Origin of the sequence: Streptomyces arenae, from assembly GCF_022343545.1 — a bacterium.
Lineage (GTDB): Bacteria > Actinomycetota > Actinomycetes > Streptomycetales > Streptomycetaceae > Streptomyces > Streptomyces humi.
Window position 1 is genome coordinate 112,218 of record NZ_JAKQYH010000006.1, and the last position, 57,036, is coordinate 169,253.

The 57,036-nt window shown below is 70.5% G+C and carries 53 protein-coding genes and 1 pseudogene (2 of these 54 running past the window's edge); 15 read left to right on the top strand and 39 right to left on the bottom strand.

Translation table 11 applies throughout. The features are described 5' to 3' along the window. The 5 genes in view from MB828_RS03355 to MB828_RS03375 are tightly spaced (at most 16 nt apart) and all read left to right on the top strand, a layout consistent with a single transcriptional unit that may run on beyond the window. Positions 1–21 carry the final stretch of a 4Fe-4S dicluster domain-containing protein gene (locus tag MB828_RS03355; protein ID WP_010986276.1) on the top strand. The gene continues 207 nt to the left of window position 1, outside the view, so the window shows 21 of its 228 coding nt (coding positions 208–228); its start codon lies off the left edge, out of view; it ends in the stop codon at positions 19–21. Positions 22–37: 16 nt separating this feature from the next. After that, a complete protein-coding gene (locus MB828_RS03360) occupies positions 38–1,387 on the top strand; it encodes an ABC transporter substrate-binding protein (RefSeq protein WP_301646848.1) in 1,350 nt (449 codons plus the stop codon). Further along, a complete protein-coding gene (locus MB828_RS03365; protein ID WP_301646849.1) occupies positions 1,384–2,295 on the top strand; it encodes an ABC transporter permease in 912 nt (303 codons plus the stop codon). The genes MB828_RS03360 and MB828_RS03365 overlap by 4 nt, the downstream gene beginning before the upstream one ends. Next, entirely contained in the window at positions 2,279–3,067 is a 789-nt protein-coding gene (locus tag MB828_RS03370; RefSeq protein ID WP_301646850.1) for an ABC transporter ATP-binding protein, read from the top strand. Before MB828_RS03365 ends, MB828_RS03370 begins: the two co-directional genes overlap by 17 nt. Positions 3,068–3,078: 11 nt before the next feature. Then, the gene (locus MB828_RS03375) at positions 3,079–5,862 is read left to right on the top strand and encodes a fumarate reductase/succinate dehydrogenase flavoprotein subunit (protein ID WP_301646851.1); all 2,784 of its coding nucleotides are present in this window, start codon (positions 3,079–3,081) and stop codon (positions 5,860–5,862) included. A gap of 132 nt (positions 5,863–5,994) precedes the next feature. On the opposite strand, the gene recQ is transcribed toward MB828_RS03375, so the two are convergent. Continuing rightward, positions 5,995–8,016: a DNA helicase RecQ gene (recQ, locus tag MB828_RS03380; RefSeq protein WP_430381322.1), complete on the bottom strand. Its 2,022-nt coding sequence runs from the start codon at positions 8,014–8,016 to the stop codon at positions 5,995–5,997. Positions 8,017–8,394: 378 nt separating this feature from the next. Between recQ and MB828_RS03385 the strand changes: the two genes are divergently transcribed. Further along, the gene (locus MB828_RS03385; RefSeq protein ID WP_301646853.1) at positions 8,395–8,916 is read left to right on the top strand and encodes a hypothetical protein; all 522 of its coding nucleotides are present in this window, start codon (positions 8,395–8,397) and stop codon (positions 8,914–8,916) included. Positions 8,917–9,031: 115 nt separating this feature from the next. On the opposite strand, the gene nuoN is transcribed toward MB828_RS03385, so the two are convergent. From nuoN to MB828_RS03455, 14 genes are read right to left on the bottom strand one after another with little or no spacing between them, the layout of a single operon-like run. Further along, entirely contained in the window at positions 9,032–10,681 is a 1,650-nt protein-coding gene (nuoN, locus tag MB828_RS03390; protein WP_301646854.1) for an NADH-quinone oxidoreductase subunit NuoN, read from the bottom strand. Further along, the gene (locus MB828_RS03395; RefSeq protein WP_133027466.1) at positions 10,678–12,249 is read right to left on the bottom strand and encodes an NADH-quinone oxidoreductase subunit M; all 1,572 of its coding nucleotides are present in this window, start codon (positions 12,247–12,249) and stop codon (positions 10,678–10,680) included. The genes nuoN and MB828_RS03395 overlap by 4 nt, the downstream gene beginning before the upstream one ends. A 5-nt stretch (positions 12,250–12,254) precedes the next feature. Continuing rightward, positions 12,255–14,201, bottom strand: a complete 1,947-nt coding sequence (nuoL, locus tag MB828_RS03400; protein ID WP_133027467.1) for an NADH-quinone oxidoreductase subunit L — start codon at positions 14,199–14,201, stop codon at positions 12,255–12,257. A 14-nt stretch (positions 14,202–14,215) separates the two neighbouring features. Continuing rightward, positions 14,216–14,515, bottom strand: coding sequence for an NADH-quinone oxidoreductase subunit NuoK (nuoK, locus tag MB828_RS03405; RefSeq protein WP_046726439.1), 300 nt, complete (start codon positions 14,513–14,515; stop codon positions 14,216–14,218). Next, positions 14,512–15,357, bottom strand: coding sequence for an NADH-quinone oxidoreductase subunit J (locus MB828_RS03410; RefSeq protein ID WP_301646855.1), 846 nt, complete (start codon positions 15,355–15,357; stop codon positions 14,512–14,514). The genes nuoK and MB828_RS03410 overlap by 4 nt, the downstream gene beginning before the upstream one ends. After that, on the bottom strand, positions 15,354–15,995 hold the full coding sequence (gene nuoI, locus MB828_RS03415) for an NADH-quinone oxidoreductase subunit NuoI (RefSeq protein WP_301646856.1): 642 nt from the start codon (positions 15,993–15,995) through the stop codon (positions 15,354–15,356). Before nuoI ends, MB828_RS03410 begins: the two co-directional genes overlap by 4 nt. After that, positions 15,988–17,352, bottom strand: coding sequence for an NADH-quinone oxidoreductase subunit NuoH (gene nuoH / locus MB828_RS03420; protein WP_301646857.1), 1,365 nt, complete (start codon positions 17,350–17,352; stop codon positions 15,988–15,990). Before nuoH ends, nuoI begins: the two co-directional genes overlap by 8 nt. Then, positions 17,349–19,853: an NADH-quinone oxidoreductase subunit G gene (locus tag MB828_RS03425; RefSeq protein ID WP_301646858.1), complete on the bottom strand. Its 2,505-nt coding sequence runs from the start codon at positions 19,851–19,853 to the stop codon at positions 17,349–17,351. Before MB828_RS03425 ends, nuoH begins: the two co-directional genes overlap by 4 nt. After that, on the bottom strand, positions 19,850–21,196 hold the full coding sequence (gene nuoF / locus MB828_RS03430) for an NADH-quinone oxidoreductase subunit NuoF (protein ID WP_133027472.1): 1,347 nt from the start codon (positions 21,194–21,196) through the stop codon (positions 19,850–19,852). Before nuoF ends, MB828_RS03425 begins: the two co-directional genes overlap by 4 nt. After that, positions 21,196–22,065 carry an NADH-quinone oxidoreductase subunit NuoE gene (gene nuoE, locus MB828_RS03435; protein ID WP_133027473.1) on the bottom strand — a complete coding sequence of 290 codons (870 nt, stop codon included), beginning with the start codon at positions 22,063–22,065 and terminating at the stop codon, positions 21,196–21,198. Before nuoE ends, nuoF begins: the two co-directional genes overlap by 1 nt. Beyond that, a complete protein-coding gene (locus tag MB828_RS03440) occupies positions 22,062–23,384 on the bottom strand; it encodes an NADH-quinone oxidoreductase subunit D (protein ID WP_133027474.1) in 1,323 nt (440 codons plus the stop codon). The genes nuoE and MB828_RS03440 overlap by 4 nt, the downstream gene beginning before the upstream one ends. Continuing rightward, positions 23,381–24,124: an NADH-quinone oxidoreductase subunit C gene (locus MB828_RS03445; RefSeq protein WP_301646859.1), complete on the bottom strand. Its 744-nt coding sequence runs from the start codon at positions 24,122–24,124 to the stop codon at positions 23,381–23,383. Before MB828_RS03445 ends, MB828_RS03440 begins: the two co-directional genes overlap by 4 nt. Beyond that, complete coding sequence (locus MB828_RS03450) at positions 24,121–24,675, bottom strand: NuoB/complex I 20 kDa subunit family protein (protein ID WP_030572779.1); 555 nt, start codon at positions 24,673–24,675, stop codon at positions 24,121–24,123. The genes MB828_RS03445 and MB828_RS03450 overlap by 4 nt, the downstream gene beginning before the upstream one ends. Positions 24,676–24,688: 13 nt before the next feature. Further along, positions 24,689–25,048, bottom strand: a complete 360-nt coding sequence (locus MB828_RS03455; RefSeq protein ID WP_007383963.1) for an NADH-quinone oxidoreductase subunit A — start codon at positions 25,046–25,048, stop codon at positions 24,689–24,691. A gap of 765 nt (positions 25,049–25,813) precedes the next feature. On the opposite strand from MB828_RS03455, the gene MB828_RS03460 reads away from it, so the two are divergent. After that, a complete protein-coding gene (locus MB828_RS03460; protein WP_071659470.1) occupies positions 25,814–26,620 on the top strand; it encodes a C40 family peptidase in 807 nt (268 codons plus the stop codon). Positions 26,621–26,758: 138 nt separating this feature from the next. After that, positions 26,759–27,036, top strand: a pseudogene (locus MB828_RS03465) (peptide deformylase); the annotation flags it as partial. On the opposite strand, the gene MB828_RS03470 reads toward MB828_RS03465, so the two are convergent. Continuing rightward, positions 27,002–28,336, bottom strand: coding sequence for a geranylgeranyl reductase family protein (locus tag MB828_RS03470; RefSeq protein WP_133027475.1), 1,335 nt, complete (start codon positions 28,334–28,336; stop codon positions 27,002–27,004). The pseudogene MB828_RS03465 and the gene MB828_RS03470 overlap by 35 nt on opposite strands. A 47-nt stretch (positions 28,337–28,383) precedes the next feature. Between MB828_RS03470 and MB828_RS03475 the strand changes: the two genes are divergently transcribed. Both MB828_RS03475 and MB828_RS03480 read left to right on the top strand, forming a co-directional pair. Further along, entirely contained in the window at positions 28,384–28,908 is a 525-nt protein-coding gene (locus MB828_RS03475; protein WP_301646860.1) for a GNAT family N-acetyltransferase, read from the top strand. A 110-nt stretch (positions 28,909–29,018) separates the two neighbouring features. Continuing rightward, entirely contained in the window at positions 29,019–29,327 is a 309-nt protein-coding gene (locus MB828_RS03480) for a PASTA domain-containing protein (protein ID WP_071659471.1), read from the top strand. A gap of 51 nt (positions 29,328–29,378) precedes the next feature. On the opposite strand, the gene MB828_RS03485 is transcribed toward MB828_RS03480, so the two are convergent. Genes MB828_RS03485 through MB828_RS03500 form a run of 4 tightly spaced genes read right to left on the bottom strand, consistent with a single transcriptional unit; the run spans position 29,379 to position 34,309 of the window. Further along, positions 29,379–30,074 carry a demethylmenaquinone methyltransferase gene (locus MB828_RS03485; protein WP_133027616.1) on the bottom strand — a complete coding sequence of 232 codons (696 nt, stop codon included), beginning with the start codon at positions 30,072–30,074 and terminating at the stop codon, positions 29,379–29,381. Between the two features lie 24 nt (positions 30,075–30,098). Further along, positions 30,099–31,511, bottom strand: a complete 1,413-nt coding sequence (locus MB828_RS03490) for an acyltransferase family protein (protein WP_301646861.1) — start codon at positions 31,509–31,511, stop codon at positions 30,099–30,101. Beyond that, complete coding sequence (locus MB828_RS03495) at positions 31,511–33,988, bottom strand: bifunctional polysaccharide deacetylase/glycosyltransferase family 2 protein (RefSeq protein ID WP_301646862.1); 2,478 nt, start codon at positions 33,986–33,988, stop codon at positions 31,511–31,513. The genes MB828_RS03490 and MB828_RS03495 overlap by 1 nt, the downstream gene beginning before the upstream one ends. A gap of 21 nt (positions 33,989–34,009) precedes the next feature. Then, positions 34,010–34,309: a hypothetical protein gene (locus tag MB828_RS03500; protein ID WP_343236145.1), complete on the bottom strand. Its 300-nt coding sequence runs from the start codon at positions 34,307–34,309 to the stop codon at positions 34,010–34,012. Positions 34,310–34,698: 389 nt separating this feature from the next. On the opposite strand from MB828_RS03500, the gene MB828_RS03505 reads away from it, so the two are divergent. Next, positions 34,699–35,745 carry a chitinase gene (locus MB828_RS03505; protein ID WP_301646864.1) on the top strand — a complete coding sequence of 349 codons (1,047 nt, stop codon included), beginning with the start codon at positions 34,699–34,701 and terminating at the stop codon, positions 35,743–35,745. Between the two features lie 61 nt (positions 35,746–35,806). On the opposite strand, the gene MB828_RS03510 is transcribed toward MB828_RS03505, so the two are convergent. From MB828_RS03510 to MB828_RS03530, 5 genes are all read right to left on the bottom strand, one after another. Next, entirely contained in the window at positions 35,807–36,256 is a 450-nt protein-coding gene (locus MB828_RS03510) for an imidazolonepropionase-like domain-containing protein (protein ID WP_301646865.1), read from the bottom strand. A 7-nt stretch (positions 36,257–36,263) separates the two neighbouring features. After that, positions 36,264–37,463, bottom strand: coding sequence for a cyclic dehypoxanthinyl futalosine synthase (mqnC, locus tag MB828_RS03515; protein WP_301646866.1), 1,200 nt, complete (start codon positions 37,461–37,463; stop codon positions 36,264–36,266). Positions 37,464–37,536: 73 nt separating this feature from the next. Next, positions 37,537–38,424, bottom strand: a complete 888-nt coding sequence (locus tag MB828_RS03520; protein WP_301646867.1) for a prepilin peptidase — start codon at positions 38,422–38,424, stop codon at positions 37,537–37,539. Beyond that, entirely contained in the window at positions 38,421–41,411 is a 2,991-nt protein-coding gene (locus MB828_RS03525) for a BTAD domain-containing putative transcriptional regulator (protein ID WP_430381319.1), read from the bottom strand. The genes MB828_RS03520 and MB828_RS03525 overlap by 4 nt, the downstream gene beginning before the upstream one ends. 223 nt (positions 41,412–41,634) lie before the next feature. Beyond that, positions 41,635–41,985, bottom strand: coding sequence for an SsgA family sporulation/cell division regulator (locus MB828_RS03530; protein ID WP_133027484.1), 351 nt, complete (start codon positions 41,983–41,985; stop codon positions 41,635–41,637). Between the two features lie 203 nt (positions 41,986–42,188). Between MB828_RS03530 and MB828_RS03535 the strand changes: the two genes are divergently transcribed. After that, on the top strand, positions 42,189–43,712 hold the full coding sequence (locus MB828_RS03535) for a sigma-70 family RNA polymerase sigma factor (protein WP_301646869.1): 1,524 nt from the start codon (positions 42,189–42,191) through the stop codon (positions 43,710–43,712). Between the two features lie 25 nt (positions 43,713–43,737). Here the strand turns inward: MB828_RS03535 and MB828_RS03540 are convergent, their stop codons facing one another. The 14 genes from MB828_RS03540 to MB828_RS46630 all read right to left on the bottom strand — a co-directional run bounded on the left by MB828_RS03540 (position 43,738) and on the right by MB828_RS46630 (position 54,923). Further along, complete coding sequence (locus MB828_RS03540; protein ID WP_133027486.1) at positions 43,738–44,199, bottom strand: TadE/TadG family type IV pilus assembly protein; 462 nt, start codon at positions 44,197–44,199, stop codon at positions 43,738–43,740. Next, positions 44,196–44,591 carry a TadE/TadG family type IV pilus assembly protein gene (locus MB828_RS03545; RefSeq protein ID WP_133027618.1) on the bottom strand — a complete coding sequence of 132 codons (396 nt, stop codon included), beginning with the start codon at positions 44,589–44,591 and terminating at the stop codon, positions 44,196–44,198. The genes MB828_RS03540 and MB828_RS03545 overlap by 4 nt, the downstream gene beginning before the upstream one ends. A 110-nt stretch (positions 44,592–44,701) precedes the next feature. Then, entirely contained in the window at positions 44,702–45,157 is a 456-nt protein-coding gene (locus MB828_RS03550; protein WP_133027487.1) for a TadE family protein, read from the bottom strand. Between the two features lie 28 nt (positions 45,158–45,185). Further along, positions 45,186–45,437 carry a hypothetical protein gene (locus tag MB828_RS03555; RefSeq protein WP_133027488.1) on the bottom strand — a complete coding sequence of 84 codons (252 nt, stop codon included), beginning with the start codon at positions 45,435–45,437 and terminating at the stop codon, positions 45,186–45,188. A 43-nt stretch (positions 45,438–45,480) separates the two neighbouring features. Continuing rightward, positions 45,481–46,401 carry a type II secretion system F family protein gene (locus MB828_RS03560; protein WP_301646870.1) on the bottom strand — a complete coding sequence of 307 codons (921 nt, stop codon included), beginning with the start codon at positions 46,399–46,401 and terminating at the stop codon, positions 45,481–45,483. Beyond that, positions 46,398–47,363 carry a type II secretion system F family protein gene (locus tag MB828_RS03565; RefSeq protein WP_430381323.1) on the bottom strand — a complete coding sequence of 322 codons (966 nt, stop codon included), beginning with the start codon at positions 47,361–47,363 and terminating at the stop codon, positions 46,398–46,400. Before MB828_RS03565 ends, MB828_RS03560 begins: the two co-directional genes overlap by 4 nt. A 39-nt stretch (positions 47,364–47,402) precedes the next feature. After that, complete coding sequence (locus MB828_RS03570; RefSeq protein ID WP_046726464.1) at positions 47,403–48,710, bottom strand: CpaF family protein; 1,308 nt, start codon at positions 48,708–48,710, stop codon at positions 47,403–47,405. Continuing rightward, positions 48,707–49,546 carry a hypothetical protein gene (locus MB828_RS03575; protein WP_133027490.1) on the bottom strand — a complete coding sequence of 280 codons (840 nt, stop codon included), beginning with the start codon at positions 49,544–49,546 and terminating at the stop codon, positions 48,707–48,709. Before MB828_RS03575 ends, MB828_RS03570 begins: the two co-directional genes overlap by 4 nt. A gap of 17 nt (positions 49,547–49,563) precedes the next feature. Next, positions 49,564–50,304, bottom strand: a complete 741-nt coding sequence (locus MB828_RS03580; RefSeq protein WP_301646872.1) for a hypothetical protein — start codon at positions 50,302–50,304, stop codon at positions 49,564–49,566. Between the two features lie 488 nt (positions 50,305–50,792). After that, positions 50,793–51,389 (bottom strand): hypothetical protein, encoded by a 597-nt coding sequence (locus MB828_RS03585; protein ID WP_301646873.1) that lies wholly within the window; start codon positions 51,387–51,389, stop codon positions 50,793–50,795. Then, on the bottom strand, positions 51,389–52,039 hold the full coding sequence (locus MB828_RS03590) for a hypothetical protein (protein ID WP_301646874.1): 651 nt from the start codon (positions 52,037–52,039) through the stop codon (positions 51,389–51,391). Before MB828_RS03590 ends, MB828_RS03585 begins: the two co-directional genes overlap by 1 nt. Further along, positions 52,036–52,893: a hypothetical protein gene (locus MB828_RS03595; protein ID WP_301646875.1), complete on the bottom strand. Its 858-nt coding sequence runs from the start codon at positions 52,891–52,893 to the stop codon at positions 52,036–52,038. The genes MB828_RS03590 and MB828_RS03595 overlap by 4 nt, the downstream gene beginning before the upstream one ends. 141 nt (positions 52,894–53,034) lie before the next feature. Continuing rightward, positions 53,035–54,438 (bottom strand): hypothetical protein, encoded by a 1,404-nt coding sequence (locus tag MB828_RS03600; RefSeq protein ID WP_301646876.1) that lies wholly within the window; start codon positions 54,436–54,438, stop codon positions 53,035–53,037. Then, positions 54,435–54,923 carry a type VII secretion target gene (locus MB828_RS46630; protein WP_343236146.1) on the bottom strand — a complete coding sequence of 163 codons (489 nt, stop codon included), beginning with the start codon at positions 54,921–54,923 and terminating at the stop codon, positions 54,435–54,437. Before MB828_RS46630 ends, MB828_RS03600 begins: the two co-directional genes overlap by 4 nt. A gap of 271 nt (positions 54,924–55,194) precedes the next feature. Here MB828_RS46630 and MB828_RS03610 point away from each other — a divergent pair, with 271 nt between their 5' ends. The 3 genes in view from MB828_RS03610 to MB828_RS03620 are tightly spaced (at most 60 nt apart) and all read left to right on the top strand, a layout consistent with a single transcriptional unit that may run on beyond the window. Next, positions 55,195–55,812 carry a hypothetical protein gene (locus MB828_RS03610; RefSeq protein WP_301646878.1) on the top strand — a complete coding sequence of 206 codons (618 nt, stop codon included), beginning with the start codon at positions 55,195–55,197 and terminating at the stop codon, positions 55,810–55,812. 32 nt (positions 55,813–55,844) lie between these two features. After that, on the top strand, positions 55,845–56,852 hold the full coding sequence (locus MB828_RS03615; protein WP_301646879.1) for a hypothetical protein: 1,008 nt from the start codon (positions 55,845–55,847) through the stop codon (positions 56,850–56,852). 60 nt (positions 56,853–56,912) lie between these two features. Further along, a protein-coding gene (locus tag MB828_RS03620; RefSeq protein WP_301646880.1) for a hypothetical protein crosses the window boundary here: on the top strand, positions 56,913–57,036 show its 5' end (the start). The gene runs 179 nt beyond the window's last position; 124 of the gene's 303 nt are visible here — the first part of the coding sequence; its start codon is at positions 56,913–56,915; its stop codon lies beyond the right edge, outside the window.

A 57,036-nucleotide genomic window follows, 5' to 3' on the forward strand; every position in this document is an offset into this window, starting at 1 on the left:
ATGCCCTATCTGCTCCGGTGAGAGGCCCAGAACCCCGATGAAACACAAAGCGATCGCCGTCTCCGCGGCCCTCCTCCTGCTGCCCCTGTCGGCCTGCGGCGGCAGCGCCCAGGCCGGCGGCGGCAACACGGTCACCATCACCGTCGGCTACCAGTCCAAGACCATCAACACCGTCACGGCCGGCACCCTGCTGCGCTCCCTCGGTTACTTCGAGCAGCAGCTCAACGCCCTCCACGACGGTCACACCTACAAGGTCGACTGGCAGGACTACGCAACGGGCGCCCCGATCACCGCGCAGATGACCGCCGGAAAGATCGACATCGGTTCGATGGGTGACTTCCCGCTGCTGCTGAACGCGGCCCGCGGCAAACAGCTCGGCCAGCCCACGCACCTGGTCTCCGTCACCGGCTACAACCTCCGCGGCGGCCTCAACACGGTGGTCACCGCGCCCGGCTCCAAACTGACGTCCTTGACGGACCTGAAGGGCAAGAAGGTCTCCACGAGCATCGGCTCGGCTGCCGACGGCACGCTCGTACGCGCCCTCCAGCGGGCCGGGATCGACCCGGACAAGGGCATCTCGAAGCTCAACCAGCAGCCCGCGGTGGGCGCATCGGCGCTGTCGGCGGGCAGCGTGGACGCGTTGTCCCAGTTCGTGGCCTGGCCGGGCCTGCTCGCCTACCAGGGCAAGGCGAAGGCCCTGTACGACGGCGCCGAGCTGAACCTCCCCACGTTTCACGGTGTCACCGCCCGGGAGGCGTTCGCCAAGCAGCGGCCCACCGTCCTGGAGGCCTTCCTGAAGGCCCAGGCCAAGGCGACCGACTACCTCAACGCCCACCCGGTGACCGCCGCCGAGAAGGTCGCCGAGGCGACCGGTCTGCCCGCCGAGGTCGTCTACCTGTACAACGGCGCGCATGGCATCGCCAGCTTCGACCCCGCGGTGAAGCCGGCGCTCGTCTCCGCGTTGAAGGAGGACGTGTCGGTCCTGAAGGCGGCGAAGCTGACCGGTGACGTCGACGTGGACTCGTTCGTCGACGACCAGTACGTGAAGAAGGCTCTGGGCGGCACCGACTACACCAAGCGGCTCACCGTCGGCCCCGCGCCGTCCGCGAGCGAGGTGTGGCCCAAGGGAGCCGAGAAGACCACCGGCTTCGGCTCACCCAAGGAGCTGCTCGCGTACGTCGGCAAGCACAGCGGGGGCATCCGTGCCGCGTATGTTCCCGACGCCACCACCGGCACCCTCTGGTTCGCCGACAAGGCGGTGTGGGTGGCCGACGGTGAGCAGTTGCTGCCGTTCGTGACACAGGCAACCGCGCAGGCGTATGTCGGTGCGCACGCCGGTGCGCAGGTCATCGGTTACAGCGAGGCGTTGCGGCGGGCCGCGTCGTGAGCCGGTATGTCCTGCGGGTGGTGTCGCTGGCCGCCGCCCTGGGGCTGTGGCAGACGCTGACCAGCTTGAAGGTCGACCTGTGGCTGCGCTTCTCGCAGTTCCCGACGGTCACCGACGTCGCCCGTGCCTTCGCCGACCGGGTCTCCGGCGCCGATTACTGGACGGACCTCACGGACAGCCTGACCCGTATCCTCACCGGTTTCGCGCTGGCGGCCGTGCTGGGGGTGGCGACGGGGGTGCTCGTGGCCCGTTCCCGGCTCGCCGAGGACCTGCTCGGGCCCGTCCTGGAGGTGGTCCGGCCGATCCCGGCGATCGCCCTGGTGCCGGTGGCGATCCTCCTGTTCCCCTCCAATGAGCAGGGCATTGTCTTCATCACCTGCACCGCGGCCTTCTTCCCCGTGATGGTCTCCACCCGGCACGCGGTGCGCGCCCTCACTCCCGTGTGGGAGGAGGCGGTGCGCACGATGGGCGGCGGGCGGTGGCGGATCCTGGGTTCGGTGGTGCTGCCGGGCGCGCTGCCCGGCATCTTCGGCGGGCTGTCGGTCGGTATCGGTGTGTCGTGGATCTGTGTGATCTCCGCGGAGATGATCTCCGGTCAGTACGGCGTCGGCTACCGCACCTGGCAGGACTACACGGTCGTCAACTACCCCGGGGTGTTCGTCGGGATGGTCACGATCGGGGTGCTCGGCTGGGTCACCTCGACGGCCGTCGAGCTTCTCGGCCGGCGTCTGACCCGCTGGCTGCCCCGTACCTCGTACGTCCCCGGCGGCCGCCCCCGCGCTGTGGTGCCCGCGGCCGTCGCCCCGGTCGCAGTGCAGGCCGACGGCGAGTCCCAGAAGGAGTCCGATGCCGAGCAGCAGGACCGCGACGGCACCGATCAGGAGGCGCGCGATGAGCACTTCGTCTGAGGTCGCGGTAGCGGCGGCCGCCCCGGCGCCGGAGGTGGCACGTGGTGCCCGCCTGACGCTCGGCGCGGCCGTGCTCGGCAGGCCGGACGCCCCGGTGCTGCACGATGTGGTGCTGGATGTGCGCCCCGGCGAGATCCTCACGGTCGTCGGGCCTTCGGGGTGCGGCAAGTCGACGCTGTTGCGCACGTTCGCGGGGCTGTTGGCTCCGCTGGCCGGGACGGTCGCGCAGGACGGGAGCCCGTTGACGGGTCCTTCGGCCGACCGGGCGCTGGTCTTCCAGGAGGACGCGCTGCTGCCCTGGCGCACGCTGCGCGGCAATGTGGAACTGCCGCTCGCCATCAAGGGGGTGCCGCGTTCCGAACGCCGTGCCCAGGCCGGGTCCTGGCTGACGCGGGTCGGGCTGTCCGAGCAGGCGGGGCAGTTGCCGCACCGGGTGTCCGGCGGGCAGCGCCAGCGTGCGCAGTTGGCGCGGGCGCTGGCCGGTTCGCCGCGGGCGGTGCTCATGGACGAGCCGTTCGGGGCGCTGGACGCCCAGACCCGTTCCGGCATGCAGGACCTGCTGGTGGAGGTGTTGCGCGGCACGGGGGCGACCGTCGTCTTCGTCACCCATGACGTGGACGAGGCGCTCTTCCTCGGTGACCGAGTCGCCCTGCTTGCCGCCGGCCGGGTGGCGTCCGTACGGGACGTGCCGCGTCCGCGTGAGCGTGGCGCCCTCGACGACCCTGCCCGCGCGGCCCTGCGCCGTACCGTCCTGTCTTCGTTCGGCATCTGAAAGGCATCCCGGTGACCACCCCCGCTGACGCCCCCGCGCCCACCACTCTGGAGATTCCCGCCGTCGCCGACGCCGAGGAACTGATCTGCGACGTCCTCGTCGTCGGCGGTGGCACCGCCGGCACCATGGCCGCCCTGACCGCCGCCGAGCACGGCGCCAGCGTGCTGCTCCTGGAGAAGGCCCATGTCCGGCACTCCGGGGCGCTCGCCATGGGCATGGACGGTGTCAACAACGCGGTCGTCCCTGGCCGGGCCGAGCCCGACGACTACGTCGCCGAGATCACCCGCGCGAACGACGGGATCGTCGACCAGTCCACGGTCAGGCAGACGGCGACGCGCGGCTTCGCCATGGTCCAGCGCCTGGAGTCGTACGGGGTCAAGTTCGAGAAGGACGAGCATGGCGCGTACGCGGTCCGCCAGGTGCATCGCTCCGGTTCGTACGTACTGCCGATGCCGGAAGGCAAGGATGTCAAGAAGGTCCTGTACCGGCAGTTGCGGCGTCGTGAGATGCGGGAGCGGATTCGTATCGAGAACCGGGTGATGCCGGTTCGGGTGCTGACGGCGGGTGGGCGCGCGGTGGGCGCGGCGGGTTTCAACACCCGTACGGGGGCGTTCGTCGTCGTCCGCGCGGGGGCGGTGATCCTTGCGACCGGTGCGGCCGGGCGGCTGGGGCTGCCCGCCTCCGGGTACCTGTACGGGACGTACGAGAACCCGACCAACGCCGGTGACGGTTACGCCATGGCCTACCACGCCGGGGCGGAGCTGACGGGTATCGAGTGTTTTCAGATCAATCCCCTGATCAAGGACTACAACGGGCCTGCCTGCGCGTACGTCGCCAACCCGTTCGGGGGTTACCAGGTCAACCGGCACGGTGAGCGGTTCGTCGACTCCGACTACTGGTCGGGGCAGATGATGGCGGAGTTCGCCGCCGAGGTGGCGTCCGACCGTGGTCCGGTCTACCTGAAGCTGAGCCATCTCCCCGAGGAGTCGGTCTCCGCTCTGGAGTCGATCCTGCACTCCACCGAGCGGCCCACCCGCGGTACCTTCCATTCCGGGCGTGGGCACGACTACCGGACCCATGACGTCGAGATGCACATCTCCGAGATCGGGCTGTGCGGCGGTCACTCCGCATCCGGGGTCCGGGTCGACGACCACGCCCGGACGACCGTCCCCCGGCTGTACGCCGCCGGTGACCTGGCCTGCGTCCCGCACAACTACATGATCGGCGCCTTCGTCTTCGGTGACCTCGCGGGTGCGGACGCCGCCCAGTACTCGCCGTACACAGGGGAGTTGCCGGCCGGCCAGGTGCGTGAGGCGCACGAGTTGATCTACCGTCCGCTGCGCAATCCTGACGGCCCGCCGCAGCCCCAGGTCGAGTACAAGTTGCGCCGCTTCGTGAACGACTACGTGGCTCCGCCGAAGTCCGGGGCCCGGCTCTCCCTCGCCCTGGAGTCCTTCGAGCGGATGCGGGACGACATCGCCGCCATGGGTGCCCGGACCCCGCACGAGCTGATGCGGTGTGCCGAGGTCAGTTTCATCCGCGACTGCGCGGAGATGGCCGCCCGTGCCTCCCTGGCCCGTACGGAGTCCCGCTGGGGTCTCTACCACGACCGGCTCGATCACCCCGAGCGTGACGACGCCTCCTGGTTCCATCATCTCGATCTGCACAAGTCCCCCTCTGGTGCGATGGAGTTCACGGCTCGTCCCGTGGCTCCGTATCTGGTGCCGGTCGAGGAGTTCACCCCGGTCGGCGGTCCGTCCCGGTACATCGGCGAGGTGCGGCCGCTGGACGTGGCCACGGCGGGCGCACGTGACGTGCCGCCGGTGGCGACCGGGCCGGTGGCCGACCTGGCCGGCCTGGCCGCGCGGACCGTGGAGCCGGACCGGGCGGAGCCGGCGTCCCCGCGTCTGCTGGAACTCCTCGCCCTCGCCGAGGAGGAGCCCGAACTGGCTGCTCTGGCGACCTATTTGGCGGACGCCGACGCCTCTGTCCGTCGTACCGCCGTCTCGGTGCTCACGGAGACGGCTCCGGTGGGGACCGGGCAGGCGCTGGCCGGTGCGCTGGCCGATCCCGATGCCGGGGTGCGTTCGGCGGCCGCCGCCTCGCTTCGGGAGCTGGTCGAGACGCTCCCCGCCGAACCCGCGCTGCGCGACGCCCTCGCCGGGGCGCTGGCCGTGGCGGACCCTGTCGTCCGGGCCGCCGCGCTGGACGTGCTGCGGGCGCTGCGTCTGGGTGACGCCGAGCTGTTCGCCGTGTCCCTCCGCGACGCGGATCCGGCGGTGCGGATCGAGGCGGTGCGGGCGCTGGTCTCGGTGGACGCCGCCGAGCCGCTGGCCCGTGCCGTGGCCGACCCGTCCCGTGAGGTGCGGGTGACGGTGGCGAAGGCCCTCGGGACGGTGGGGGCGGCCGGAGCGGCCCCGCAGCGCGACGGTGTTCTGGACGCCCTCGCCACGCTCACCGGCGATGCCGATGTGCTGGTCCGGGGCGCGGCCTACGAGGCCTTCGCCGGTGTCGGCTGTCCGGTCCCGGCGGCCGAGGCGGCGGTGGCCGCCTTGGCCGACCCTGCCTGGCAGGTACGGGTCGGTGCCGCCAAGGCACTGGGCGCCGCCTCTGCCGGGGTGGCGGTGCCGGTCCTCGCGAAGTCCCTCGCCGACCCGAACGCCGACGTCCGCAAGGCGGCCGTCCTCGCCCTGACCCGGCATGCCGCCGTCGAGGAGGCGGCCCGGGCGGCGCTGGCCACGGCGACGGCGGACTCGGACGCGGATGTCAGGGCGTATGCGGCGAGGGGCCTGTAAGCCGCCCCGTCGACATCCGCGCCGTCCGCGCCCTCCGCAGCGTCCGCGACATCCACAGCACCCGCGGCCCCCGTGACCTTCGCGGCATCCGTGGCCTCCGCGGCCTCCCTCGCCTCCGCGGCCTAGACGGGCCTATATCCAGTCGTCTTCCGGCTCCGGTTCCGCGTCCATCTCGGGCCAGTGGTCGTCGTCCCCGGTTTCGACCGTCGCAGGAGCCGGGGGCGCCGGCGTGTTCAGAGCGGCCAGCACGCCGAGTACGCCTTCGCCGTACGTCATCAGCTTCTTCTCGCCGACACCGCCGATGGTGCCGAGTTCGGCGACGGACTCGGGCCAGCGGCTGACGATCTCCCGCAGAGTGGCGTCGTGGAAGATCACGTATGCCGGTACGCCCTGTTCCCGGGCCTGCTCGGCGCGCCAGGCACGGAGTGCCTCGAAGGCGGGGAGCAGGTTCTCGGGCAGCTCTGCCACAGCCGCCTTCGCCTTGCCCCTGCCCGAGGATCCGGACGTCCCGGTGGACGCGGCGCGCGAGACCACCGGCTTCTTCGGTTCCTTGCGCAGCGGGACTTCGCGTTCCCGTCGCAGTACGGCTCCGCTGGCCTCGGTGAGTACCAGCGTGCCGTACTCGCCCTCTACCGCGAGCAGTCCCTGGGCGAGCAGTTGCCGGACGACACCGCGCCATTCGCCTTCTTCGAGGTCGGTGCCGATACCGAAGACGGACAGCTGGTCGTGGTCGAACTGGATGACCTTCGCGGTGCGCTTGCCGAGCAGGATGTCGACGATCTGGACGGCGCCGAACTTCTGCCCGCGTTCGCGCTGCAGTCGTACCACTGTGGAGAGGACCTTCTGGGCGGCGACGGTGCCGTCCCAGGTCTCTGGCGGGGTGAGGCAGGTGTCGCAGTTGCCGCAGCCCGCCGGGTCGGGGGCCTGGCCGAAGTAGTTCAGGAGCTGCCCGCGGCGGCACTGGGCGGTCTCGCACAGGGCGAGCATCGAGTCGAGGTGGGCCTGGGCGCGGCGGCGGAAGGCCTCGTCGCCCTCACCGGACTGGATGAGTTTGCGCTGCTGTATGACGTCGTTGAGGCCGTAGGCCATCCAGGCGGTGGAGGGCAGTCCGTCGCGGCCGGCGCGGCCGGTCTCCTGGTAGTAGCCCTCGACGGACTTGGGCAGGTCGAGGTGGGCGACGAAGCGGACGTCGGGTTTGTCGATGCCCATGCCGAAGGCGATGGTGGCGACCACGGTCAGGCCTTCTTCGCGCAGGAAGCGGGACTGGTGGGCGGCGCGGGTGCCGGCGTCGAGGCCGGCGTGGTAGGGCACGGCCTCGATGCCGTTGCGGCTGAGGAACTCCGCGGTGGCTTCGACGGACTTGCGGGAGAGGCAGTAGACGATGCCCGCGTCGCCTTCGTGTTCCTGGCGCAGGAAGGCGAGGAGCTGTTTCTTCGGGTCGGCCTTGGGGACGATCCGGTACTGGATGTTGGGCCGGTCGAAGCTGGCTTCGAAGTGCCGGGCGGCCGGCATGTGGAGCCGCTGGGTGATCTCCTGGTGGGTGGCGCGGGTGGCGGTGGCCGTGAGCGCGATGCGGGGGACGTCCGGCCAGCGCTCGCCGAGCAGGGAGAGGGCGAGGTAGTCGGGGCGGAAGTCGTGGCCCCACTGGGAGACGCAGTGTGCCTCGTCGATCGCGAAGACGGCGATCTTGCCGCGGGCGAGCAGGTCCAGCGTGGAGTCCAGGCGGAGCCGTTCGGGGGCCAGGTAGAGCAGGTCGAGTTCACCGGCGAGGAACTGGGCCTCGACCACGCGTCGCTCGTCGAAGTCCTGGGTGGAGTTGATGAACCCGGCGTTCACGCCGAGGGCGCGCAGGGCATCCACCTGGTCCTGCATGAGGGCGATGAGTGGTGAGACCACGATGCCCGTACCTGGTCTGACCAAGGCGGGGATCTGGTAGCACAGCGATTTCCCGCCGCCGGTGGGCATGAGGACGACGGCGTCACCGCCCGCCACCACATGCTCGATGATCGCTTCCTGTTCGCCCCGGAAGGCGTCGTACCCGAAGACCCGGTGCAGCGTGGCCAGTGCCTCGCTGTCCGTCGGTCCGGGCCGGAGAGGCGCCTCCGGCGTCTCGGTCGTCCCTGGCATCTCGTCGGTTCCGCCCGTCCCGCCCATCGTCGTGTCCCCCGTACGTCGTCCCTCGACCACTGCCTCCACGATAGGGGTCCGGACCGACAGCGCCGGAGTTATCCACAGGCCGGCCGCCCGGGAAGGGGCGCGAGGGTACTGCGGAAGCGGGTGCGAGTGCGATGCGGGTACGAGTGCGACGCGGGTGCGGGTGCGGTGCGGGAGCGGGTGCGGGTGCGGTGCGGGAGCGGGCGCGGCTGTGGGGAGCCGGGGTCGCCCGTCCGGCGGTGTCCTCAGCCCTTTGGCCGCCTTCGCGTGGCGGCCCGGCGGCGGGCCGGGCGATGCTGCACGGGCGGGACCGGGGAGGCCCGCGTCGTACGGAGGCGCCGCGGCCCGCGTGCCTCTTCCGCCCCGAGGAGCTTCAGGATGTCTCTCAGGTCCCGCGCTGCCGGCGTCGCTCTGGCGTTGGCCGTGCCGTTCGCGCTGGCCGCGGTTCCCGCCGGCGCGGCCCCTGTCCCGGCCGCCGCCGATCCGTTCGGGTGGACGGATCTGACTCCGACGTACACGGCGACGGCGGACTACGAGTACGAGCCGTTCGCCGTCACGGACGGGTACGCCCGGGCCGCCGGCTGCGACGCCCGGTCCGGCGTGGGAGGCGCGGGCTACCACTATGTGAAGTCCGACAACGTCGGCGGTCTGGACCCGGCCGGGCCGGCGGGCCTGCTGTACGAGGCGGACGGCGACGGCGGGCGTGCGCTGGTCGGGGTGGAGTGGATCGTGCGGGCCGGCACGGGCACGACCGCGCCGACGCTGTTCGGTCAGACGTTCCAGGGGCCGACGACGGTGCCGGGGGTCGCGGGTCCGGTGTACACGCTGCGGGCGTGGATCTGGAAGGACAACCCGAGCGGGTTGTTCGCGCCGTGGAATCCGACGGTGGCGTGCGCGTAGTCGTGTCCGGCGTGTGCCCGGTCGATGGCGTACGACCGGTGGTGTCCGTCGGGCACGCGCGCGGGGGCCCCGGTTCCTGTGCGGGGAACCGGGGCCCACGGTCGTACCGGATGTGTCAGCGCACGAAGACTCCCGCCTGGTTGGCCAGGTCCAGGAAGTACTGGGGTGCCACGCCGAGCACGAGGGTGACGGCGACGCCCAGGCCGATGGCGGCCATGGTGAGCGGTGACGGTACGGCGACGGTGGGGCCCTCGGGCCTCGGTTCGCTGAAGAACATGAGGACGATCACGCGGATGTAGAAGAACGCGGCGATCGCCGACGAGATCACACCGATGACGACCAGCGGGACCGCGCCGCCTTCGGCCGCCGCCTTGAACACGGCGAACTTTCCGGCGAAGCCCGAGGTCAGCGGGATGCCGGCGAAGGCCAGCAGGAAGACGGCGAAGACGGCGGCCACCAGGGGCGACCGTCGGCCGAGCCCCGCCCACTTGGACAGGTGTGTCGCCTCGCCGCCCGCGTCGCGCACCAGGGTGACCACGGCGAAGGCACCGATGGTGACGAAGGAGTACGCGGCGAGGTAGAAGAGGACGGACGACACGCCGTCCTTCGAGGTCGCGATGACACCCGCGAGGATGAATCCGGCGTGGGCGATCGACGAGTAGGCGAGGAGTCGCTTGATGTCGGTCTGGGTGATCGCGACGATCGCGCCGCCCAGCATGGTGATGATCGCGACGCCCCACATGACCGGCCGCCAGTCCCAGCGCATGCCGGGGAGTACGACGTACAGCAGGCGCAGCAGCGCGCCGAAGGCGGCGACCTTGGTGGCGGCGGCCATGAAGCCGGTCACCGGGGTGGGTGCGCCCTGGTAGACGTCGGGCGTCCACATGTGGAAGGGGACGGCGCCGACCTTGAAGAGCAGGCCCATGACGACCATCGCGGCGCCGATGAGGAGCAGCGAGTCGTTGCCCATGGTGCCGGCGAGGGCGGGGTCGACGTTGGTGACGGTGCCGTCGACGACCTGGGCGATGGTGGCGTACGACACCGAGCCCGCGTAGCCGTAGAGCAGGGCGATGCCGAACAGGGTGAACGCGGAGGCGAAGGCGCCGAGCAGGAAGTACTTGACGGCGGCTTCCTGTGACATGAGGCGCTTGCGGCGGGCCAGGGCGCACAACAGGTAGAGCGGGAGGGAGAAGACCTCCAGGGCGACGAAGAGCGTCAGCAGGTCGTTGGCCGAGGGGAACACCAGCATGCCGGCGACCGCGAAGAGGAGCAGCGGGAAGACCTCGGTGGTGGTGAACCCGGCTTTGACGGCGGCCTGTTCGCTGTCGCTGCCGGGGACCGACGCGGCCTGGGCGGCGAAGGAGTCGACGCGGTTGCCGTGGGCGGCCGGGTCGAGCCGGCGTTCGGCGAAGGTGAACAGGCCGACGAGTCCGGCCAGCAGGATGGTGCCCTGGAGGAACAGGGACGGTCCGTCGACGGCGATCGCGCCCATGGCGGCGATGTGTGCCTTCGTGGTGCCGTAGCCGTCCGCGGCGAGGGCGACGACGGCCGCGAAGCCCGCGCACAGAGCCACGGCAGAGACGAACACCTGTGCGTAATAGCGGGATTTGCGCGGGACGAACGCTTCGATGAGCACCCCGACGATCGCCGCGCCGACGACGATCAGGGTGGGTGACAGCTGTCCGTACTCGATCTTCGGCGTGTCGATCTTGGTGATCGGGTCGGCCGCGGTTGTCCACAGGCTGTGGACGGCTGCTGCGCTCACTTGGCCGCCTCCGCCTCGGGCTTGGGGTCGGTCTTGTGTACGTCCGACATGGTCTGCTTGACCGCCGGATTGACGATGTCCGTGACGGGCTTCGGGTAGACGCCCAGGAAGATCAGCAGAACGATCAGCGGGGCGACGACCACGAGTTCACGCGCGCGTAGGTCGGGCATCGCGGAGACCTCCGGTTTCACCGGGCCCGTCATCGTCCGCTGGTAGAGGACGAGGGTGTAGAGCGCGGCGAGGACGATGCCGAAGGTGGCCACGATCCCGATGGCCGGGTAGCGCGTGAACGTGCCGACCAGGACGAGGAACTCGCTCACGAAGGGGGCGAGCCCCGGCAGGGACAGAGTCGCCAGGCCGCCGATCAGGAAGGTGCCGGCGAGCACCGGGGCGACCTTCTGCACACCGCCGTAGTCCGCGATGAGGCGTGAGCCGCGGCGGGAGATCAGGAAGCCGGCGACCAGCATCAGGGCGGCCGTGGAGATGCCGTGGTTGACCATGTAGAGCGTGGCGCCGGACTGGCCCTGGCTGGTCATCGCGAAGATGCCCAGGATGATGAAGCCGAAGTGCGAGATCGACGCGTAGGCGACCAGGCGCTTGATGTCGCGCTGGCCGACGGCGAGCAGCGCGCCGTAGATGATGCCGATCACGGCGAGGACGAGGACGACGGGTGTCGCCCACTTCGACGCCTCCGGGAACAGCTGGAGGCAGTAGCGGAGCATCGCGAACGTGCCGACCTTGTCGACCACCGCGGTGATGAGGACGGCGACGGGGGCGGTGGACTCCTGCATGGCGTTGGGCAGCCAGGTGTGCAGCGGCCACAGCGGCGCCTTCACGGCGAACGCGAAGAAGAAACCGAGGAACAGCCAGCGTTCGGTGCTGGTCGCCATGTGCAGCGAGCCGTTCGCGCGGGCCTGGGCGATCTCCGTGAGGGAGAAGTTCCCGGCGACCACGTAGAGGCCGATGACCGCGGCCAGCATGATCAGTCCGCCGACCAGGTTGTAGAGCAGGAACTTCACGGCGGCGTACGACCGTTGCGTGGACGCCGCTTCCTCGCCGTGCTCGTGGGCGCGGTCGCCGAAGCCGCCGATGAGGAAGTACATCGGGATCAGCATGGCTTCGAAGAAGATGTAGAACAGGAAGACGTCGGTGGACTCGAAGGAGATGATCACCATCGCCTCGACGGCCAGGATCAGGGCGAAGAAGCCCTGGGTGGGCCGCCACCGCTTGCTGCCGGTCTCCAGCGGGTCGGCGTCGTGCCAACCCGCGAGGACGATGAACGGGATCAGCAGGGCGGTCAGGGCGATGAGGACGGCGGCGATGCCGTCCACTCCCAGGTCGTACCTGACTCCGAAGTCCGCGATCCAGGGGTGGGATTCGGTGAGCTGGTAGCGGGCGCCGCCCGGGTCGAAGCGGACCAGGACGACGACCGCCAGCACCAGCGTGGCCAGCGAGACCACCAGCGCGAGCCATTTGGCGGCGGTGCGCCGGGCGGCCGGCACTGCGGCCGTGGCGATCGCTCCGACGGCCGGGAGGGCCGCCGTCGCTGTCAGCAGAGGAAAGGACATCGGTATCAGACCGCCCTCATCAGCAGGGTCGCGGCGACCAGCAGGGCCGCGCCGCCGAACATCGAGACCGCGTACGAGCGCGCGTACCCGTTCTGGAGCTTGCGCAGCCGGCCGGAGAGGCCGCCGAAGCCCGCCGCCGTGCCGTTGACGACCCCGTCGACCAGGGTGTGGTCGACGTACACCAGGGAGCGTGTGAGGTGTTCGCCGCCGCGGACCAGGACGACGTGGTTGAAGTCGTCCTGGAGGAGGTCGCGGCGGGCCGCGCGGGTGAGCAGCGAGCCGCGCGGGGCGACGGCCGGGACGGGTCGGCGGCCGTACTGCAGGTAGGCGATGCCGACGCCGATGACCAGGCAGACCATGGTGGCGCCGGTGACGGTGGCCGCGCTGAGCGGGGAGTCGCCCTCGCTGTGGCCGGTGACCGGCTCCAGCCAGTGCAGGAAGCGGTCGCCGATGCTGAAGAAGGCACCTCCGAACACGGAGCCGACCGCCAGCACGATCATGGGGATGGTCATGACCTTCGGGGACTCGTGCGGGTGGGGTTCCGCGTGCTCGCCGTGGTGTTCGGCGGCCGGTTCGGCACTGGGCGCCTGCGGGGAGCGGGTGGGCTGGTTGCGCCAGCGTTCCTCGCCGAAGAACGTCATCAGCATGACGCGCGTCATGTAGAAGGCGGTGATCGCGGCACCCAGCAGGGCGCAGGCGCCGAGGATCCAGCCCTCGGTGCCGCCCTTGGCGAACGCCGCCTCGATGATCTTGTCCTTGGAGAAGAAGCCAGACAGGCCCGGGAAGCCGATGATCGCGAGGTAGCCGAGGCCGAAGGTGATGAAGGTGACCGGCATGTACTTGCGCAGGCCCCCGTACTTGCGCATGTCGACCTCGTCGTTCATGCCGTGCATGACGGAGCCGGCGCCGAGGAAGAGCCCGGCCTTGAAGAAGCCGTGCGTCACCAGGTGCATGATGGCGAAGACGTAGCCGATGGGGCCGAGGCCGGCGGCGAGGACCATGTAGCCGATCTGCGACATGGTCGAGCCGGCGAGGGCCTTCTTGATGTCGTCCTTGGCGCAACCGACGATCGCACCGAAGAGCAGCGTGACGGCGCCCACGACGGTGACGACGAGCTGGGCGTCGGGGGCCGCGTTGAAGACGACGCCCGAGCGGACGATCAGGTAGACGCCGGCGGTCACCATGGTCGCCGCGTGGATGAGGGCGGAGACCGGGGTGGGGCCCTCCATGGCGTCCCCGAGCCAGGACTGCAGCGGGACCTGGGCGGACTTGCCGCACGCGGCGAGCAGCAGCATCAGGCCGATCGCGGTGAGCTTGCCCTCGGAGGCGTCGCCGACGTGGCTGAACACCGGCCCGAAGGCGAAGGTGCCGAACGTCGTGAACATCAGCATGATCGCGATCGACAGGCCCATGTCGCCGACGCGGTTGACCAGGAAGGCCTTCTTCGCCGCGGTCGCCGCGCTGGGCTTGTGCTGCCAGAAGCCGATCAGCAGGTAGGAGGCGAGACCGACGCCCTCCCAGCCGACGTACAGCAGCAGGTAGTTGTCGGCGAGGACGAGCAGCAGCATCGCCGCGAGGAACAGGTTGAGGTAGCCGAAGAAGCGGCGGCGGCGCTCGTCGTGCTCCATGTACCCGATCGAGTACACGTGGATGAGCGAGCCGACGCCGGTGATCAGCAGGACGAACGTCATCGACAGCTGGTCGAGGCGGAAGGTGACGTCCGCCTGGAAGCTGCCGACGGAGATCCACGTCCACAGGTGCTGGGTGAGTGTGCGGTGTTCGGCGTTCCTGCCCAGCAGGTCGGCGAAGAGGATCACGCCGAACACGAAGGAAGCCGTGGACAGGAGGGTGCCGATCCAGTGCCCCACGCCGTCCAGGCGGCGGCCGCCGACCAGGAGGACGGCCGCTCCGAGCAGAGGCGCCGCGATCAGCAGCGCGATGAGGTTCTCCACGATTCAGCGACCCCTTACAGCTTCATCAGGCTGGCGTCGTCGACCGAGGCCGAGTGGCGGGTACGGAACAGCGACACGATGATCGCGAGCCCGACCACGACCTCCGCGGCGGCGACGACCATCGTGAAGAAGGCGATGATCTGGCCGTCGAGATTGCCGTGCATGCGGGAGAAGACGACGAACGCGAGGTTGCAGGCGTTGAGCATCAGCTCGATGCACATGAAGACGACGATTGCGTTTCGTCTGATCAGCACACCGGTGGCGCCGATCGTGAACAACAGGGCGGCGAGGTAGAGGTAGTAGACCGGGTTCACTTCGACGCCTCCTCGCTCTGCTTGCGGTGGGCGGGTTCGACCGGGGTGCGCTCCAGCCGTTCCTCCGCGCGCTGCTCCAGGGCCCGGAGGTCGTTGAGGGCCTCCGTCGACACGTCACGGACCTGGCCGCGGTCGCGCAGCGTCTTGCTGACCGTGAGCTCCGACGGGGTGCCGTCGGGCAGCAGGCCCGCGACGTCCACGGCGTTGTGCCGGGCGTAGACGCCGGGGGCGGGCAGCGGCGGTACGTGCTTGCCCTCGCGGACCCGCTGTTCGGCCAGCTCGCGCTGGGTCCTGGGGCGTTCGGTGCGCTCGCGGTGGGTGAGCACCATGGCGCCGACGGCCGCGGTGATGAGCAGGGCGCCGGTGATCTCGAAGGCGAACACGTACTTGGTGAAGATGAGGGCGGCGAGGCCCTGCACATTGCCGTTGGCGTTGGCCTGGCCGGTGCCGTTGAACTGCTTCAGGGAGGCGTTGGCGATGCCCGCGAGGAGCAGGACACCGAAGCCGACCCCGCACAGCAGGGCCAGCCAGCGCTGGCCCTTGATGGTCTCCTTCAGGGAGTCGGCGGCGGTCACGCCGACCAGCATCACCACGAAGAGGAACAGCATCATGATCGCGCCGGTGTAGACGACGATCTGCACGATCCCGAGGAAGTAGGCGCCGTTGGCGAGGTAGAAAACCGCCAGGATGATCATCGTGCCGGCGAGTGAGAGCGCGCTGTGCACGGCCTTCTTCATGAAGACGGTGGACAGGGCGCCGATCACGGCGACGGTGCCGAGGACCCAGAACTGGAAGGCCTCACCGGTGGAGGTGGTGTAGGCGGCGAGTTGCTGCGGGTTCATCGGCCGATCACCTCCTCCGAGGCCGGTTCGTCCGGACCGAAGGTGGACTCGGCCTCCTGGGGGACCTCGCCCTTGGAGACGGCGACCTGGCGTACGGTCCCGGGCGCGGCCTCGGTGACCAGGCCCCGGTAGTAGTCCTGTTCGTCGGTCCCCGGGAAGATCGCGTGCGGGGTGTCGACCATGCCCTCTTCGAGGCCGGCGAGCAGCTGTTCCTTGGTGTAGATGAGGTTGGCGCGGCTGCTGTCGGCCAGTTCGAACTCGTTGGTCATCGTCAGCGCGCGCGTGGGACACGCTTCGATGCACAGGCCGCACAGGATGCAGCGGGCGTAGTTGATCTGGTAGACGCGGCCGTAGCGCTCGCCCGGCGAGTAGCGCTCCTCGTCGGTGTTGTCGGCGCCCTCCACGTAGATGGCGTCGGCGGGGCAGGCCCAGGCGCACAGTTCGCAGCCCACGCACTTCTCCAGGCCGTCCGGATGGCGGTTGAGCTGGTGCCGTCCGTGGAACCGCGGGGCCGTGGTCTTCTTCTGCTCCGGGTACTGCTCGGTCAGCCGCTTCTTGAACATGGCCTTGAAGGTCACGCCGAAGCCGGCCACGGGGTTCTGGAAACCGGGCTTGGTCTCCTTGGGCTCCTCAGCCATCGGACGCCTCCTTTCCATCCGAAGATCCGTCACTGACAGTGTCCGTGCCGCCACTGACAATCAGCTCCCGCTCCCTGCGGGGGCTGCGCCGGGGCACCGGGGGCAACTCCTGGCCGGGCAGCGGCGGTACCGGGAACCCGCCCGCCATCGGGTCGAACCCGGCCGGCTCCGCGACGGGCCGGCCGTCCTCCTTGCCCTTGTCGCGGAAGATGTCCACGACGAAGGACAGGAGCAGCAGAGCGAGCACTCCGCCGCCGACGTACAGGGCGATGTCGGCGAAGCCGTAGTTCTGGTTGCGCAGGGTCCGTACGGTCGCGACGAGCATCAACCAGACGACGGAGACCGGGATGAGGACCTTCCAGCCGAGCTTCATCAGCTGGTCGTAGCGCACGCGCGGGAGCGTGCCGCGCACCCAGACGAAGACGAACAGCAGCACGACGACCTTGGCGACGAACCAGAGCATCGGCCACCAGCCGTGGTTGGCGCCCGCCCAGACGGTGCTGATCGGCCAGGGGGCCCGCCAGCCGCCGAGGAACAGCGTGGTCGACACGGCCGAGACGGTCACCATGTTGACGTATTCGGCGAGCATGAACATCGCGAACTTGATCGACGAGTACTCGGTGTTGAAGCCACCGACGAGGTCGCCCTCCGACTCGGGCATGTCGAAGGGGGCGCGGTTGGTCTCGCCGATCATGGTGACGACGTACAGGATGAACGAGACCGGCAGCAGCAGGATGTACCAGCGGCCCTGCTGCTGGGCGACGATCGTGGACGTCGACATCGACCCGGAGTACAGGAACACCGAGGCGAACGCGGCGCCCATGGCGATCTCGTAGGAGATCATCTGCGCGCAGGAGCGCAGACCGCCGAGGAGCGGGTACGTCGACCCGGAGCTCCAGCCGGCCAGGACGATGCCGTAGATGCCGACGGAGGCGACCGCGAGGATGTACAGCATCGCGATCGGCAGGTCGGTGAGCTGCATCGTGGTGCGGTGGCCGAAGATCGAGACCTCGTTGTCGGCGGGGCCGAACGGGATGACCGCGATGGCCATGAACGCCGGGATGGCCGCGACGATCGGCGCCAGGACGTAGACGGCCTTGTCGGCACGTTTGACGACCAGGTCTTCCTTGAGCATCAGCTTGATGCCGTCGGCGAGCGACTGGAGCATGCCCCAGGGGCCGTGCCGGTTGGGGCCGACGCGCAACTGCATCCAGGCGACGACCTTGCGCTCCATCACGATGGAGATCAGCACGGTCACCATCAGGAAGGCGAAGCAGAAGACGGCCTTGATGACGACCAGCCACCAGGGGTCGCGGCCGAACATCGAGAGGTCTTCAGCGGCGAGGTACTGGCTCATGCCTCCACCTCCTTGGGGGCCTCACCGGCGGTGGCCGCCGGGCCGATGCGGACGAGGGAGCCGGGCTGCGTCCCGGTGTCGGAGGCGACGCCGCCGCCCACCGAGTTCAGCGGGAGCCAGACCACGCGGTCCGGCATCTCGGTGATCCGGAGCGGGAACTCGACACTGCCGGCGGGTCCGGTGACGGCGATGAGACCGCCGTCCTCGACGCCCGCCTCCGCCGCCGTCGCCGCGGACACGCGCGCGTGGGCGGCGTGCCGGGTGCCGGCCAGCGCTTCGTCGCCCTCCTGGAGGACGCCCTGGTCGAGGAGGAGCCGGTGTCCGGCGAGCACGGCCTCTCCCACGGCCGGCCGCGGCAGCGATGTGCCGGTCTCCAGCGGATCCGAGGCCTTCGACCCGTCCCAGGCGCCGAGCCGGTCCAGCTCCGCGCGCGTGGTGCGCAGGTCGGGCAGACCGAGGTGGACGTCCATGGCGTCGGCGAGCATCTGCAGCACGCGCGCGTCGGTGGGAGGGAGCCGCCGGGTCATCTGGTCGGGCTTGAGGGCGGCCTCGAAGAGACGTGCCCTGCCTTCCCAGTTGAGGAAGGTGCCGGCCTTCTCGGCGACGGCGGCGACCGGGAGGACGACGTCGGCGTGCTCGGTGACCTCGCTGGGCCGCAGCTCCAGGGAGACCAGGAAACCGACGGCTTCGAGTGCCTCACGCGCGCGTGCCGGGTCGGGCAGGTCGGCGACCTCCACACCGGCGACCAGCAGCGCGGAGAGTTCACCGCGGGCGGCGGCCTCGACGATCTGGCCGGTGTCGCGGCCGTAGCGCGGCGGGAGTTCGGACACGCCCCAGACAGCGGCGACCTCCTCCCGCGCGCGCGGGTCGGTGGCCGGGCGGCCGCCCGGCAGCAGCGACGGCAGCGCGCCCGCCTCGATCGCGCCGCGCTCGCCGGCCCGGCGCGGGATCCACACCAGCCGGGCGCCGGTGGCGGTGGCGGCCCGTACGGCGGCGGTGAGGCCACCGGCGACGGACGCCAGCCGCTCGCCCACGACGATGACCGCGCCGTCGGCGCGCAGTGCCTCGGCGGCCTGGGTGCCGGACTCCTCCAGGCCGACGCCGCCGGCGAGGGCGTCCAGCCATTCGGTCTCGGTGCCGGGTGCGGCGGGCAGCAGGGTGCCGCCGGCCTTCTCCAGCCCGCGCGTGGCGTGCGTGGCGAGCGCGTACACCTTCTGCTTGCGCTTGCGCCAGGCCTTGCGCAGCCGCAGGAAGACGCCGGGTGCCTCCTCCTCCGACTCGAAGCCGACCAGCAGGACGGCGGGCGCCTTCTCCAGGGCGGCGTAGGTGACGCCCGTGCCGTCGAGGTCATGGCCGCGGCCGGCGATCCGCGCGGCCAGGAAGTCGGCCTCCTCGCTGCTGTGCACGCGCGCGCGGAAGTCGATGTCGTTGGTGTCGAGCGCCACGCGCGCGAACTTGCTGTACGCGTAGGCGTCCTCGACGGTGAGCCGGCCGCCGGTGAGGACGCCGGCCCGGGAGCGGGCGGCGGCCAGGCCCCGGGCGGCGACTTCGAGGGCCTCCGGCCAGGAGGCCGGTTCGAGGACGCCCTGGGCGTTTCGGACCAGCGGGGTCTCCAGGCGGTCCTTCTGCTGCGCGTACCGGAACGCGAAGCGCCCCTTGTCGCAGATCCACTCCTCGTTGACCTCGGGGTCGTTGGCGGCGAGCCGCCGCATGACCTTGCCGCGCCGGTGGTCGGTACGGGTGGCGCAGCCGCCCGAGCAGTGCTCGCACACGGACGGCGAGGAGATCAGGTCGAAGGGACGGGAGCGGAAGCGGTACGCCGCCGAGGTCAGCGCGCCCACCGGGCAGATCTGGATGGTGTTCCCGGAGAAGTACGACTCGAACGGGTCGCCTTCGCCGGTGCCGACCTGCTGGAGCGCGCCACGTTCCAGGAGCTCGATCATCGGGTCGCCGGCGACCTGGTTGGAGAACCGGGTGCAGCGCGCGCACAGGACGCACCGTTCGCGGTCGAGGAGCACCTGGGTGGAGATCGGGAGGGGCTTCTCGTAGGTGCGCTTCCTGCCGTCGAAGCGGGATTCGGCGTTGCCGTGGGACATCGCCTGGTTCTGCAGGGGGCACTCGCCGCCCTTGTCGCAGACCGGGCAGTCCAGGGGGTGGTTGATGAGCAGCAGCTCCATCACCCCGTGCTGGGCCTTCTCGGCGACGGGGGAGGTGAGGTGGGTCTTCACCACCATGCCGTCCGTGCAGGTGATCGTGCAGGACGCCATGGGCTTGCGCTGGCCCTCGACCTCGACGATGCACTGCCGGCAGGCGCCGACCGGGTCCAGCAGGGGGTGGTCGCAGAAGCGCGGGATCTCGATGCCGAGTTGCTCGGCGGCGCGGATGACGAGGGTGCCCTTGGGCACGCTGATCTCGGCGCCGTCGATCGTCAGCGTGACGAGGTCCTCCGGCGGGACCGCCGCCGTTCCCCCCGACGAGGGGGAACTCGTGGTCACGGTCATGCGTTCACCTCCGGGCGGTCCGCCCAGGCCGTCGACTTGGCCGGGTCGAAGGGGCAGCCCCGGCCCGTGATGTGCTGTTCGTACTCCTCACGGAAGTACTTCAGCGAGGAGAAGATGGGGGAAGCGGCGCCGTCGCCGAGGGCGCAGAAGGACTTGCCGTTGATGTTGTCGGCGATGTCGTTCAGCTTGTCCAGGTCGGACATGACGCCCTTGCCGGCCTCGATGTCGCGCAGCAGTTGCACCAGCCAGTAGGTGCCTTCGCGGCAGGGGGTGCACTTGCCGCAGGACTCGTGGGCGTAGAACTCGGTCCAGCGGGTGACGGCGCGGACCACGCAGGTGGTCTCGTCGAAGCACTGCAGGGCTTTGGTGCCGAGCATGGAGCCCGCGGCGCCGACGCCTTCGTAGTCGAGGGGGACGTCGAGGTGCTCGTCGGTGAACATGGGTGTCGAGGAGCCGCCGGGCGTCCAGAACTTCAGGCGGTGGCCGGTGCGCATCCCGCCGCTCATGTCGAGGAGCTGGCGCAGGGTGACGCCGAGCGGCGCCTCGTACTGGCCAGGGCTCGCGACGTGGCCGCTGAGGGAGTAGAGCGTGAAGCCGGGTGACTTCTCGCTCCCCATCGACCTGAACCATTCCTTGCCCTTGTGCAGGATGGCGGGAACCGAGGCGATGGACTCGACGTTGTTCACAACAGTCGGGCAGGCGTAGAGCCCTTCGACAGCAGGGAAGGGGGGACGGAGCCGCGGTTGACCACGGCGGCCTTCGAGCGAGTCGAGCAGCGCGGTCTCCTCACCGCAGATGTACGCGCCGGCGCCGGCGTGCACGGTGAGGGTGAGGTCGAGACCGCTGCCGAGGATGTTCTCGCCGAGGTAGCCGGCCGCGTAGGCCTCGCGCACGGCCTCGTGCAACCGCCGCAGGACGGGGACGACTTCACCACGCAGATAGATGAAGGCATGCGAAGACCGGATGGCGTAGCACGCGATCACGATGCCCTCGATGAGGCTGTGCGGGTTCGCGAAGAGGAGCGGGATGTCCTTGCAGGTCCCGGGCTCCGATTCGTCGGCGTTGACAACTAGATAGTGCGGTTTGCCGTCTCCCTGCGGGATGAACTGCCACTTCATCCCGGTCGGGAACCCCGCGCCGCCGCGGCCGCGCAGGCCGGACTCCTTGACGTAGGCGATCAGGTCGTCCGGTGACATGGCGAGCGCCTTGCGGAGCCCCTCGTAGCCTTCGTGCCTTCGGTAGACGTCGAGCGTCCACGACCGGTCCTCGTCCCAGAAGGCCGACAGCACGGGTGCGAGCAGCTTCTCGGGGCTGGTGTCCTTGAGGTCGGGTACCACCGTCATCACTCCCCCTCCTCGGTGGCAGGCCCTGCCGGGTGCGCCGGGTCGGAGGCCGAGGTCTCCTGCGGTGCGTCATGGGAACTGAGGTGCTCGGTCGGCGACGGCTCGTGCACCGTCCGGCCCTGCACCTCGTCCTGCGGGCCTCCGCGGGGATGGACCACGCGCGCGGGTGCGGCCTCTCCCCTTGCCAGGCGCAGGCCCACCAGCGACGCGGGTCCCGCGCTTCCGCTCTCCTCGACGGCGCCGGGCCGCTCGTCGGGGAAGCCGGCCAGGATCCGGGCGGTCTCCTTGAAGGTGCACATCCGGGCCCCGCGCGTGGGTTCGACGTCCCGTCCCGCGCGCAGGTCGTCGACCAGGCGCTTGGCGCTGGCAGGCGTCTGGTTGTCGAAGAACTCCCAGTTGACCATCACGACCGGCGCGTAGTCGCAGGCCGCGTTGCACTCGATGTGCTCCAGGGTGACCTTGCCGTCGTCGGTGGTCTCGCCGTTGCCGACGCCCAGGTGCTCCTGGAGGGTCTCGAAGATCGCGTCGCCGCCCATGACCGCGCACAGCGTGTTGGTGCAGACGCCCACCTGGTAGTCGCCGGAGGGCCGGCGCCGGTACATGGTGTAGAAGGTGGCGACCGCGGTGACCTCGGCGGTGGTCAGTTCCAGCACGTCCGCGCAGAACTGCATCCCGGTGCGGGTGACGTGGCCCTCCTCCGACTGCACGAGGTGCAGCAGCGGCAGCAGGGCGGACCGGGAGTCGGGGTAGCGGGCGATCACTTCGCGCGCGTCGGCCTCCAGCCGGGCCCGGACGTCGTCCGGATACGCGGGGGCGGGCAGCTCGGGCATGCCGAGGCTGATGCCGCGCTCCGAAGAAGAGGTGGTCACCGGTCGACGCCTCCCATCACGGGGTCGATGGACGCGACGGCGACGATGACGTCGGCGACTTGGCCGCCCTCGCACATCGCCGCCATGGCCTGCAGGTTGGTGAAGGACGGGTCGCGGAAGTGGACCCGGAAGGGGCGGGTGCCGCCGTCGGAGACGGCGTGCACACCGAGTTCGCCCTTGGGTGACTCGACGGCCGCGTAGGCCTGGCCGGGCGGCACCCGGAAGCCCTCGGTGACCAGCTTGAAGTGGTGGATCAGGGCCTCCATGGAGGTGCCCATGATCTTCTTGATGTGGTCGAGGGAGTTGCCGAGTCCGTCGGGGCCCAGGGCGAGCTGGGCGGGCCAGGCGATCTTCTTGTCGGCGACCATGACCGGTCCGGGCTGGAGCCGGTCCAGGCACTGTTCGACGATCCGGAGGGACTGGCGCATCTCCTCCAGGCGGATCAGGAAGCGGCCGTAGGAGTCGCAGGTGTCGGCGACGGCGACGTCGAAGTCGTAGGTCTCGTAGCCGCAGTAGGGCTGGGCCTTGCGCAGGTCGTGCGGGAGGCCGGTGGAGCGCAGGATCGGGCCGGTGGCGCCGAGGGCCATGCAGCCGGCCAGGTCCAGGTAGCCGACGTCCTGCATACGGGCCTTGAAGATGGGGTTCCCGGTGGCGAGCTTGTCGTACTCCGGGAGGTTCTTCTTCATCTTCTTCACGAACTCGCGCAGCTGGTCCACGGCGCCGGGCGGCAGGTCCTGTGCGAGTCCGCCGGGGCGGATGTACGCGTGGTTCATGCGCAGGCCGGTGATGAGTTCGTAGAGGTCGAGAATCATTTCACGATCGCGGAACCCGTAGATCATGATCGTGGTCGCGCCGAGTTCCATGCCGCCGGTGGCGATGCACACCAGGTGGGAGGAGAGCCGGTTCAGCTCCATCAGGAGCACCCGGATGATCTTGGCGCGGTCGGTGATCTCGTCCTCGATGCCGAGGAGTTTCTCGACGGCGAGACAGTAGGCGGTCTCGTTGAAGAAGGACGTCAGGTAGTCCATGCGGGTCACGAACGTGGTGCCCTGTGTCCACGTGCGGAATTCGAGGTTCTTCTCGATTCCGGTGTGGAGGTAGCCGATGCCGCAGCGGGCCTCGGTGACCGTCTCGCCGTCGATCTCCAGGATGAGCCGGAGCACTCCATGGGTGGACGGGTGCTGGGGACCCATGTTGACGACGATGCGTTCGTCGTCCGCGCGGGCCGCGGACTGGACGATCTCGTCCCAGTCGCCGCCGGTGACCGTGTATACGGTGCCCTCGGTGGTCTCGCGAGGGGAAGCGTGTGACGTGCTCACGAGTACGACCTCCGCTGGTCCGGAGCCGGGATCTGGGCGCCCTTGTACTCGACGGGGATGCCGCCGAGGGGGTAGTCCTTGCGCTGCGGATGGCCCTGCCAGTCGTCCGGCATCATGATCCGCGTCAGGGCCGGGTGGCCGTCGAAGACGATCCCGAAGAAGTCGTAGGTCTCCCGCTCGTGCCAGTCGTTGGTCGGGTACACGGAGACCAGGGACGGGATGTGCGGGTCGGCGTCCGGGGCGCTGACCTCGAGGCGGATCAGCCGGTTGTGGGTGATCGACCGCAGGTGGTAGACGGCGTGCAGCTCGCGGCCCTTGTCGTGCAGGTAGTGGACGCCGCTGACGCCGGTGCACAGTTCGAAGCGGAGCGCCGGGTCGTCGCGCAGGGTGCGGGCGACGCGGACCAGGTGCTCGCGTTCGATGTGGAAGGTGATCTCGCCGCGGTCGACGACCGTCTTCTCGACGGCGTTGTCCGGCAGCAGGCCCTGCTCCTCCAGGGCGCCCTCCAGTTCGTCGGCGACCTCGTCGAACCAGCCGCCGTAGGGCCGGCTCGCCGGTCCCGGGAGGCGGATGGAGCGGACCAGCCCGCCGTACCCGGAGGTGTCGCCGCCGTTGTCGGCGCCGAACATGCCGCGCTGGACGCGGATCTCCTCACCGCCCTGGCCCCGCTGGCCGGGCAGGTTGTCGGCGGCCAGGTCCTTCTCGGGGTTGACCCCGTTGTGGCCGTTGGCGTCGCTCACCGCAGCAGCCCCTTCATCTCGATCGTGGGCAGGGCCTTGAGCGCCGCCTCCTCCGCCTCGCGGGCCGCTTCCTCCGCGTTGACGCCGAGCTTGGAGTTCTGGATCTTGTGATGGAGCTTGAGAATGGCGTCCATCAGCATCTCGGGGCGCGGCGGGCAGCCGGGGAGGTAGATGTCCACGGGGACGACGTGGTCGACGCCCTGGACGATCGCGTAGTTGTTGAACATGCCGCCCGAGGAGGCACAGACGCCCATGGAGATCACCCACTTGGGGTTGGGCATCTGGTCGTAGACCTGCCGCAGCACCGGTGCCATCTTCTGGCTGACCCGTCCGGCGACGATCATGAGGTCGGCCTGGCGGGGTGAGCCGCGGAAGACCTCCATGCCGAAGCGGGCCAGGTCGTAACGGCCGGCGCCGGTGGTCATCATCTCGATGGCACAGCACGCGAGGCCGAAGGTGGCGGGGAAGACGGAAGCCTTGCGCACCCAGCCCGCGGCCTGCTCGACGGTGGTCAGCAGGAATCCGCTCGGCAGCTTTTCTTCGAGTCCCATGTCTAAAGGCCCCTCAGTCCCATTCCAGGCCGCCGCGCCGCCATACGTACGCGTACGCGACGAAGACGGTGAGCACGAAGAGCAGCATCTCCACGAGCCCGAAAACACCCAGGGCGTCGAAGGTGACGGCCCACGGGTAGAGGAAGACGATCTCGATGTCGAAGACGATGAAGAGCATCGCCGTCAGGTAGTACTTGATCGGGAAACGCCCGCCGCCGGCCGGCGTGGGGGTCGGCTCGATACCGCACTCGTAGGCTTCGAGCTTGGCGCGGTTGTACCGCTTCGGACCGATCAGCGTGGCCATGACCACGGAGAAGATCGCAAAGCCTGCCCCGAGGGCTCCCAGTACGAGGATGGGCGCATAGGCGTTCACCGCTCCTCGCTCCTCTCAGTCGGCACTGACTGGTGGCGGTTCGGCTGGGCTCACCTGCCCCGTCCGTCACACGAACCCCGCGCGTCCCGGGCGAAGATCGCGAACATGTGAAGCAGGTCACAAGCCCAACTGCCTCGCATCTTATGCCCGCCGCTCTGTGATCTGCGACACGGGGTATTACACAAGCTTTGTGATCTCCACCACCTGACGATCGATCATGAAGTCGGATGAGTGGTGATCTTCACACTCGAAGCGTTCAGCTGATCACGAGAAGTGACATTTTCGATCGTCGGCGCAGGCGGGAGGGGGTCCAGAGTGAGCGTCTCTATATCAAGAGGGTTCCTCTGCATGCAAATTGGTGATGGACGGGGCGCCCTGATAGAGAGCCGCATTCACACATCAGAGGGAGGCGCAGGGAGCGATGTGGACGCGTGCGCGCGTTCACGAAGTCGGCGGCGCTCGCTCCTGCCCCGATCCCCGCGCGAGACGCACCCCTCCCGGTGACCGTTCCGTGACCTCCGCCACATCCATGAGAGGCGCCTGAGAACGGGGCTTGGCCAACGACCTCAACCGATGGTAGGTCGCGGGCAATTCGGGCGTAATGGCGAAAGAACGTGATCACAGGCCTGATCGCGGGCGTCCGCAATGTCCGTTACGGCGTCAATAAAGAAGGACACGCGAGGGATTTACGGCCTCCATTGAGCAACTGTGGCGCAGCACACGTTTCTTGAAGATATGAAGGAGCCCCTGATACCGGTTGTTCCCATGTCCCACACCGCTCACATACGCAGCCACCGGAAGCCCCGCCGCAGCGCGACGACAAACATCGCCGTGCGCGCCGGAGTTGCCAGTGGCGTCCTCGGCATGGCAGCGGCGGGCGCGGCCTCGGCGAGTGCCGCCGAACCCGTGACGCAGACGCTCGAACTGCCCATCCTGACGGCCGATGTGGCCACCCAGGTGGCCCAGTCCGCCGACGCCACGCAGCAGGCCGCGGCGAACTACTCCCTCCAGGCCGAGCGCGACGCGGCCGCCGCAAAGGCCGCGAAGCAGGCCAAGGCGGACCTCGCCGACGCGAAGAAGAAGGCGGAGGCCAAGAAGAAGGCCGAGGCGGCCCGCAAGGCCGCCGCGGAGCAGGCCGCCTCGCGCAGCGCCGAGCGGACCACCCTCAGCGCCACCTCCGCGAGCTCCAGCAGCTCCACGAGCACGTCCACGGCCACCGGCTCGGCCGCCGCCGTGGTCGCCTTCGTGAAGGCGCAGATCGGTGACGCCTACGTCTCCGGCGGCACGGGCCCCAACTCGTGGGACTGCTCGGGTCTCGTGCAAGCCGCCTTCAAGTCGGTCGGCGTCAGCCTGCCGCGCGTCTCACAGGACCAGTCGACGCAGGGCACCCAGGTCTCGCTGAGCAACCTGCAGCCCGGCGACATCCTCTACTGGGGCAGCGCCGGCAGCGCGTACCACGTGGCGGTGTACGTGGGCGACGGCATGTTCGTCGGCGCGCAGAACCCGTCCAGCGGCGTCGGGGAGCACCCGCTGTCGTACGACCCGCCGACCGGCGCGGTGCGGGTGCTCTGACCGACCCGAGCAACCCGGACAACCCGAACAACTCGGGCGCATCACAAGCACGGTGAGGGCCGCAGCCGCTCGGGGGCAGCGGCCCCTCCGGCATGCCCGGACGGGCAGCGGCCCCTTCCGGCATGCCCGGACGGCCACCGAGGGCTCCACTTCCCGGGCCCCCTCCCCCTTGAGGGAACGGGGTGTTTCGCCCGCTGCCTCGGGCACGAGACCGACCATGTGAACGGACGCGTGTATCTCGACCGGCTCTCCCGGCGGAGCGGGAGCGGAAGGAAGCGCTGCGGCGGCCGGCGGACCGCCGGGAGGGCGTCCACGCCCGCCGGTCCGCCGGCATCGGAGGCCGTCGGGGTACTCACCTCATGACGGCACCCGCAGCGGTGCTCACGCCTTCGGGGCCACCTTGCTCAGGCCGTTGATGATGCGGTCCATCGCGTCGCCGCCGGTCGGGTCGGTGAGGTTCGCCAGGAGCTTCAGGGTGAACTTCATCAGCAGCGGGTGGGTCAGGCCGCGCTGGGCGGCGATCTGCATGACCTTCGGGTTGCCGATGAGCTTCACGAAGGCACGGCCCAGCGTGTAGTAGCCGCCGTAGGTGTCCTTGAGGACGCGCGGGTAGCGCTGCAGGGCCAGTTCGCGGCCGCTGGGCGTCGCCCGCGCGTGGGCCTGCACGATGACGTCGGCGGCGATCTGGCCGGACTCCATGGCGTAGGCGATGCCCTCACCGTTGAAGGGGTTCACCAGGCCGCCGGCATCGCCGACGAGGAGCAGGCCGCGGGTGTAGTGGGGCTGGCGGTTGAAGGCCATGGGGAGGGCGGCGCCGCGGATCGGGCCGGTCATGTTCTCGGGGGTGTAGCCCCAGTCCTCGGGCATGGAGGCGCACCAGGCCTTGAGGACCTCGCGCCAGTCCAGCTCCTTGAAGGAGTCGGAGGTGTTCAGGACGCCGAGGCCGACGTTGGAGGTGCCGTCGCCCATGCCGAAGATCCAGCCGTAGCCGGGCAGGAGGCGGTCCTGGGGGCCGCGGCGGTCCCAGAGTTCCAGCCAGGACTCCAGGTAGTCGTCGTCGTGGCGGGGGGAGGTGAAGTAGGTCCGGACGGCCACACCCATCGGGCGGTCCTCACGGCGATGCAGGCCCATCGCGAGGGAGAGCCGGGTGGAGTTGCCGTCGGCGGCCACCACGAGGGGGGCGTGGAAGGTGACTTCGCGCTTCTCCTCGCCGAGCTTGGCGTGCACGCCGGTGATCCGGCCGGTGCGGTCGTCGACGATCGGGGCGCCGACGTTGCAGCGCTCGAAGAGCCGGGCGCCGGCCTTCTGGGCCTGGCGGGCGAGCTGTTCGTCGAAGTCGTCGCGCTTGCGGACCAGGCCGTAGTCGGGGAAGGAGGCGAGATCCGGCCAGTCCAGCTGGAGGCGGGTGCCGCCGCCGATGATGCGCAGGCCCTTGTTGCGCAGCCAGCCGGCCTCCTCGGAGATGTCGATGCCCATGGCGACCAGCTGTTTGACCGCGCGCGGGGTGAGTCCGTCCCCGCACACCTTCTCGCGCGGGAACTCGGTCTTCTCCAGGAGCAGCACGTCCAGACCGGACTTGGCGAGGTGGTACGCCGTCGTGGAGCCGGCTGGCCCCGCGCCGACGACGATGACATCGGCGGTGTTTTCGGAGAGGGGCTCGGTCACGACAGGGTCTCCCCAAGGCTCGAAATCTGCGTGCCGACGGGCACTGGACATGGGCAGTCTATTCAGCGGTACTGATCACCCGGCTGAAGGGCTGCCCCGTGAACCGAGCTCTCCCCGCGGTACGGCTGCGTGTGCCCACGCACGAGGACGCGTTCGCCTGGCATCGGGCCTTCGACGACCCGGAGGTCATGGAGTTCCACGGCGGCCGGTCCGCGGAGCTGTCCGTCTACGAGGAGCTCACCGCCCGCCAGCGCCGGTACGACGCGGAGCTCGGCTTCTGCCTGTGGACGATGACCGACGAGGCCGGGGAGGTCATCGGCTTCACCGGCGCGCAGCCGTGGGCGCCGGACTGGGGGCCGAGGGGGGAGATCGAGATCGGCTGGCGGCTCGGGCGGGCGTACTGGGGGAAGGGATACGTGACGGCGGCGGCACTGCTGACGCTGGAGCGGCTGCGGGCGGCCGGCGTGCCGAAGGTGGTGGCGATGGTGCGGCCGGGCAACGAGCGGTCCGTCGCGGTCACCCGGCGCCTCGGGATGGAGCCGGCCGGGACGTACCCCCATCCGCGGCTCGCGGAGGAGGCACTCTGTTTCCGGTTGGACCTCCAGAATGGTGACTCAGAGTAACGATCTGTTACAGAAAGACACTTGGCGCTTCCGGCGGGCGCGGGCGGGGGGTTACCCTTCCAGTACCGCTGGGGGTGACATCTGTGCATATAACGCCCAAAACACCCGAAGTGCGTGTGCCACGGCTGGTCGGACTGATGGCCGTGGACGCGCGCGAGACCGCCCAGGCGCGGGGCCTGTTCCTCAACGCGCCGGACCGGCCGGACTTCTCGCTCACGGTCGTCGACTACGTCGTACGCCAGTTCCCGCAGCCCGGTGCCGAGGTGCCGCGGGACTCGATGGTCTACGTGTGGTTCGACTTCGGTGAGGGCGAGGGCGGCGGGGGCGTGCGCGAGCCGCGCATCCCGCGGCCACCGCACGGCGGACTGCAACGGGAGCTGGACCGGCCCGGGGACGCCTTCGAGGTGAGCAGCCCATGAGCCCCCGGCGTGTCCGAGGTCCAAGGGGTCCCCGGGGCGCCCGGAGGGGACTCAGGCCTCCTTGAAGCCCCGGTGCAGGGCGACGATCCCGCCGGTGAGGTTGCGCCAGGCCACCTTCGACCAGCCGGCGCCGCGCAGCCGTGCGGCCAGCGTGGGCTGGTCGGGCCAGGCGCGGATGGACTCGGCGAGGTACACGTAGGCGTCCGGACTGGAGGAGACCGCGCGGGCCACCGGCGGCAGCGCGCGCATCAGGTACTCGGTGTAGACAGTCCGGAAGGGGGCCCAGGTGGGGTGCGAGAACTCGCAGATCACCACCCGGCCGCCGGGCCGGGTCACCCGGTACATCTCCCGCAGGGCCGCGTCGGTGTCCTGGACGTTGCGCAGTCCGAAGGAGATCGTCACGGCGTCGAAGGTGTCGTCCTTGAACGGCAGCCGGGTCGCGTCCCCGGCGGTGAAGGGCATCCAGCCGGTGCGCTTCTTGCCGACCTGGAGCATCCCCAGCGAGAAGTCGCAGGGCACGACATAGGCGCCGGCCCGGGCGAACGGCTGGGAGGAGGTGCCCGTGCCGGCCGCCAGGTCCAGGACCTTCTGCGCGGGGCGCGCGTCGACGGCCTTGGCGACCTCCTTCCGCCAGTGCCGGTCCTGGCCGAGCGACAGCACGTCGTTGGTCAGGTCGTACCGTTCCGCCACGTCGTCGAACATCGAGGCGACTTCGTGCGGCTGCTTGTTCAGGGAGGCGCGGGTCACGCCCGTCATTCTTGCAGCACGCTCCTACGGCAGCAGCTTCGGCTTCTTCTTCCCGGCCACGTCCTCCACCCAGCCGCACAGCAGGACGAAGACCGCGATCAGGATCCAGCCGACGCCGAACATGAACCACTGGCTGTCCAGCGGGAGCCACTTCTCGAAGGCGGGCACGTCCCACATCCGGTCGATCAGCGGCACCGCGAGGATCAGCGCGATCTCGTGCCAGAGGTAGATCGTCACCGCCCGGGCGTTGAAGACCGTGACCGTCCGGTCGAGCTTCTTGAAGCGGGTCAGCCAGGCAAAGTCGATCTCGAAGTAGGCCTTCGCCCACATCAGCAGCAGGACGAAACCGGCCGACCAGAAGGCCTGGGCGAGGGGGTTCTCGTCGAGGTCGTAGGTGCCGAAGTCGGCCTGGTGCGAGAAGGCGTACCAGCCGCCGTAGCCGAGCGCGGCGAGCGAGCCCACGACCACCAGGGCCGGCTTCATCCGCTGGAGCACGCCGTCGCGGTGCGCGAAGCCGAGGATCCAGCAGAAGAGGTACGTCGACAGGTCCCACAGGGCGCTGCCGAAGCGGTTGTCGGGGCCGGACCAGACGAAGTTCAGGACCAGGATCGGGGCGAGTGAGCCCAGCAGCACCGGGACCGGTGCCTTGCGGAAGACCCACAGCAGGGCCGGGGAGAGGAGGACGAACCAGAGGTACGTGCGCAGGTACCAGAGGATCTCCCAGGCCTGCTCGCCCCACGCGTTGCCCGGCGGGTCGCCGAGCGGCACGATCCAGTAGACGATCTGCCAGCCGGGCAGCCAGTCGTGGATCAGCATCGCGAGGACGACGAAGAAGCCCCAGAACCAGAAGGGGGGCAGCAGGCGGCGCAGGCGGCTCTTGACCACCTTCACCGCGGGGCGCTCCAGGGACTTCGCCATGAGGGTGCCGGCGAGGCCGAACATGATGCCCATCGAGGGGAACACCATGCCGCACCAGGCCCACCCGAACGTGTGATAGGTGACGACGCGGATCAGGGCGACGGCGCGGAGGGTGTCGAAGTAGCGGTCCCTTGCAGGGGGTTTGGGCCGCTGCTCCGGGTCGGCGTCCTTGGCGTCTGTCGCCCCGGTGCCCGGCGCTGCCGGCTGCGCCCGCCCGTTCCGCCGAGCGGAACGCCTGCCCACAGCGGTCGCGCCCGCGGCCGCTGTCGCGGTCGCGGTCGCATCCGGCTCCGGCTGCGGCTCCGGCTTCAGTTCCGGTCCCGGTCCCGGTTCCGGTTCCACCAGGGGCAGGGGGGCCGTCTGGTCCGGTGCCGGGGTGTAGGTGTGATCCGGGTACGGCTGCTGGGCGTACTGCTGCTGGCCGGCGTAGGGGCCGTGGGCATGGCCGTTGTAGCCCTGCTGGTACGGGTTCTGCTGGTACGGGTTCTGCTGGTACGGGTTCTGCTGGTCCCAGGTCATCAGCCGCTCACCCCGGCCGGGGTGCCGACCTCGCCCGTCCGCTTGAGTTTCTGCCAGCGCAGGCGGCCGCCGGTGAGGGCGGTGATGCAGGAGTGGATGAGGACCAGGTACATCATCTGCCGGTACGCGAGCTGCTGGAGCGGCATCATCAGGAGGTAGCGGTACTGCTCCTTGTCCAGGCGGAACGCGTAGGCCGCGCAGGCCAGCTGGATGCCGAGGACGGCGAGCCAGGCCAGCAGGGCCGCCTCGAAGTCGACGAAGATCATGGAGTAGACCGTGAAGACGTCGATGAGGGGGGCGAAGACCGGTGTGACGATCTGGAAGAGCACGACAAGGGGCATGCCCACTCGGCCGAAGCGGCCCGAGGGACCCTTGTCCGTCAGGGACTTGCGGTGCTTCCACAGGGCCTGCATGGTGCCGTACGACCAGCGGTAGCGCTGGGACCACAGCTGCTTGAGCGAACCGGGCGCCTCCGTCCAGGCCTTGGCGTGCTCCTGGTAGACGACCCGCCAGCCCGCGCGGTGCATGGCGATGGTGATGTCGGTGTCCTCGGCGAGGGTGTCCTCGCTCATGCCGCCGACCTGGAGGACCGCGTCCCGGCGGAACGCGCCGATCGCACCGGGGATCGTCGGCATGCAGCGCAGCAGGTCGTACATCCGGCGGTCCAGGTTGAAGCCCATCACGTACTCGATGTGCTGCCAGGCGCCGATGATCGTGTTGCGGTTGCCGACCTTGGCGTTGCCGGCCACCGCGCCGACCTCGGGGTCGGCGAACGGCTGCACCAGCTGGTGCACCGCGTCCGGCTCGAAGACGGTGTCGCCGTCCATCATGATGACGATGTCGTAACTCGCGTTGCGCACACCGTTGTTGAGGGCGGCAGGCTTGCCCGCGTTCTCCTGGCGGAGGACCCGGACGTTGGTCATGCCGAGCTTGTCGGCGGCGGCTCGGGCGATCTCGGAGGTGCCGTCCGTGGAACCGTCGTCGACGACGAGGATCTCGATCGGGTGGGTGCTCTGCGCCAGCGACTCCAGGGTGTTGGCGATGCACTCCTTCTCGTTGTACGCCGGGACGATCACGCTGACCGGGCCGGTGACCGTCGGACCCCAGCTGAAACGGCGTTTGTTGCGCTGTCTGTAGTGGCGGCGGGCGATGAGCAGCATCATGCCGAAGCGGCCCATCACGGCGATGCCGACGACCAGCAGCAGGTAGGACAGGACCGGGAGGGCCCACTCGGCGATCGCGACCGCCACGATGAGCGCCTTGCCCTCGTAGAGGGTCATCCCGGTGGCCGTGCGGTGGGCGGCCTGGAGGCGCCGGACGGTGGTGCCCGTGCCGCTCCCGACGTTTCCGCCGCTCCCGCCGTCCGGGGCGCTCTCGCCGTTCGGCACGGTGCCGCCGGGCTGGCTGCCCGACCCACTGCCCGTACCCGTACCCGTACCGTCGGCAGACCCTGTACCGGTGGCGGACCCCGTACCGGTGGCGGACCCCGTACCGGTGGCGGACGCCGTACCGGTGAGCGCGCCGGCCTCGGAGACCCCCGTGCCGGTCCCGCCGTTCGTGCTGCCGGTGGAAGCGGCGGCCGCACGGCCGGCGGCACCCTGCTTCTCGACCACACCGCTGATGGTGGTGAAGGTGTAGCCCTTCGCCTTCATCTTCTTGATGTACGTCGGCAGCGCCTTGATCGTCTGCGAGCGCTCGCCGCCCGCGTCGTGGAAGAGCACCGAGGCGCCCTTGTTCTTCTTCGGCGTGGCCCACTTGATGATCTTCGAGACGCCGGGCTTCTTCCAGTCGTCGCTGTCGGTGTCGACGAAGACGCTGGTGTAACCCTCCTTGCCGAGCTTCTGGTAGACCGGCCAGCTGTAGTTGTCGATGGCGTCCGTCTCGGAGGAGTACGGGGCGCGGAAGAGCGTCGTCGTGATGCCGGCCGCGCCCGCGAGCGCGAGCTGGGTCTGCTGCATCTCGCGGTTGATCCGGGCGTCGCTCTGGTAGGAGAGGTCGACGTGCGTGAAGGTGTGGATGCCGACCTCGTTGCCCTGCTCCACCATCGACTTCACGATGCTCGGGTAGCGCGACACCATCGAACCGACCAGGAAGAACGTGCCCGGCACGTCGTACTCGTCGAGGATCTTGAGGACCTGCGGGGTCCAGGTCGGGTTCGGGCCGTCGTCGAAGGTGAGCGCGATGGTCTTGGAGGGGACGGAGACGGTGGTGGCCTGGCCGCCCCGGAAGGTGAGGATCGGGCCGCCGTCGAGGATCTTGTCGGGGACCTTGCCGGCGCTGGCGCCGGTGCGGACCCGCTGGTCGCCACCGACCTCTGCGCGCAGGTAGCCGTCGAGCAGCATCACGCAGGTCAGTGCCAGCAGGAGCAGCAGAGCCAGGATGACACGTGGTTTCTGCAGCGCCGCGGCCCGGCCCGCTGCCCGTTCGATACGGGAGGGCGCGCGCCTGCGGCCGCGTGAGGACGTCGGTGTAGTCATGGGGAGAGGCCTGCGTTCCGGTCAGTTGGCGGTGGCGGAGGCGGACACCGAGACGGACGGGGTGGCGGCGGTCGAGGGCGGCGCCGACGGGCGGGCGGAGGGCGCGCCGATCTCACGGCCGATGCCGCCCTGCGGACGTTCGGCGCCGGGAGCGTTGCCGCTGCGCGCGAAGTCGGGGATCAGCGAGGACGGGGTGAGCGAGGTGCCCCAGCCCATGAAGGCGGCGCCGAGCACGCCCGTGTAGGCGAGGCAGACGACACCGAGGAGAAGGCCGACGCGGCGCAGCACCTTGGACCGGCGTCCGGAGGAGTCGACGAACACGGGCCCCTCGGCAGACCCGTTGCCTTGTTTGCGGCGGCGACCGCGCCCCGCGGCGCGGCTTTCGATGGCAGGCTCGGATTGCATTCCACAGATATTAGGGAGCCTTTATGTGACCGCCTTCGGGGTTCTTGTGAGGCGCCCATGAGAAAGGCCTTAACCTGTCTTTTCACTGAGAGATTCTATGAACACCTGCGGAGGCCACAGGGGAGGGGAAACCACCTCTGCACCCCTTTTGCGCTATCCCATTGGTCCGATTCGCGCACTTCCTTCCATGAGTTTTCTATGCATTGATCGAGTCGTTGAACACCCCGTACGTGTGAGACGTTTTCCTTTGGAATCAGGCTTTGTTTCGATCCTGAGACACAAATCACGAGAGCGGGTGCATCTTAATGCGGGGTTTCCTGAGGCCGACTGCCGGGCTTACCCTCCTGTTTGCCATGGCAGTGACGGGATGCTCCTCGGGCTCCGACGGCACGTCGGACGCGGCGCCCTCGCCCCCGAAGAAGACCCCGTCGGCGTCGAGCACATCGGGCGCGTCCGGCTCCTCGGGGACGTCCGGCACGTCGTACGCGCCCTACGTCAGCGCGACGGAGGCCTCCGACACCGACGACTCGGGCGCGCCGTCGACGTACAACCTGGCCTTCGTGATCGCCGGCGGCAGTACCTGTACGCCGAAGTGGAACGGGACGGCGGCGATAGGGAGTTCGACGGTGAAGACGCGGATCTCCGCGTTGACGGAGGGCGGCGCGACCGTGCGGGTGTCCTTCGGCGGGGCCTCCGGGAAGGAACTGGCGACGACCTGTTCCAGCGCGTCCGGACTCGCCGCGGCGTACGGCGCCGCGCTGGACGCCGCGGGCTCCACCCAGGCCGACTTCGACATCGAGGGCAGCACGCTGACCGACTCCGACTCGGTCGCCCTGCGCTCCGAGGCGATCGCGCTGCTCCAGAAGGAACGGCCGGACCTGGAGGTCTCCTTCACCCTGCCGGTGATGCCCTCGGGGCTCGACTCCGACAGCCTCGCGCTGCTGGAGTCCGCGAACAAGTACGACGTGCAGGTCTCGACGGTCAACATCATGACCATGAACTACGGCGAGTCCTACGACGGGGACATGGGCGACTACGCGGTCACCTCGGCGAAGGCCACGCAGAAGCAGCTGAAGAACGTCTTCGGGCTGTCGGACGCGGACGCGTGGGGCGGGATGGCGCTGACCTCGATGATCGGGGTGAACGACGTGGACGGGGAGACCCTCACGCTGGCCGACGCGAAGGACGTACGGGCGTTCGCGGAGGAGAAGGACATCGCGTGGGTGTCGATATGGTCGACGTTCCGGGACGTGCAGTGCGTGAGCGGGAGTTCAGGATCGGACGACGCCGCGACCAACTGCAGTGGCGTCGACCAAAGTTCAGGAGCGTTCGGGAAGGCTTTCGCGGGCTGAGTCGTCTGCGGGTGAGTGGCGGCTGGTCGCGCAGTTCCTCGCGCCCCTGAAGGGGCGCTGGCTACTTGCGTCTGTGCACAAGGCGGCCGGCGCAGACCGTCGCGATGCACGTGCCCGTGTCGTCGAACACCGCCAGGTCGGCCCGGCCCGTCTCGCTTATCGACGGCTTTCGGGCCGGGCCCCGCAGTACCGCCACGTCGTTGCGGTCCGCCGCCGCACGAAGCTCGGGCGAGTCGGCGTACCGCTCCAGGACCGTCGTCGCCCCCAGCTTCAGTACGGCGTGCACGCGTTCGCGCGGGCTGGGGGCGTCCGGGAGGGGGCCCTCGTGGACGCGGGCCGGGCCGAGCACGCCGGGCCAGGTCCGCAGCCGGGCGTCCGGGAAGCGGTCCCGCAGTTCCGCCAGGGTCCCCACGGCGGCGACCCGGCCGCCCTCGACGACGACGGCGCCGGCCTCGACGCCGGCGCCGTCCCAGTCGTGGCGGACCTCGTCGGCCGCGTGGATCGTCAGCACCTCGACGTCAGTTGGCGTTGAGCAGCTTCAGCTCGGGGTGAGCGGTGCCGCCCTCGATCGCCGTGGACGAGATGTGGGACATCACGCGCTCGTCGACCGGGTCGTTCGCCGGGTCGTCGTGCACGACGAGGTGCTCGTACGTCGTGGCGCGCTGCGCGGGGACCCGGTCCGCCTTGCGGATCAGGTCGATGATCTCCATGCGGTTGGAGCGGTGCTTGGCGCCGGCCGACGAGACGACGTTCTCCTCCAGCATGATCGAGCCGAGGTCGTCCGCGCCGTAGTGCAGGGACAGCTGGCCGACCTCCTTGCCGGTGGTGAGCCAGGAACCCTGGATGTGCTGGACGTTGTCGAGGAAGACCCGGGCGATCGCGATCATCCGCAGGTACTCGAAGAGCGTGGCCTGCGTGCGGCCCTTCAGGTGGTTGTTCTCGGGCTGGTAGGTGTACGGGATGAAGGCCCGGAAGCCGCCGGTGCGGTCCTGGACGTCCCGGATCATCCGCAGGTGCTCGATGCGTTCGGCGTTGGTCTCGCCGGTGCCCATGAGCATGGTCGAGGTGGACTCGACGCCCAGCTTGTGCGCCGTCTCCATGATCTCCAGCCAGCGCTCGCCGCTCTCCTTGAGGGGCGCGATGGCCTTCCGGGGGCGGGCGGGCAGCAGTTCCGCGCCGGCGCCCGCGAAGGAGTCCAGGCCGGCCTCGTGGATACGGGTGATGGCCTCCTCGACGGAGACACCGGAGATCCGGGCCATGTGCTCGACCTCGGAGGCACCGAGGGAGTGGATGACCAGCTGCGGGAACGCGTCCTTGATCGCCTTGAAGTGCTTCTCGTAGTACTCGACGCCGTAGTCCGGGTGGTGGCCGCCCTGGAACATGATCTGGGTACCGCCGAGCTCGACCGTCTCCGCGCAGCGGCGCAGGATGTCGTCGAGGTCGCGGGTCCAGCCCTTGTCCTTGTCCTTGGGGGCCGCGTAGAACGCGCAGAACTTGCACGCCGTGACGCACACGTTCGTGTAGTTGATGTTCCGCTCGATGATGTACGTCGCGATGTGCTCGATGCCCGCGTACTTGCGGCGGCGCACGGCGTCGGCGGCGGCCCCCAGCGCGTGCAGCGGGGCGTCGCGGTAGAGGTCGAGCGCCTCTTCCGGGGTGATCCGCCCACCGGCTGCGGCACGGTCGAGGACGGACTGAAGGTCGGCCTTCTCGGTCACCGGGCGCGTCCCTTTCGTCAAGGCTTGTGGACGGACCGAACCAGCCTACGCCAGCCCCTCCGGCCGCCCGACCTCAGGCCGTGTACGCACCGATCAGCAGTCCCGCGAACGCCCCCGCGATCAGGAACGGCCCGAACGCTATCGCCGTCTTGCGTCCGGCCCGCCGTACGACGACGAGCGCGCCGCCGTACAACGCGCCGAGGACGAACCCGGTGAAGGTGCCGAGCAGCACGGTGGGCCAGCCGTACCAGCCGAGTACGGCACCGGTGCCGAGCGCCAGCTTGACGTCGCCGAAGCCCATGCCACCGGGGTTGATGAGGAAGAGGACCAGGTATCCGGCGCCGAGGGCGAGGGCCGCGTAGAGGGAGGTGAGCCAGTGCCCGGCGTGCTCGGGGAGCAGCGCGGTCACCCCGAGGAGGGCGAGCGCGGCGGCCGCGAGGGGCAGGGTCAGCGGGTCGGGGAGGCGCTGCACCCGGAAGTCGACGACCGCGAGCAGCACGCAGACGGGGGCCAGCAGCAGCCAGACGCCCAGCTCCGGACGGGTACCGGTGGCGAGGGCCAGCGCAGCACAGACCAGAGCGGTCGCAAGACCGAGGGAGGCGCCACGGGCACCGTACCGATCCGCGGACCCCACGGGCACCCCGGCGTCGGCCGGCTCCTCGCCGACGGCTTGCCCCGGCGCTGCGTCGGCCGGCTCCTCGCGGGCGGCTTGCCCCGGCGCTGCGTCGGGCGGTCGGGCGGTCCCGGGCCTTGTGTTCGTGGTTTCGGTGGCCCGCGTGCACGGTGTGCATCGGGCGGGGCCCAGCCAGCCCGTGATCCGGTGGCCCGCCGGGCACTCGTTGTGCCACTGCTCTCCCGCCGGTGCCGAGAAGCGGTACGCGGCGCGGGGCAGCAGGGCGCCGGCCGCCGCGCCCCAGAGGGCTGCGGCGGCCGGGAGCGCCACGTCCAGCGCGATGGTCATCCCGTCGCGGCGGCGCCGTCGCGCCAGGTCGGGAGGAGTTCGTCGAGAAGGGCCTCGGTGCGCGGGGGCAGACCGCGCGCGCCGCTGCGGGCGACGAGTTCGGCCGCGAGGGCGCGGACGCGGTCCGGGTCGCCGGTGGCGTGCGTGGCGCGCAGCAGCTCGTTCCACAGGCGCTCGTCCGCCGGGGCAGTCCTCAGCGCCGCGCCGAGCGCCTCGATGGCCTTCTCCGCACGGTCCTTCTCCAGGTGGAACGCGGACAGGGCGAGGCCGATGTCGGCGACCAGCAGCGGCAGCTGGGCGTCGATGATCTCGTGGGTGAGCCAGCGGTACCGGCCCTCCGCGCGGTCGGCGAGCAGCGGACCGCGGACCAGGACGAGGGCGTCGGTGAGGAGCCGGCCGCGGACCGCGCGGCTGTCGACGCCCTTGCCCTGGGTGGCCTCGTGGTAGAGGGAACGCAGCACGTCGAGGTCGGAGACGACGGTCTTGGCGAGCACGAGCCGGCCGGTCGCGTCGGTCCGCAGGCGCGGGCTGCCGTCCGGGTCGGTGCCGAGCCAGCCGCGCAGCCGCTCCAGGAGGGCGTCACGGACGTCCTCCGTCACCCCGCGCGGCCACAGCGCGGACGACAGCACGCGCGGGTGCACGCCCTCGCGGTGCAGCAGGAGCAGCGCCAGGGCCTCGTGGAGCAGGGCGCTGCGGTCCCCCTCCGGGCTGTCGAGGCCGATGATCTCGTACGGTCCGACGAGGCGCGCGTACACCGCGGGACGGCCCTGTTCGCTGATGTCGACCAGGAACGGCGGGGCGTTGGTCGGACCGTCCGGGTCGCGCTCGGGGTCGGCCTCCACGAACAGCTCGACGACCGCGCGCTGTTGGACGGCCGGCAGCAGCTGGGCCTGGAGTTCGAGGCCGAGCAGCGGGGCGAGGAGCCTGCCGTCCGGGGTGATCTCCATCGCCCAGGCGGCGCCGGGCAGGTCGCCGCTCTCGGTGCCGACCAGGTAGCCGATGCCCAGCCGGGCCGCGTCGGCCGCGAGTTCGGCCAGGCGCACCGCGTCCTCGGCGGACGGCTGGGTGGCGAGCAGGACCAGGTTCGGCGCCCAGCGGGTGTGCTGGGCGGGCCCGGTCCGGCCGGTGAGGACCGAGTGGTGGTCGGCCGCGCCGAGCGCGCCCCGGCGCTGCCGGGTCTCGGCCTCCATCGTCTCGAACAGGGCGTCCACGTCGTCGAGGTGGCGCAGCCGGCTGGGGGCGAGCGGGGTGAGGTCCGCACCGAAGCCGACCAGCGTGATGGTCATCCGGTCCGACCAGCCGTTGGTGGCGAGTTCGGCGGCGACCGAGGCGAACAGGGCGGCCCGGTCGGCCTCCCGGCCGCTCAGCGAGACGATGCCGGGCACGGCCTCCAGGTTGAGCAGCAGCCGTGAGTCGTCCATGGTGCCGAGGCTGACCAGACCGGGGTACGGCGCGGCGGCGTCGGTGTCCTCGTACCGCTCGGCGTCCGCGCGGGACAGCGTCCAGAACGTCTGGTCCTGGCCGAGCTGCCAGGGCGCCGGGGGTTTCCCGGCCGGCTGGGCCAGTTGCAGATGCAGGTCGCCGTGGCTGAGCCAGGCCGCGTAGACGACGGGCAGCGAACGGGACTCGGCGGTGAGGGCGGCGGCCAGTCCGCGGAGCGACAGGTCGAGCAGCCGTACGCCCTCCGGGTCCGCGCCGACCAGCAGCGCGTCCTGCACGTCCTGGGCGTCGCCGGTCGGGGTCGGCGGTTCCATGCCGCGCCGGCCGCCGACGGCACCGAGCGCCGACTGCCACAGGGCCTGCCGGCGCCGGCGGCCGAGGGCGGCGAGCAGGCCGGCGGCGAGCAGGGGGGCGCCGAGCAGGGCCTCGGGCAGGCCGAAGGAGTGGCCGGCGGAGGAGTGGTCGGCCGAGTGGCCGGAGGAGTCGCTGCCGGACTCCTGTGCGTGTGGCGCGGGGGTGCCGGCGTCACCGGCCGGGCGCCGGCTCGGCACGCTGATCCGGGCCGTGGCGCCGTCCTGGTCCGCGTGCTGCCCGCCGCCCTGCTCCTGGTGCTGGGCGTGGTCGCCGGTCTTCGCGTAGTCGCCGATCTGCTGCCGGACCTCGGGCGAGACGTGCGCGTCGGGGTTCTCGACGAGTTCGCCGCCGTGCGCGTCACCGGGCATCTCCATGATCCAGCCGGGGCGGATCAGACTGGCCTCGGAGAGCCGGGAGCCGTCGGGCTGGATGCGGTCCTTGTTGAGCTCGTAGATCTCCTTGTACCGGCGGCCGTCGCCGAGGTGGCGCTGCGCTATCTCCCAGAGGGAGTCGTGGTGACGGCCCTCGGGCGGCTGGATCCGGTAGTACTTCGTGGCGCCGTGCGCGCCGGTGCCGCCGTGCTCGGCCTGGGCCGCGACATGGCCGGCCTGTTCGGCGAGCGCGGCCGCGGTGTTCTTGGCCTGCTCCTGCTGCTGGGCGAGGATGCCGGGGGTCGCCTGCGCGGCGGCGACCGTGCCCTTCTGGTTGCCCTCCAGGCTGTGGCCGAGCTGCGAGAGGCCCGGGGTGAGGCTGGCGGCGGTGGCGCCGACCAGCAGCAGGGCGGCGACCAGCTGGCGGGCGAGCAGCTGGCTGGGACCGGCGCCGGGGACGCGGCCGGGCAGGCCGACGCCGGAGACGGCCGCCTTGACCTCCACCAGCACGCAGGCCGTGAACTGGGCCCAGGCCAGCCAGACGATGACGGTCAGCGCGTTCAGGAACGTCTCGACGCCGATCGGCTGCGACAGCCAGTCCATGCTGGGTGCGCTGCGGGGCAGGGGCCAGCCGACGGTCACGGCGAGGGCGCCGGGGACACCGACGACGAGGACGAGCAGCACCACGAAGGCGAGGAACGCCTTGACGAAGTCCCCGAAGGAACGCCGACGCATCCGCACCGGCTGAGGGGTCCGGTTCCGCGGACCCGACGGGCTCCCCGTCGGTCTTCCCGTCGAGCCTGATGTGCTGCGTCGCGCCATGGCGGGTGTCCTGGGGTCGTGTGGTGACGGAGTGGGCCGGGGGCGCAACGAGCCTGTCGAGGTCCCCTTGACGATCCTATTGACTGGCACCGACAGCGTCGAAGGGGGAGAACGGCCAACTGCCGCCCGCTTCCTCCCGTTCCCGCAACTCCTGCCCGATTGGCCGGACATACCTGCACGGGGTCCACACACCACGACGTCACCGCCCGGCGAGCCCGGTCCGTCAACCGCTGACCCGCAGGGACGACAGCAGGAAACGGGTCAGCGCGGAGGTGGGGAAGGTGATCGCGGCCACCCCCTCCTCCGCCCTCAACTCCACGACCGTGCGCGCGGTTCCGTAGGGGCGCACCTGGACGTTGCCGAGCACGGCCGGCGCCGCCAGGCCCTCCTCCAGCAGGGTGCGGGCGAAGGTCCAGGTGACCTCCTCGCCGTCCAGGGAGATCCAGGGCGGGAAGACGAAGTGCACCGCCTGCGGGTCCGCCGAGGTGTAGCGGAGCGTCGCGGGGACCGCCACCTCCTGCTCGTCGGCGGTGAGCAGGCGGGCGCCGGTGGGCTGTTCGACGGTGATGGGCACAGGTCTTCTCCCGGAGTGCGGTGCGGTGGTGGGCCGTCCTACTTCTCTGAGCGCGTTACGGGCCTCTCATTACGCCGGAAACACAAGCAACTTGGGTGATGTGCGTCACTTCCTGACGCACGTGAAACTTTGCTTGAAAGTTTCGTCATCTACTCTGACAAACCCTTTCCCCGCCACTCCGCCGGCAACTGGAGCGTTCCGCCATGCACGACGGTTCCTCTGCAGTCATCAGCACCGCCGCCTACGCCCGGATCTACGAGGAACAGCAGCCGCGTCTGGTCGCGTACGCACGGTCCCTCACGCGGAACACCTGGGTCGCCGAAGACCTCGTCGCCGAGGCGCACTTCCGGGTCTGGCGGCGGATCGCCGAGGGGCACGACATCGACAACGTGTCGGCGTACCTGACGACGACGGTCCGGCACCTGGCCTACGCGGCCGGCGGCGCCGTGCGCGAGACGCCCCGGGACCCGCACGACGCCGAGCAGACGGTGGCCGGCCGGGACGGCGACGACCCGGCCGACCGCGTCTCCTCCGTCGACCTCCTCGTGCGGGTGCTGGGCCAGTTGCCCGAACGCTGGGTCAAGGCCCTCTGGCTCGCCGAGGCCGAGGGTCAGCCGCTCGCGCAGATCGGGCCGCAGCTGGGCACCAAGGACGGGGCCACCGCCGTACTGCTGCACCGCGCCCGCGAGGGGATGCGGCAGGCCTTCCTGCGCACCCAGACCGGTGCGCCGGACGACCCCGCCTGCCAGGTCCACTGGAGCCGGATGCCCGCGTACGTGCGCGGGGCCGCCACCGAACGGCAGTCCGACCGGCTGCTCGGGCACGTGGACGGCTGCGAGGACTGCCGGGCCCGGCTCGCCGCCCTGATGCGGGCCAACGACCGGCTCCCCGCGCTCGTCGGCCCCGCCCTCCTGGTGTTCGCGGTCGGCGGTACGGCCGGCAGGTTCCTGCTCACTCTCACCGCCGCCGGGGCCTCGACGGGCGCGCACGGGGGCGGGAGCGGGCTGCTGCACGGGATACGGCAGGCCACCGGCATCGGCGGTACGAAGACGCCGGTGGTGGTGGCCGCGGGCGCGATGGCCGCCGGCGCCGCGGCCCTGGTCCTGATCCTCGGCCCGGGCCGGGCGTCCCCGGTCCCGGCCCAGCGGGCCCCGGTCGCCGACGCGCCGGCCGCCCAGGTACCGGTGACCGAGGCGCCCGCGGCACCGGCGAGCACCCCGCCCCCGACCACGCCGACGGAGACCGCCACGGGCGGGGGTGACGGGACCGGCACGCCTGCGAACGCCACCGCTCGGGCCCGTACGACCGTCCCCCCACCACCGGAGCCAACCAGCAACGACGGAAAGGGTGGCGGCGGAGGAACCGGAGCCGGGGACGGGGACGGCGACGGAACCGGAGGCACCACCACGACGCCCACCACGCCGGAACCGACACCACCGGCCGAGCCGACGGACCCCACCCCACCGGCCACACCACCGACGACGCCCGGCCCCACCCCACCCGCCACGACGGAACCCACGCCACCGGCCGAGCCGACGGACCCCACTCCCCCGGCCGAACCCACCGACCCCACTCCCGTGGACCCACCGCCCGGTGACGACGACTGCCCGCCCGGACAAGGTGACACCGGCGGCGGCAAGAAGCCCGGCGGCAAAGGCAGAGCCGACGGCGCCGGGGACATACAACAGCCCCCCGCACAACAACAGCCGCACCCGCCGACTTCGTAACCCTCCGGCGGTCCGCCCAGGCGGCTCAGCCGACCTCGTTTTCTGCCGTTGCTTCGCCGTGGACCACGATGGCGCCGCCGTAGAACATGCCCGTGAAGACCGGCTCGTAGGTCAACTGGACCTCGACCTGGACCTGTTGCGCGTCCGCGGCGGTGCAGTGCGTGCCCGCGATGTCGGCGGCGGACATGTCCATCTCGCGGGCGAAGGTCTTCACCCGGGCGTCGCAGTCCTGGAAGTTGATCGGCGCGGTGCCCTGCCCCTCGTACAGCTCGTCCAGGTCGATGTCCTGGGCCGCGTAACGGGCCGCCTGTTCGGCGATGTCGGCGGCGCGTTCGCGCTTCGAGATGGACAGGCCGCCGTCGATGACGAACGCGGAGAGCGACAGGAAGACCAGGGCGAAGATGATGACCGCACCGGCGCCCGAGCCCCGGTCGTCCAGGCGGAGCCGCCGCGCGGTCCACCAGGTGCGCAGCACGGCGAGGCTCATGCCGCCCTCCGGAACGGGTCGAGCGGCGAGGAGAAGCTCGCGGTGAGGGTCGTGGGGATGTCCAGGCCCAGCATGGCCAGGCCGCGCACCTCGCAGCTCACCTCGACGGTGAAGATGCTGTCGGGTTCGAAACCCTGGCTGGTCTGGACGACGGAGACCGGCCCCGAGCAGACGTCCGAGAGGTCGGCGTCGGCGGCCTTCCGCGCCTCCGACATGGCCGTGGCGTGGTCCTTCTGGATGGAGCCGGCGCGGGCCGCGTCGCGGGCGGCGCCGTCGATCGCGCCCCGGCCGTCCACGAGTTGGCCGAAGGCGACCAGCACGAGGATGAACAGGATCATGACGGGGGCGAGGATGACGACCTCGACGGTCGACAGCCCCCGGTCGTCCGGCACCCCGCGCCCCTCGGCCCCGCGCGCTTCGGTCCCGCGCGCTTCGGATTCGCGCGCTTCGGATTCGCGCGCTTCGGTCCCGCGCGCTTCGGTCCCGCGCTCCTCGGAGGTCATCAGTTGTCCTCCACGAACCGCTCGACCGGGCCCGACGACTGCGCGTGCACCGTCAGGTCCAGGCCCGGGAACACCGTCGGGATGCGGGCCGAGATCTCGACGCCGACCGTGTTCTGTTCCGGCTGGAGCATCTTCACGTCGGGCGACAGGACCAGCTGCGGCCCGAGTTGGCTGATGTAGGAGTCGACCACGTCCCGTGCCTCGCCGCGCCAGGCGCCGGGCTCCGCGTCGGCGGTGGCGCGGGCCTTGCGGGCGCCCGCCTGGGCCGCCGCCTGGGCCACGTGGTCGGCGAAGAAGTACAGCGCGAACTGCACGGTCGCGAAGATCATGAAGAAGAGGACGGGGGTGAGCAGCACGAACTCGATGGCCGTCATGCCCGAGTCGCGCGAGTCACCGCGCGCGGCTGCCGCCCGGCGGCGCAGCCATGCGTTCACGTCCACAAAGACCCCCGTCATCCCCGTTTCGTCCCCGTCGTACGCCCGGTCAGCAGGTCTTGCTCGCGCTGGCGCCCTTGATGCAGTCGCCGACCTTGTTGGCGCCGTCGCTGAGCGCGGCGTTGATGATGGCGGCCACGACGCCGACGATCGCGACGACGACCGCGGAGATGATGACCCACTCGACGGCGGAGGCACCGCGGTCGAGTTCGCCGGAGCGGGCGCGCTGCACCCGGCCCTGCAGGAAGGTGACGAGGAAGTCCATGGCCGGGATCCCGGTGCTGAAGTTCCGTCCGTTCATGATGTGTTGTCCTCTCGAAAGGGTTCGCGGTTGTGGAGGGAGATCAGACCTGGAACACCCGCATCGCCGCCGGGAAGATCAGGAACACCAGGAAGCCGGCGCACAGCAGCAGCTGGGCGACGAGCATCGACTGGGACTTCTCGCCCGCGCTGCCCTCGATCTCGGCGAGCTCGCGGTGCCGCATGGTCTCGGCGCGGGAGGCGAGGGACTCACGCACCTTGGCGCCGTCGTCCGCGACCAGGGCCAGCGAGGCCGACAGGTCCTTCAGCTCCTCCACGCCCAGCTCCTCACCGAGCGCGCCGAGCGCCTGCCACTGGCTGACGCCGGTGATCCGGGCGTCGGCGAGGGCGTTGCGGATGCGCTGGTTGGCCCAGCCGTCGGAGACCTCGGCGGCCGCCATCAGGGCCTCGGGCAGGCCGCGGCCGCCGGCGAGGCTCATCGACACCAGGTCGAGGTACGCCCCGATGACCCGCCTGAGGTCCCGGCGCTTCTCGGCCGCGTCCCGTCGTACCTCCAGGTCCGGCAGGAAGAAGAACAGGGCCGCGCAGACCAGGGCCAGCCAGACCGGGATGACCGGGCTGCGGCCGAAGCCCATGGTGTAGACGACGGCGAACAGGAACGGCCCGAAGACCAGGCCGGCCGCCGCGAGCAGCACCTTGGTCGCCAGGAACTTCTCCCAGCCGCGGTCCAGGACGGCGAGGTCGGCGCGGAGCGAGCGCTGTTCCCAGCCCTGCTGACGGTAGAACTCGGCGACCCGGTCCCCGACTTCGGCGCGCAGGGAGCCGAACCGGCCGGTGTCCCGGGTCCCCCGGGCCGATTCGTAGGCGGCGCCGCGGGCCCGCATGGCGTCGATCCGGGCGACCTGTGCGACCGCGCTGCGCTTGCTCGGCATGAGGGCGCGGATCAGGGCGTAGACGCCGAGTCCCAGGGTCACGCCGACGACGATCGGCATCGTGAGGTTCATCGGCGTGCCCCTTCCTCGGTGGGCAGCGGCTGCTGACCGGGCTGGCCCGGCTGGCCGGGGGCGGTGCGGGGCGGTCGTACGAACTGGACGGACGACTGGTCGCGGACCAGGAACCGTTCCGGCGTCTCGATGGTGGACAGCTTGCGCAGCCACCAGAAGCCGAGCGCGAACAGGGCGCAGACCAGGGCGAGTACGAGCTGGCCGACGGCGGTGCCGTAGGGCGCCACGAACTCGCGGTTGAAGACGGACAGGCCGAGGACGAACGCGATCGAGACGGCCACCACGATCTGCACCGAGCGGCGCGTGGAGGCGCGTTGGGCCATCACGCGCTGGCGCATGTCGACCTCCTCGCGGGCCGACTTGGCGAGCGCGCCGAGCACCTGGCGCAGACCGGGTCCGCGCAGCCGGGCGTTGAGGATGAGCGCGGCCACGATGATGTCGGCGGACGCGTCGTCGATCTCGTCGGCGAGGTGCTGGAGCGCGTCGGGCAGCGGGGTGCGGGCGCGCAGCCGGTCCACGAGGGCGTCGAGGTGCGGGCGCAGGATCGGTGCCGCGGCCCGTGCGGAGGCGGGGATGGCCTGTTCCAGGCCGACCGCGCCGGCGATGGTGTCGCGCAGTGACTCGGTCCAGGAGGCGAGGGCCTCCACCCGCTTCATCGCGGCGCGTTCCTCGGCGGCGCCGCCGAACAGCTTGTCCCAGAAGAAGACGAGGACACCGGCCGCGATGCCGGCCACCGCCCAGCGGGTCAGCAGCAGCACGACCAGGCCGACGATGGCGGCCAGGGAGCCGCGCCGGCCGGCGAACCGGATGAGTTCGGCGGCCCGTTCCTCGGCCTTCTGCTTCTCGTGCTCGGGCTTGGCGGGCAGGCCGCGGATCGCCAGGATCAGCAGCGCGAGTCCGCCGCCGACGGCGACCCCGCAGCCGAGGGCGAAGAGGACCGAGGTGGAGAAGAGCCCGCCCATGGAGCCCAGGGAGTCCAGTGAACCCAGCTTCATGTCACGTCACCCCCAAGCCCCGTGCGGCTGGTAGCCGTAGGCCATCAGGTCCTCCAGGCAGGCTATGGGCGCATGCGGTACGACCCGGCCGTCGGGCGTCTCCGCGAACACCTCGCTGGACAGCACCCGGCCGTCGACGCCGTTGACCTCGCGCACGGAGGTGACCATGCGCTGGAGCCGGCCGCCGGTCTGGTAGTTGTTGCGCCGCTGGATGAAGACGACGAAGTTCACCGCGCCCGCGATCAGCATCTGGCTGGCCTCGATGGGCAGCCGCTCGGACGCCTGGAGCGCGTAGGTGGAGATGCGGTTGAAGACCTCGCTGGAGCTGTTGGCGTGGATCGTCGACAGCGAGCCGTCGTTGCCCTGCGACATCGCGTTGAGCATGGTGACGATCTCGTCGCCGAGGACCTCGCCGACGATGACCCGGGACGGGTTCATGCGCAGCGAGCGGCGGACCAGTTCGGCCATGCCGATGGCGCCCTGGCCCTCCGAGTTGGGCAGCCGCTCCTCGAACGCGACGACGTTCGGGTGCAGGTCGTGGAAGGTGTCGAGGCCGAGCTCCAGGGCCCGCTCGACGGTGATCAGCCGCTCGTGCGGCGGGATCTCGTTGGCGAGCGCGCGCAGGAGGGTCGTCTTGCCGGCGTTGGTGGCCCCGGCGATCATGATGTTCTTGCGGGCGCGGACCGCGCAGGCCATGAAGTGCGCGACCTCGGGTGTCAGGGTGCCGTTGCCGACCAGGTCGGAGATGAAGACCTTGCCCATCCGGGCACGGCGGATGGAGAGCGCGGGCCGCCGGGTCACGTCCATGACGGCCGAGAGCCGCGAGCCGTCGGGCAGGCGCAGGTCGAGCTGCGGGTTGGCGGAGTCGAACGGCCGGGACGACAGTCCCGAGTAGGCGCCGAGGACCTGGATCAGCTCGATGAGCTCCTCGTCGGTCTCGGCGACGGGGTCGACCTTCGCCTCCCGCCCGTCGGAGTAGCCGACGAAGACCTGGTCGCTCCCGTTGATGTCGATGTTCTCGACCTCGGGGTTGTCCAGCAGCGGCTGGAGCCGGCCCACGCCGAACAGCGCCGCGTGCACGGCGGCGGCGTACTGCTCCTCGGTCTCCGCGTCCAGCGGGGTGCGCCCGGCGTTGATCTCCGCGCGGGCGTACTCCTCCAGGATCTGGGCTATGACCGCGCGGGCGTACTGCCGTTCGTCCTCGGTGGACATCGGCGTCACACCGGACGCCTGGTCCTGCCGGCGCTGCTCGGCGATCCGGTCGCCGGCGTCCTGCCGGAACCGCTTGACCAACTGGTGGTCGACAGCGGTCATCGGCCGGCCCCCGCGTGGGGAGTCTGGGCCGGTACGGTCCAGGCGGCGCCGTACTGCTGGTGGACGTCGGCGGTGACCTTGCGGGCCGAGCGGATGAGCAGCGACTTGTCGAGGCGCCCCCGCTTGCGGCCGGCCAACTGGTCGGCGCCGGCCGGGTCGTCGGCGATGGTGCCGACCACCCGGGCGCCGGTCTGGGCGTGCACGAGCATGTCGTTGACCTGGTTGACCAGTTTGCCGGAGCTCGACGGGTCGGCGATCAGGACGACACCGATCAGCGGGGTGGCGAGGGCGGCGGCGCCGCGCGGACCGCCGTGCAGCTTCTGCGCGAGCGCGGCGGCACGGTCCCGGACCCGGGCGAGCGACTCGGGCTCGGTGCGCGAGACGAGCAGCACCAGCGCGGCGTGCGGGAAGAGTTCCACAGCCGGGGTGTCGCCGCTGATCCGTCCGCAGTCGGCGATGACGTCGGCCGGGGCGTTCGGGGAGTCGGCCAGCGAGGCGAAGGCGTGCCCGAGGGTGGGCCACAGCCCGGCGAGGCCGGCCGCGTGCTCGGCGACACCCAGCCCGACCAGCACCTCCAGGCCGCCGCTCAATGGCTGTACGTGGTCCCAGAGTTGGTCGGGTACGAGCCCTCGTCGCGCGGTGGCGGCTATGGACAGCATGCCGGTGTTCGGGTTCAGCGGTCCGCCGTGCGCGGCGGCACTGCGGTAGACCAGGTCGCCGCCGGCCGGGTCGGCCTCGGCGAGCAGGACCCGGCGCGGCCAGACCGCGGCGAGCGCGACGGCCGCGGTGGTGACGCCGGGGGAACCCTTGTCGGCGGCGATTGCGATGAGCGCCATGGGGTGGGAGCCGCCTTCTAGTTGCCGTTGCCGGGGACGCGAACGAGGGCGACCTCGCCGTTGGAGGCGGCCTGCGCGAGCGCGGCGGCGTCGTTGTTGTCGACGGTGACCGTGACGGCCAGGTTGGTGCTGCTGACGAAGTCGGTGTCGCTGCTCTTGCCGTCCGGCACGTAGCTGACGGTGGCGCGGCTGACGATCGCGGAACCGCCGCCGGACGACGAGGAACCGCCGGAGGACGACGAGCCGCCGGAGGACGAGGAACCGCCGCTGGTCACGCGGTAGGCGGCGACGACGTCACCGATCTCGAGGCCGCTCGGGTACTGGCCCTGCTTGAGGGAGAGACCGACGGTGGCCTTCCCGTCGGCCAGCGCGCTGCCGCTGCCGAACATCTCACCGACGGCCACGACGCCCTTGGGGATGGTGTTGACGGCCTTCAGCTTCCGCAGGGCGCCCAGCTGGGACCACTTGACGTAGTGGATGCTGTCGTCGGCCGCGACCATCACCGAGGTCACGTTGTCGTTGGTCACCGAGGAACCGGCGGGGATCTCGGCGGTCGTCTTGATGACCTCGATCCGGTCACCGGCCTGGAGCACCAGCGTGGTGGCGCCCAGCGCGCCGAGCAGGATCAGCAGGACGGCGAGCGCGGCGAGCGCGGGCTTGCGCTCGCGGGGCGCGGTGGGAAGGCGGTCACCGACCGAAGGCTGAACCGGACCGGCGGAACGACCGGCGCCCGCCCCCGTACGCTCCTGGATCTTCACGCAACCGCTCCCCGTTAACCCAGACTGTGTCTGTCAAGAACTTCTGAACTCGACACGAAATACCCCGACTCGGGCGAATACTCCGCTGGGGGGTGAGTGTCAAGCGCTCGCACCGTATCAGCCGCACATAAGCCCCTCAAGGCACGCCCGGACTCCTTGACCTCACCGAAATCGACGTTGCGATCTGCAACGACGGTGACCTGTGCGGCGGTTGGGAACACAGGGGCGCGGCGACCAACCGGGCTGTGCGCCGGCGAATCCACAACGGCCCGTTCCCGCACCGCCGGTGGCCCTGACCGTCACCACGCACCCATGAGGCCTGCACGAATTGCTCACGCCCCGCCGCCGACTCGTGACACGCCCCTGGGCCGGTGCCGTCACCCGAGCAGGATCACCCGGCCGGGCGAGGCTTCGCTGCCGTGAAGGACCCAGCGGGTGAGGACCTGCCCCGCCCGCTGACGGCATCCCGCCACGGCACCCCAGGACGGTCAGGACGTGACCCGGACCGTCCGGGCCAGGTCGTCGGTGAGTTCACACAGGGCGTCCGTGTACGCCAACGACCGCCAGGACGCGAGCAGGACGAGCCCCCAGGTCTCGTCGGCCCGGATGCCGTACGCACAGGTCTCCAGGACCGTCCCCAGTCCGTCCCGGCCGACGTCCTGGACGTACGCGTGCCGGACCCTCACCGCCGGGCCCGCGGGCAGGGTGCGGAGTTCGGCCTCGGGTGGGCGGTAGGAGTCGGGGGTCGGGGCGGCGAGGTAGCGCCGCAGGAGGTCGACGGTCAGGCGGGGGTGGCTCTCGTCGGCGACGAGCGCGGAGAGCTCGATCCGGGCGAGCTCGCCCAGCCGCGGCTCCGGCACGTACGACAGCGCCGTGACCGGACCCCGCTCGCGGGAGTCGGCGGCGGCCTCGCGGAGTTCGTGGGCGAGCGCGTCGAGCAGCTTCGGCTCGCCGTCGTCCGGACCGACCAGCCCCCGGGCGGCCGCCGCGGCCCAGGCCGCCAGGTCGACGGGCGTCCGCACGGGCAGCGCGACGGCGTGCTCGGGGGTCCGCAGACGGACCGTGGCGGCGGCGAACTCGGGCATCAGGCCATCCATTGCAGGGTGCGGGCGACGGAGTCGAACAGCGTGACCAGGGCCTCCACGAGCGGCTCCATCGGGGGTGCCGTGGGCGTGGAGAACGACAGCAGCAGCCGCTGGTCGCTGTGCGGGACGGCGAGGTAGACGTCCAGGTGGACGACGGCGAGCTTGTTGCCGTCGGGGTCGTCGGGGGCGGGCCTGCGGAGGTGGCGGTGGCGTACGGCGGGACCGGCGGGGAGGTCCACGAGGGTGACGTCGTCCTCGCCGGGCCTGCCGAGGGCGAGGGAGCGTGCGATGTCGGCGAGGTCACCGGGTTCGGTGCCGGACGACGGCCGCAGGACGGTCACGACCAGACCGGCGGAGACTGGGACCTGACCGACGACCTGCTGGACGAAGTACATCTCCACGCCGCCGTTGGCGTGCGCGGCCTCGGCCTGGGCCCGCATCCGCTCCGCGAGCGCGGCCTCCAGCTGCGGGGTGGCCTTCGTACGCCGCAGCCCCCGCTTGACCAGTTTGTCGACGCGGTGCGTCCACCGGTCGGGGCTGTCGAGCACGATGCGCTCCCAGCCCTCGGGAACGGCGAGGCGGTAGTCGGAGGGGGCCGGGACGGTGGCCGGCACGGAGTCCACGGCGCTCCCCTCACCGGTGCCGGTCATACGGCGGCTCCGCTCGCCCGGCCGCTCCGGCCGCCCCGCCCGCCGCGCCGTTCGTCGGCCCGGCTCAGGGCGGCGGCGGACAGCGGGGCGAGGACGAGCACGGCGGCGGCACCGAGGCAGACCCAGCCCTGGACGGTGCCTCCGATGTCGGACGCGCGGCCCAGAACGGGGCGGTAGTGGTCCGTCGGGTCGATCACCGCGGTGAGCCTGGTGCCGGCCATGTCCGGGTCGGTGCACCGTTCGTCGTTCTCGAACACCCTGCGGACCGTTCCGTCGGGCAGCCTGACCCGGCAGTAGGTGACGCGGACGCCGTGCGACGCCTGCTCGTGCACGGGTGCCGCGTAGGTGACCGTGGTCTCCTGCCCACGCAGGTGCAGGTACCACTCGCCGGCGTAGTAGGACCCCAGCCAGACCAGGGCCAGGTACGCCGCCCCCACCAGCCCGCACACCACGAACCCGCCGCGCGACCAGCGGGTCCGGTACCCCGCCCAGACCACGGCCAGGGCGAGGGCGCCGCCGACGAACAGGGCCTGCCGGTCCAGCCAGTACGTGCTGAGCAGGCACAGGGCGACCGCGGCCACGGCGACGAGCAGCAGCCGCAGCCAGGGCCACACCGGGGCGCGGTGGCGGCCGTCGAGGTCACCGCCGTACTCCCACCAGCCGGCGGTGCCGGAGGAGCCGGACGGGGCGAACTCGGAGAGGATGTGCCGTACCCGGCGCTCCCCACCCTCCTCCGCCGCCATCCGGCGCAGTTGCGGGAGACCGAGTCCGCTCTCCTCCAGTGCGTCCCGTGCGCTCCGCGGAAGCCGGGCGAACTGTTCGTCGACGCTCCCGCCGCCGTCTTCTCCTGCCACGTGCCCTGCCTCGTTCCCTGCTAGCCCTGTAGTCCCGGCCGCCCTGCTGCCCCGGCGGCCCGGTTGTGTCGGTCGTCCCGCCCCGTCAGTCCGACCCCATCAGTCCGACCCCGTCAGCCCCGGACGGTCAGCCCCGGACGGTCAGCCCTGGACGGTCAAGTGCCCGTTGTAGAACGGGATCCCGTTGGCGCCGAGGCCGGGGACGCTCTTCTTGAGGCCGCCGAACAGATCGGCCTCGAAGGGCTGTTCCCAGCCCTGCGTGGGCGCCAGGTTCAGGATCCCCGCGGCCGTCGGCACGGTCTGGCTCGCCCAGTAGAGACCGCCGGCGGAACGGGCCATGGTCTTGAAACCGGAGTCGGACAGCAGCCGCAGCCCGGGGAGCCTGCCGCCGCGGACGATGCCCTCGCCGATGTCCTCGCCCTTGCCGATGGCGGTGAAGTACGACTTGATGTCGAAGGACTCCTTCACGACCGACCGCATCCTCGGCAGCAGACTCGCCGGCCCCTTCGCCAGCGCCTCGCCGATCTTGCCGGGCTTCACCCCCGAGAGCGACTCGGCGATGTCCGCGGCGAACTCCTTGCCGAGGCCGAGCTCACGGGCGGCCTGGACGTCCTTCAGCGCGGACGAGCCGCGAGCGGCGAGGGCGGCCTCCTTAGCTGTCGTACCGAGGATCCGTCCGGCGCCGAAGGAGAGCACACCGACCAGGTCGATGGCGACGTCCAGCCAGGTGCCCTTGCCGTCGAGGGCGGAGACGGTGTCGCAGACGAGGGCGACCACGGAGGCGACCAGTGCCAGCGCGGCGAGCACCTCACCGAGGATCGGCACCCAGCTGAGGAGGAGGGCCAGTACGCACAGCACCCCGGCGATCACCCCGGCCCAGTGCCCGATTTCGGCGACCCAGTCCTTCCAGTCGTCCCACCAGTGGTGCTTGGGATCCTTCAGGCCGTCGTGGTCGACGGCGTCCCTGATCGCCTTCGCCGCGTACCCCGCCTGGGTGTCGCGGTAGTCGAGCGCGGCCCGCAGCTCCCGCTTGGCGGCGTCGAGGTCCCCGTCGGAGGCCTCCTTCTGCCGTTTCAGCTTCTGCTTGTCGGGATGGCTGTCGTCACTGGACGGATGCTGGTCGAGCTGCTTCTGGTAGCTGCTGCTGTCGGCGTCGGCGGCGGCCGCCTTCTTCAGAGCGGAACGCACCCGGTTCTGGGCGTGGTTGAGCGCGGTGGCCCAGTTCTCCCGCACCTGGTCGGCGATGGGCTCGTACGGTACGGAGGACCCGAGCGCCGCGCCGGCCGCCGCGTACCGCTGATGCGACTGGCTGAGCAGCTTGACGGTGTCCCCGGTCTTCTGGGTGAACGCCCGGCCGGCGTCCGAGTCCCAGCCGTTCCCGTCGACGAGGTTGTTGAGCTTGCCGGCCTGCTCCTCGATCAGCCTGGCGGTGTCGGAGATCCGCTTGCCGAGCCGGGCCACCTCGTACGGGTCGCCGGGCGTGAACTCCCTGTCGTCGTACCGGGCCGTCTGCCAGTCGACACCGGAGAAGTCGTGGTCGCTCACTTGTCCCCCGGCTGTGCCTTGAGCAGCGCGTCCGCGAGATGCTGATCCAGCCCGTCGTAGGCCTTGGCCGCCTCACCCGCGGTCTTCCCGAGGAACTCCAGCCCGTCACAGAGCTGTTGGCGCTTCTTCTTCCAGTCGTCGGCGAAGTCACCGAGCGCGTCGGCGACCTCACCGGACCCGATCTCAGGGCCGTACGAGTCGACGAGATCCTTCGCGTGTTCGAAGCTGGACTTCAGCTTCGCGACAGATCTGCTGATCTCCCGCAACTCATTCGTGGACACCTTGACGTGATCCGCCACCACTGACCCCCGTGAACGCCTGCCTGCCCGACCGCCCCACGACACGCAGAGGGCCACGGTCACTGTCTGTCGGCCTTTTTCCACCCCACAACCAACGAACCGCAAAGGGAGACCCAAGGAGCGGGATCCAACAGACGGACCGGGCGGCCGCTCACGCCGCGCTCGTACAATCCCCGCAAGGCCCACACGCCGGGCGCGGGATCAGGACTCCCACGCCGCAACTGCCCAGGGTCAGTCGCCTGCACCTCCGGCGAACCTCACTCTCACGGGGCTGCGGGATCGGGGGTTCTCCGTACTAACGCACTGCTTTGCACCGTTCTCCATGTGAACGGCGTCGCCACCGGGCCAGAGGCGCGCTGGCCTTCCAGTCACCCCAGCGATAGCGTCAGTGCTCTTGACTCAAGATTTGTCTTACGGGGAGCCCACTGTGATGCGCCGCACTTTGCCCGTTGCCGCCGTGACCGCAGCAGCTCTGCTGCTGGCCGCCTGCGGGGGCAAGGACGACAACTCCAAGGACAACGAAAAGATCGACGGTGCCGGGACGGGAAGCGGCACGGAGTCGGCTTCACCAAGTACCTCCTCCGTCAACGTGAAGCGCCCTGATCTGACCCTGCCGAGCGACGTCAAGGAGTCGTTCGAGGGGTGGACGACCGGCGACGCGACAAAGGACGCGATCCTGGCGGACGCCGGCCGCGCGCAGACCGCGGTGACGTTCTCCGTCACGAAAGGCGACCCCGAGTCGTCCGCCCTGAGCTTCTACCAGACGGGTACCGCACTCGCCGGCAGCCAGGACTGGGTGAAGGGAATCGTGGACGCCGGGTTCACGTACTACGGGGAGGTGCGTTACCACTCCCCGGCCATCAGCGTGTTCGACGCGAAGTCCGCCGGAGTCACGTACTGCTCGGACGAGAGCAAGGCGTTCAACAAGAACCGGAAGACGAACAAGGTCGACAGGTCCCCCGCCACCAAGAACTCCTATGTGCTGTACAGCACGCGCCTGGAGCGGAACAGCGAGGGCGTCTGGCAGACCACCAAGCTGACTTCAGACCGGGGGAACAAGAAGTGCCTTCCGTAGGGATGCACCACCGCTGGCTTGCCACAGGGGCCATGGCAGCGGCTCTTGCCCTGGTGCCGGGCACGGCGTTCGCCGAATGGGGCACGCCCGGCAAGTCCAACGGCGGCAAGACGAAGACCAGTGGCGCGCAGAGTGGCACGAGCATCGTCTCCAAAGTGACCTTCAGCGGCTCCGCGACCGGCAGCGCCGGTGACGGCGGAAGCGGCAACGTGCAGCCCGTGGGTGACTGGACACCACCCGCGTGCTGGTACGAGCCCCGGAGCGCAGAGGACTTCGGCAAGTACGTCGAGGACATGTACACCGAGACGGTCAACACGCCCGGCCAGCACAGTTACGCCAAGGCGGCTGTCGGAATGTTCCGTGACGAATACAAGGACGGCACGTACAAGAACTACAACCTCGACAAGAAGGACGAGGGCAACTGGTGGGTCGCGGTGGTCGATCCGGACCGATGGATGGAGCCCGAGGCGCAGGCCTGCGACAAACAGCCCTTCTGGGTGGAGAACGGGGACACACCGCCCGTCCAGCAAGCCGTCACCCCGCAGGTGCTCGCCGAACTGGCCTACAACCGGGTCCGGTTGCCGTCCAAGGACGTCTCGTTGGCTCCCGCGGCCACCACCAAGGTGAACCTCCCCACCTGGGCCTGGCTCGACGACGCCACCTTCAAGGAGGTCTCCGTCACCGCCTCGCTCTCCGTGGGCGGTCTGAACATCCAGGCCACCACGACGGCGAAGCCGGTCTCACTGCGGCTTGAACCGGGCACGGCCGACGCCGAGACATATCCCGCCTCCGGTGCGTGCACGATCAACGCGGACGGCACGATCGGCGAGGCCTACGCCACGGGCAAGGCCGGCCGGACGCCACCGTGCGGGATCAGGTACCTCCGTTCTTCCGGGAACGGCACGTTCAACCTGCGGGCCACCGTCACCTGGCAGATCAGCTGGACCGGCAGCGGCGGCACGGGAGGCGACCTGCCGGACGGCACCTTCGGCAACGACCAGGCCGTCAAGGTCCAGGAAGTCCAGTCCGTGAACCGCTGATGAGACGTGAGCAGCCCGCTGAGCTCGAGCTACAGCCGCTCCAGGAGTCCGGAATCCGACATGAGTGACCTACGCCTCGAAGACACGATCTTCCAGGACCTGAAGAAGACCTTCTCGTCCATCAGCGACCGCATGGAGACCACCCGCCGCGCTCTCCGCAGCGCGGACGCCTCGGCAGTCGGTG

Coding starts and splice junctions, on each gene's coding strand:
- MB828_RS03360 (WP_301646848.1), top strand. CDS start 38: ATGAAACACAAAGCGATCGCCGTCTCCGCGGCCCTCCTCCTGCTGCCC.
- MB828_RS03370 (WP_301646850.1), top strand. CDS start 2,279: ATGAGCACTTCGTCTGAGGTCGCGGTAGCGGCGGCCGCCCCGGCGCCG.
- recQ (WP_430381322.1), bottom strand. CDS start 8,016: ATGGGCGGGACGGGCGGAACCGACGAGATGCCAGGGACGACCGAGACG.
- MB828_RS03385 (WP_301646853.1), top strand. CDS start 8,395: ATGTCTCTCAGGTCCCGCGCTGCCGGCGTCGCTCTGGCGTTGGCCGTG.
- MB828_RS03395 (WP_133027466.1), bottom strand. CDS start 12,249: ATGTCCTTTCCTCTGCTGACAGCGACGGCGGCCCTCCCGGCCGTCGGA.
- MB828_RS03410 (WP_301646855.1), bottom strand. CDS start 15,357: ATGAACCCGCAGCAACTCGCCGCCTACACCACCTCCACCGGTGAGGCC.
- nuoI (WP_301646856.1), bottom strand. CDS start 15,995: ATGGCTGAGGAGCCCAAGGAGACCAAGCCCGGTTTCCAGAACCCCGTG.
- nuoH (WP_301646857.1), bottom strand. CDS start 17,352: ATGAGCCAGTACCTCGCCGCTGAAGACCTCTCGATGTTCGGCCGCGAC.
- MB828_RS03425 (WP_301646858.1), bottom strand. CDS start 19,853: ATGACCGTGACCACGAGTTCCCCCTCGTCGGGGGGAACGGCGGCGGTC.
- nuoF (WP_133027472.1), bottom strand. CDS start 21,196: ATGACGGTGGTACCCGACCTCAAGGACACCAGCCCCGAGAAGCTGCTC.
- MB828_RS03450 (WP_030572779.1), bottom strand. CDS start 24,675: ATGGGACTCGAAGAAAAGCTGCCGAGCGGATTCCTGCTGACCACCGTC.
- MB828_RS03460 (WP_071659470.1), top strand. CDS start 25,814: ATGTCCCACACCGCTCACATACGCAGCCACCGGAAGCCCCGCCGCAGC.
- MB828_RS03470 (WP_133027475.1), bottom strand. CDS start 28,336: ATGTCCAGTGCCCGTCGGCACGCAGATTTCGAGCCTTGGGGAGACCCT.
- MB828_RS03490 (WP_301646861.1), bottom strand. CDS start 31,511: ATGACCTGGGACCAGCAGAACCCGTACCAGCAGAACCCGTACCAGCAG.
- MB828_RS03495 (WP_301646862.1), bottom strand. CDS start 33,988: ATGACTACACCGACGTCCTCACGCGGCCGCAGGCGCGCGCCCTCCCGT.
- MB828_RS03505 (WP_301646864.1), top strand. CDS start 34,699: ATGCGGGGTTTCCTGAGGCCGACTGCCGGGCTTACCCTCCTGTTTGCC.
- MB828_RS03520 (WP_301646867.1), bottom strand. CDS start 38,424: ATGACCATCGCGCTGGACGTGGCGCTCCCGGCCGCCGCAGCCCTCTGG.
- MB828_RS03525 (WP_430381319.1), bottom strand. CDS start 41,411: ATGGCGCGACGCAGCACATCAGGCTCGACGGGAAGACCGACGGGGAGC.
- MB828_RS03535 (WP_301646869.1), top strand. CDS start 42,189: ATGCACGACGGTTCCTCTGCAGTCATCAGCACCGCCGCCTACGCCCGG.
- MB828_RS03540 (WP_133027486.1), bottom strand. CDS start 44,199: ATGAGCCTCGCCGTGCTGCGCACCTGGTGGACCGCGCGGCGGCTCCGC.
- MB828_RS03550 (WP_133027487.1), bottom strand. CDS start 45,157: ATGACGGGGGTCTTTGTGGACGTGAACGCATGGCTGCGCCGCCGGGCG.
- MB828_RS03555 (WP_133027488.1), bottom strand. CDS start 45,437: ATGAACGGACGGAACTTCAGCACCGGGATCCCGGCCATGGACTTCCTC.
- MB828_RS03560 (WP_301646870.1), bottom strand. CDS start 46,401: ATGAACCTCACGATGCCGATCGTCGTCGGCGTGACCCTGGGACTCGGC.
- MB828_RS03565 (WP_430381323.1), bottom strand. CDS start 47,363: ATGGGCGGGCTCTTCTCCACCTCGGTCCTCTTCGCCCTCGGCTGCGGG.
- MB828_RS03570 (WP_046726464.1), bottom strand. CDS start 48,710: ATGACCGCTGTCGACCACCAGTTGGTCAAGCGGTTCCGGCAGGACGCC.
- MB828_RS03575 (WP_133027490.1), bottom strand. CDS start 49,546: ATGGCGCTCATCGCAATCGCCGCCGACAAGGGTTCCCCCGGCGTCACC.
- MB828_RS03585 (WP_301646873.1), bottom strand. CDS start 51,389: ATGCCCGAGTTCGCCGCCGCCACGGTCCGTCTGCGGACCCCCGAGCAC.
- MB828_RS03590 (WP_301646874.1), bottom strand. CDS start 52,039: ATGACCGGCACCGGTGAGGGGAGCGCCGTGGACTCCGTGCCGGCCACC.
- MB828_RS03615 (WP_301646879.1), top strand. CDS start 55,845: ATGGCAGCGGCTCTTGCCCTGGTGCCGGGCACGGCGTTCGCCGAATGG.